The organism is Staphylococcus sp. Y174-1, from assembly GCF_049897865.1.
Lineage (GTDB): Bacteria > Bacillota > Bacilli > Staphylococcales > Staphylococcaceae > Staphylococcus > Staphylococcus saprophyticus.
The window spans coordinates 1-49839 of sequence record NZ_JAFCXB010000006.1 but is presented as its reverse complement, the minus strand read 5'-3'; the positions used below and the strand labels follow the sequence as shown (position 1 = coordinate 49839).

Annotated in this window: 50 protein-coding genes and 6 pseudogenes; 30 read left to right on the top strand and 26 right to left on the bottom strand. The window is 32.6% G+C overall.

Going from position 1 to position 49839, the window contains the following annotated elements; genetic code table 11:
- Together ACP7BT_RS12735 and ACP7BT_RS12730 are read right to left on the bottom strand one after the other, a co-directional pair.
- A partial coding sequence (locus ACP7BT_RS12735) for an IS6 family transposase (protein WP_426303785.1) occupies positions 1-325 on the bottom strand: 325 nt, incomplete at its 3' end.
- A gap of 59 nt (positions 326-384) precedes the next feature.
- Positions 385-510, bottom strand: a pseudogene (locus tag ACP7BT_RS12730) (HAD family hydrolase); the annotation flags it as partial.
- A 460-nt stretch (positions 511-970) separates the two neighbouring features.
- Here ACP7BT_RS12730 and ACP7BT_RS12725 point away from each other — a divergent pair.
- From ACP7BT_RS12725 to ACP7BT_RS12715, 3 genes are all read left to right on the top strand, one after another.
- Positions 971-1852 (top strand): SMODS domain-containing nucleotidyltransferase, encoded by an 882-nt coding sequence (locus ACP7BT_RS12725; protein WP_041080730.1) that lies wholly within the window; start codon positions 971-973, stop codon positions 1850-1852.
- A 173-nt stretch (positions 1853-2025) separates the two neighbouring features.
- Positions 2026-2628, top strand: a complete 603-nt coding sequence (locus ACP7BT_RS12720; protein ID WP_041080731.1) for an SLATT domain-containing protein — start codon at positions 2026-2028, stop codon at positions 2626-2628.
- 16 nt (positions 2629-2644) lie between these two features.
- The gene (locus ACP7BT_RS12715; protein ID WP_041080732.1) at positions 2645-3952 is read left to right on the top strand and encodes a nucleotide-binding domain-containing protein; all 1308 of its coding nucleotides are present in this window, start codon (positions 2645-2647) and stop codon (positions 3950-3952) included.
- Positions 3953-4181: 229 nt separating this feature from the next.
- On the opposite strand, the gene ACP7BT_RS12710 is transcribed toward ACP7BT_RS12715, so the two are convergent.
- Complete coding sequence (locus ACP7BT_RS12710) at positions 4182-4937, bottom strand: sulfite exporter TauE/SafE family protein (RefSeq protein ID WP_041080734.1); 756 nt, start codon at positions 4935-4937, stop codon at positions 4182-4184.
- Positions 4937-5197 carry a persulfide-sensing transcriptional repressor CstR gene (cstR, locus tag ACP7BT_RS12705; RefSeq protein WP_002510747.1) on the bottom strand — a complete coding sequence of 87 codons (261 nt, stop codon included), beginning with the start codon at positions 5195-5197 and terminating at the stop codon, positions 4937-4939. The genes ACP7BT_RS12710 and cstR overlap by 1 nt, the downstream gene beginning before the upstream one ends.
- 137 nt (positions 5198-5334) lie before the next feature.
- Here cstR and cstA point away from each other — a divergent pair, with 137 nt between their 5' ends.
- From cstA to ACP7BT_RS12690, 3 genes are all read left to right on the top strand, one after another.
- Positions 5335-6402: a persulfide response sulfurtransferase CstA gene (gene cstA / locus ACP7BT_RS12700; protein WP_041080735.1), complete on the top strand. Its 1068-nt coding sequence runs from the start codon at positions 5335-5337 to the stop codon at positions 6400-6402.
- A 30-nt stretch (positions 6403-6432) separates the two neighbouring features.
- The gene (gene cstB, locus ACP7BT_RS12695) at positions 6433-7767 is read left to right on the top strand and encodes a persulfide dioxygenase-sulfurtransferase CstB (protein WP_041080736.1); all 1335 of its coding nucleotides are present in this window, start codon (positions 6433-6435) and stop codon (positions 7765-7767) included.
- 170 nt (positions 7768-7937) lie between these two features.
- Positions 7938-8516: a recombinase family protein gene (locus tag ACP7BT_RS12690; protein WP_041080737.1), complete on the top strand. Its 579-nt coding sequence runs from the start codon at positions 7938-7940 to the stop codon at positions 8514-8516.
- A 528-nt stretch (positions 8517-9044) separates the two neighbouring features.
- Here the strand turns inward: ACP7BT_RS12690 and ACP7BT_RS12685 are convergent.
- From ACP7BT_RS12685 to cadC, 3 genes are all read right to left on the bottom strand, one after another.
- Positions 9045-9659 carry a CadD family cadmium resistance transporter gene (locus ACP7BT_RS12685; protein ID WP_002510812.1) on the bottom strand — a complete coding sequence of 205 codons (615 nt, stop codon included), beginning with the start codon at positions 9657-9659 and terminating at the stop codon, positions 9045-9047.
- A gap of 104 nt (positions 9660-9763) precedes the next feature.
- The gene (locus ACP7BT_RS12680; RefSeq protein WP_041080738.1) at positions 9764-12181 is read right to left on the bottom strand and encodes a cadmium-translocating P-type ATPase CadA; all 2418 of its coding nucleotides are present in this window, start codon (positions 12179-12181) and stop codon (positions 9764-9766) included.
- Positions 12174-12542, bottom strand: coding sequence for a Cd(II)/Pb(II)/Zn(II)-sensing metalloregulatory transcriptional repressor CadC (gene cadC, locus ACP7BT_RS12675; RefSeq protein ID WP_011304078.1), 369 nt, complete (start codon positions 12540-12542; stop codon positions 12174-12176). Before cadC ends, ACP7BT_RS12680 begins: the two co-directional genes overlap by 8 nt.
- 484 nt (positions 12543-13026) lie before the next feature.
- On the opposite strand from cadC, the gene ACP7BT_RS12670 reads away from it, so the two are divergent.
- Positions 13027-14382, top strand: a complete 1356-nt coding sequence (locus ACP7BT_RS12670; RefSeq protein ID WP_037539161.1) for a sugar porter family MFS transporter — start codon at positions 13027-13029, stop codon at positions 14380-14382.
- Positions 14383-14505: 123 nt separating this feature from the next.
- Here ACP7BT_RS12670 and ACP7BT_RS12665 read toward each other — a convergent pair whose 3' ends face one another.
- The gene (locus ACP7BT_RS12665; RefSeq protein ID WP_037539160.1) at positions 14506-14865 is read right to left on the bottom strand and encodes a DUF1304 domain-containing protein; all 360 of its coding nucleotides are present in this window, start codon (positions 14863-14865) and stop codon (positions 14506-14508) included.
- A gap of 257 nt (positions 14866-15122) precedes the next feature.
- Positions 15123-15503, bottom strand: a complete 381-nt coding sequence (locus ACP7BT_RS12660) for a winged helix-turn-helix transcriptional regulator (protein WP_002484325.1) — start codon at positions 15501-15503, stop codon at positions 15123-15125.
- A 120-nt stretch (positions 15504-15623) separates the two neighbouring features.
- On the opposite strand from ACP7BT_RS12660, the gene ACP7BT_RS12655 reads away from it, so the two are divergent.
- Entirely contained in the window at positions 15624-16805 is a 1182-nt protein-coding gene (locus ACP7BT_RS12655) for an MFS transporter (RefSeq protein ID WP_002484324.1), read from the top strand.
- 152 nt (positions 16806-16957) lie between these two features.
- Positions 16958-18154 carry an amidohydrolase gene (locus tag ACP7BT_RS12650; RefSeq protein ID WP_041080739.1) on the top strand — a complete coding sequence of 399 codons (1197 nt, stop codon included), beginning with the start codon at positions 16958-16960 and terminating at the stop codon, positions 18152-18154.
- 122 nt (positions 18155-18276) lie between these two features.
- On the opposite strand, the gene ACP7BT_RS12645 is transcribed toward ACP7BT_RS12650, so the two are convergent.
- Entirely contained in the window at positions 18277-19680 is a 1404-nt protein-coding gene (locus ACP7BT_RS12645; RefSeq protein WP_037539159.1) for an MDR family MFS transporter, read from the bottom strand.
- A gap of 508 nt (positions 19681-20188) precedes the next feature.
- Between ACP7BT_RS12645 and mbcS the strand changes: the two genes are divergently transcribed.
- Complete coding sequence (gene mbcS, locus ACP7BT_RS12640; RefSeq protein WP_426303784.1) at positions 20189-21760, top strand: acyl-CoA synthetase MbcS; 1572 nt, start codon at positions 20189-20191, stop codon at positions 21758-21760.
- A 67-nt stretch (positions 21761-21827) separates the two neighbouring features.
- Here mbcS and ACP7BT_RS12635 read toward each other — a convergent pair whose 3' ends face one another.
- Positions 21828-22439 (bottom strand): YIP1 family protein, encoded by a 612-nt coding sequence (locus ACP7BT_RS12635; protein ID WP_041080741.1) that lies wholly within the window; start codon positions 22437-22439, stop codon positions 21828-21830.
- Positions 22440-22719: 280 nt separating this feature from the next.
- On the opposite strand from ACP7BT_RS12635, the gene ACP7BT_RS12630 reads away from it, so the two are divergent.
- Both ACP7BT_RS12630 and ACP7BT_RS12625 read left to right on the top strand, forming a co-directional pair.
- On the top strand, positions 22720-23184 hold the full coding sequence (locus ACP7BT_RS12630) for a DUF805 domain-containing protein (RefSeq protein ID WP_037539158.1): 465 nt from the start codon (positions 22720-22722) through the stop codon (positions 23182-23184).
- Between the two features lie 295 nt (positions 23185-23479).
- A pseudogene (locus ACP7BT_RS12625) lies at positions 23480-24046 on the top strand (ArsB/NhaD family transporter); the annotation flags it as partial.
- Positions 24047-24237: 191 nt separating this feature from the next.
- Here the strand turns inward: ACP7BT_RS12625 and ACP7BT_RS12620 are convergent.
- A complete protein-coding gene (locus ACP7BT_RS12620) occupies positions 24238-24696 on the bottom strand; it encodes a threonine/serine exporter family protein (protein ID WP_002484317.1) in 459 nt (152 codons plus the stop codon).
- A 12-nt stretch (positions 24697-24708) separates the two neighbouring features.
- Positions 24709-25461, bottom strand: coding sequence for a threonine/serine exporter family protein (locus tag ACP7BT_RS12615; RefSeq protein ID WP_041080742.1), 753 nt, complete (start codon positions 25459-25461; stop codon positions 24709-24711).
- Positions 25462-26025: 564 nt separating this feature from the next.
- On the opposite strand from ACP7BT_RS12615, the gene ACP7BT_RS12610 reads away from it, so the two are divergent.
- From ACP7BT_RS12610 to ychF, 6 genes are all read left to right on the top strand, one after another.
- Positions 26026-27555: an NADH dehydrogenase subunit 5 gene (locus tag ACP7BT_RS12610; RefSeq protein WP_426303783.1), complete on the top strand. Its 1530-nt coding sequence runs from the start codon at positions 26026-26028 to the stop codon at positions 27553-27555.
- A 1-nt stretch (position 27556) separates the two neighbouring features.
- Positions 27557-30208 (top strand): DUF2309 domain-containing protein, encoded by a 2652-nt coding sequence (locus tag ACP7BT_RS12605; protein WP_041080744.1) that lies wholly within the window; start codon positions 27557-27559, stop codon positions 30206-30208.
- 166 nt (positions 30209-30374) lie between these two features.
- Entirely contained in the window at positions 30375-30743 is a 369-nt protein-coding gene (locus tag ACP7BT_RS12600; protein WP_002484313.1) for a DUF2294 domain-containing protein, read from the top strand.
- Positions 30744-31930: 1187 nt separating this feature from the next.
- On the top strand, positions 31931-32809 hold the full coding sequence (locus ACP7BT_RS12595) for a mechanosensitive ion channel family protein (RefSeq protein WP_041080746.1): 879 nt from the start codon (positions 31931-31933) through the stop codon (positions 32807-32809).
- A gap of 28 nt (positions 32810-32837) precedes the next feature.
- On the top strand, positions 32838-33053 hold the full coding sequence (locus ACP7BT_RS12590) for a DUF951 domain-containing protein (RefSeq protein ID WP_002484311.1): 216 nt from the start codon (positions 32838-32840) through the stop codon (positions 33051-33053).
- The gene (ychF, locus tag ACP7BT_RS12585) at positions 33053-34150 is read left to right on the top strand and encodes a redox-regulated ATPase YchF (RefSeq protein ID WP_041080747.1); all 1098 of its coding nucleotides are present in this window, start codon (positions 33053-33055) and stop codon (positions 34148-34150) included. The genes ACP7BT_RS12590 and ychF overlap by 1 nt, the downstream gene beginning before the upstream one ends.
- A 162-nt stretch (positions 34151-34312) precedes the next feature.
- Here ychF and ACP7BT_RS12580 read toward each other — a convergent pair whose 3' ends face one another.
- Positions 34313-35119: a GH25 family lysozyme gene (locus tag ACP7BT_RS12580; RefSeq protein ID WP_041080749.1), complete on the bottom strand. Its 807-nt coding sequence runs from the start codon at positions 35117-35119 to the stop codon at positions 34313-34315.
- Between the two features lie 422 nt (positions 35120-35541).
- On the opposite strand from ACP7BT_RS12580, the gene rpsF reads away from it, so the two are divergent.
- From rpsF to rpsR, 3 genes are read left to right on the top strand one after another with little or no spacing between them, the layout of a single operon-like run.
- Positions 35542-35847 (top strand): 30S ribosomal protein S6, encoded by a 306-nt coding sequence (gene rpsF / locus ACP7BT_RS12575; RefSeq protein WP_002484308.1) that lies wholly within the window; start codon positions 35542-35544, stop codon positions 35845-35847.
- 18 nt (positions 35848-35865) lie between these two features.
- Complete coding sequence (gene ssb / locus ACP7BT_RS12570; protein ID WP_002484307.1) at positions 35866-36378, top strand: single-stranded DNA-binding protein; 513 nt, start codon at positions 35866-35868, stop codon at positions 36376-36378.
- A gap of 49 nt (positions 36379-36427) precedes the next feature.
- Positions 36428-36670: a 30S ribosomal protein S18 gene (gene rpsR / locus ACP7BT_RS12565; protein ID WP_002484306.1), complete on the top strand. Its 243-nt coding sequence runs from the start codon at positions 36428-36430 to the stop codon at positions 36668-36670.
- A gap of 121 nt (positions 36671-36791) precedes the next feature.
- On the opposite strand, the gene ACP7BT_RS12560 is transcribed toward rpsR, so the two are convergent.
- The 4 genes from ACP7BT_RS12560 to ACP7BT_RS12545 all read right to left on the bottom strand — a co-directional run bounded on the left by ACP7BT_RS12560 (position 36792) and on the right by ACP7BT_RS12545 (position 37796).
- Complete coding sequence (locus ACP7BT_RS12560; RefSeq protein WP_162835602.1) at positions 36792-36932, bottom strand: hypothetical protein; 141 nt, start codon at positions 36930-36932, stop codon at positions 36792-36794.
- Positions 36933-36946: 14 nt separating this feature from the next.
- Complete coding sequence (locus ACP7BT_RS12555; RefSeq protein ID WP_011303964.1) at positions 36947-37168, bottom strand: hypothetical protein; 222 nt, start codon at positions 37166-37168, stop codon at positions 36947-36949.
- A gap of 24 nt (positions 37169-37192) precedes the next feature.
- The gene (locus ACP7BT_RS12550) at positions 37193-37399 is read right to left on the bottom strand and encodes a hypothetical protein (RefSeq protein ID WP_041080750.1); all 207 of its coding nucleotides are present in this window, start codon (positions 37397-37399) and stop codon (positions 37193-37195) included.
- Positions 37400-37580: 181 nt separating this feature from the next.
- Positions 37581-37796, bottom strand: a complete 216-nt coding sequence (locus ACP7BT_RS12545; RefSeq protein ID WP_037539155.1) for a hypothetical protein — start codon at positions 37794-37796, stop codon at positions 37581-37583.
- A gap of 423 nt (positions 37797-38219) precedes the next feature.
- On the opposite strand from ACP7BT_RS12545, the gene ACP7BT_RS12540 reads away from it, so the two are divergent.
- Both ACP7BT_RS12540 and ACP7BT_RS12535 read left to right on the top strand, forming a co-directional pair.
- Entirely contained in the window at positions 38220-38492 is a 273-nt protein-coding gene (locus ACP7BT_RS12540) for a hypothetical protein (RefSeq protein ID WP_037539154.1), read from the top strand.
- 62 nt (positions 38493-38554) lie between these two features.
- Positions 38555-38707, top strand: coding sequence for a hypothetical protein (locus ACP7BT_RS12535; RefSeq protein ID WP_002484305.1), 153 nt, complete (start codon positions 38555-38557; stop codon positions 38705-38707).
- A 341-nt stretch (positions 38708-39048) separates the two neighbouring features.
- On the opposite strand, the pseudogene ACP7BT_RS12530 reads toward ACP7BT_RS12535, so the two are convergent.
- A pseudogene (locus ACP7BT_RS12530) lies at positions 39049-39156 on the bottom strand (replication initiator protein A); the annotation flags it as partial.
- Positions 39157-39573: 417 nt separating this feature from the next.
- On the opposite strand from ACP7BT_RS12530, the gene ACP7BT_RS12525 reads away from it, so the two are divergent.
- A complete protein-coding gene (locus tag ACP7BT_RS12525; protein ID WP_174544283.1) occupies positions 39574-40329 on the top strand; it encodes a DUF536 domain-containing protein in 756 nt (251 codons plus the stop codon).
- Positions 40330-40432: 103 nt separating this feature from the next.
- On the opposite strand, the gene ACP7BT_RS12520 is transcribed toward ACP7BT_RS12525, so the two are convergent.
- Positions 40433-41365 carry an NADP-dependent oxidoreductase gene (locus ACP7BT_RS12520; RefSeq protein ID WP_041080751.1) on the bottom strand — a complete coding sequence of 311 codons (933 nt, stop codon included), beginning with the start codon at positions 41363-41365 and terminating at the stop codon, positions 40433-40435.
- Between the two features lie 16 nt (positions 41366-41381).
- Positions 41382-41774 carry a hypothetical protein gene (locus ACP7BT_RS12515; protein ID WP_052463704.1) on the bottom strand — a complete coding sequence of 131 codons (393 nt, stop codon included), beginning with the start codon at positions 41772-41774 and terminating at the stop codon, positions 41382-41384.
- 423 nt (positions 41775-42197) lie between these two features.
- On the opposite strand from ACP7BT_RS12515, the gene ACP7BT_RS12510 reads away from it, so the two are divergent.
- Both ACP7BT_RS12510 and ACP7BT_RS12505 read left to right on the top strand, forming a co-directional pair.
- Complete coding sequence (locus tag ACP7BT_RS12510) at positions 42198-42836, top strand: HD domain-containing protein (protein WP_041080753.1); 639 nt, start codon at positions 42198-42200, stop codon at positions 42834-42836.
- A gap of 592 nt (positions 42837-43428) precedes the next feature.
- Positions 43429-44336: pseudogene (locus tag ACP7BT_RS12505) on the top strand (NAD(P)H-binding protein).
- A gap of 105 nt (positions 44337-44441) precedes the next feature.
- On the opposite strand, the gene ACP7BT_RS12500 reads toward ACP7BT_RS12505, so the two are convergent.
- Positions 44442-44960 carry a type 1 glutamine amidotransferase domain-containing protein gene (locus tag ACP7BT_RS12500; RefSeq protein WP_426303782.1) on the bottom strand — a complete coding sequence of 173 codons (519 nt, stop codon included), beginning with the start codon at positions 44958-44960 and terminating at the stop codon, positions 44442-44444.
- 981 nt (positions 44961-45941) lie between these two features.
- Between ACP7BT_RS12500 and ACP7BT_RS12495 the strand changes: the two are divergent.
- The 4 genes and pseudogenes from ACP7BT_RS12495 to ACP7BT_RS12480 all read left to right on the top strand — a co-directional run bounded on the left by ACP7BT_RS12495 (position 45942) and on the right by ACP7BT_RS12480 (position 48309).
- Positions 45942-46415 (top strand): annotated as a pseudogene (locus tag ACP7BT_RS12495) (recombinase family protein).
- Positions 46405-47292: a cidABC operon transcriptional activator CidR gene (gene cidR, locus ACP7BT_RS12490; RefSeq protein ID WP_041080908.1), complete on the top strand. Its 888-nt coding sequence runs from the start codon at positions 46405-46407 to the stop codon at positions 47290-47292. Before ACP7BT_RS12495 ends, cidR begins: the two are co-directional and overlap by 11 nt.
- A 110-nt stretch (positions 47293-47402) precedes the next feature.
- Positions 47403-47927 (top strand): acyl-CoA thioesterase, encoded by a 525-nt coding sequence (locus ACP7BT_RS12485; protein WP_002483565.1) that lies wholly within the window; start codon positions 47403-47405, stop codon positions 47925-47927.
- Positions 47928-47934: 7 nt separating this feature from the next.
- Positions 47935-48309 (top strand): hypothetical protein, encoded by a 375-nt coding sequence (locus ACP7BT_RS12480; protein ID WP_002483566.1) that lies wholly within the window; start codon positions 47935-47937, stop codon positions 48307-48309.
- Between the two features lie 111 nt (positions 48310-48420).
- Here the strand turns inward: ACP7BT_RS12480 and ACP7BT_RS12475 are convergent.
- From ACP7BT_RS12475 to ACP7BT_RS12460, 4 genes and pseudogenes are all read right to left on the bottom strand, one after another.
- A pseudogene (locus ACP7BT_RS12475) lies at positions 48421-48582 on the bottom strand (butanediol dehydrogenase); the annotation flags it as partial.
- A gap of 32 nt (positions 48583-48614) precedes the next feature.
- A complete protein-coding gene (locus tag ACP7BT_RS12470; RefSeq protein ID WP_369078123.1) occupies positions 48615-48692 on the bottom strand; it encodes a DUF536 domain-containing protein in 78 nt (25 codons plus the stop codon).
- A gap of 376 nt (positions 48693-49068) precedes the next feature.
- Positions 49069-49617: a 6-phospho-3-hexuloisomerase gene (hxlB, locus tag ACP7BT_RS12465; RefSeq protein ID WP_041080925.1), complete on the bottom strand. Its 549-nt coding sequence runs from the start codon at positions 49615-49617 to the stop codon at positions 49069-49071.
- 2 nt (positions 49618-49619) lie between these two features.
- A partial coding sequence (locus ACP7BT_RS12460) for an orotidine 5'-phosphate decarboxylase / HUMPS family protein (protein ID WP_426303781.1) occupies positions 49620-49839 on the bottom strand: 220 nt, incomplete at its 5' end.

Genomic DNA, 49839 nt, shown 5'->3' with positions numbered 1-49839 from the left:
CTCGTTTCTTACGTAACCAAATATCCAATGTATGACCATCTGCATCAATGGCACGATATAAATAGCACCATTTTCCTTTTATTTTAATGTATGTCTCATCAACGCGCCATTTATAATAAACTTTTTTATGCTTTTTCTTCCAAATTTGATACAAAATAGGAGCATATTCTTGAACCCAACGGTAGATCGTTGAATGATGAACGTTAACGCCGCGTTCTCTTAGTATTTCAGATATATCACGATAACTAAGCGCGTATCTTAAGTAATAGCCAACGGCTACAGTTATTACATCTTTATTAAATTGCTTATATCTAAAATAATTCATAGAGAACGCTCCTTTTTTGTTAAAATTATACTATAAAATTAACTTTGCAACAGAACCTATTTATCTCTAGGAATATGGGATAGCATATCATTTAATCTATCGTACTGTACCTTTATAAATGAATGGACAGAAGCATCTCTATCAAGCAATGTTCCGTCTAAATCAAACAAGACTGCTTTAATCATTTTTACCCTCCTAACTATATCATTGTCTTAAAAAATAGTTTTATGCTGAGTCTCCACTTGCATTTGCCTTTCTCCGAAGTAATAGAACGTGTATCCTTTAGCATTAAGCCTTCTGTTCAACCAAGAAATTTCTCTATGCACTCTTCTTCTAAAAGACAGATCTGTGTCATGTCTCCTCTCGAATATTCAATATTAATTACGTGTTCATTTCAACACATGTAATTATTTGGTATAGTACGAGTATAACAAAAAATCTTAATTTTTAGATATTTTATGTAACTAGTTTGTTAGGTATTCATCTCTTTAATAACTCCGAAATAAAATCACATTTCATAAAATTATTGAATTATTATCTACCAATGGAAGCCTTTTGAGTTATATGGCGGATGTATAACTGTTTAGTTTAAACTAATAAAAATGAAATTAGATTTAGAAATTAATTTTAGAAGGAGATATCATTATGAGTGTAGGTGATTGGTTTAGAACATTTCATAATAATGTTTATATGGATTCTAGTACAGTAGATACAGTTGCAAGAAGATACAGGACGATTACAAGGAAAGTAAATTCTGAGTATTGGTTTAGCGAATCTGAGACGAATAATTCATTATATGTCGGGTCATATGGAAGAGCAACCGAAATATATACAAGTGATATTGACATTATTGTTAGTTTACCATGGTCTGTAAAAGAGAGATTCGATAAAAGGATTGGAAATATACAATCACAATTGTTAACAGAAATTAAGGATAAGCTATCACAAACTTACCCAAGTTCCGATCTTTCTTCAGATGGCCAAGTTATAGTTATTTCATTTTCTGATGGAGTAAGATATGAGATAGTTCCTGCATTTAAATATTCTGACGGAAGATTTTGCTATCCTGATACTCATAATGATGGTTCTTGGAAAGTGATGAATCCTAAAGAAGAAATGAATTCTTTCAATTTAAGACATCGTGTCCATAACTATACAATGAAAAAATTTTGTAGAATGATTAGATCTTGGAGAGAGGCTAATAATATTACAATTTCAGGTGAATTGATCGACTCTATTGTATATGATTTCTATTCAAATAACTCTTATACAAACAAGGACCCATTCATATATTTTGATTGGTTAACAAGAGATTTTTTTAAATATCTATCAGTTAATACACATAAAAAATGGTATACGCCCGGAACTTATAGAACTTTAGAAATTAAATATCCCCATATCACAGAAGACAAAGCAGAGGAAGCTTACAATAAATCTTTAGAAGCAATTAAAGATGAAGTTCAATATCCTAATTTGGCAAAAAAAACATGGCGAGAAATATATGGAAATAAATTCTCAAGACGATAAAGAAATCTTAAGATCTTAGATTTAAATATAAGGGAGTCTCAATTGAAATCATAATTTATAAGGAAAATAATAATAGTTCATAAGAATTTACTTCATTTAGCTAATCACCATTACCACTTGAAAATAAGATCAATTAAAATTAAAGTGAAAATTTTATACTTTGGAGGTATGAGTTGAATAAAAATAGTTTATTAAAGTCTATTGCCATAAAGGGATACGATGTAGGATTTGGCGCAAAAAAACACTTCGCTACTTTTGATTTAGTTTCTAAGCTTCCAAATTCAATTGCATTAACTACATTGACAATTGGCGTAATTCAATTGGCTTTCCCTATTCCTGACTTAGCCAATAGAATAATTTCTGTAGGTTTAATATTTATAGGGATAGTAGCTTTATTAATTCATAAATATTTAAGGGATAAAGAGGAGTATAAAGAAGCTGGAATCGAAATTAATAAGATTTATCAAGGTTTGCGTGATCTTTATTTTAAAGTTAAAGGAACCGATGAGAATTCAACTGACGAGATGAAGGAATTAGAAAAGGAATATAAATCACTAATCGAGAGTTTCTATAATACCGGTATTACTGATCAAATAATGTTTAGCGACTGGTACGCTCACTATAAATTCTTTGTTCAATTAGAGACAGACTGGATTGAAGAGCAGAGGAGGTTTACTCGCAAAGATAAAATACCTTTATCTCTAGTATCTCTAATAGCGTGCGGTTTTATACTCATATTAATTATAGTTATTATTTTAATTTTAAATTGTTCATAAAGATTTAGGAGGAAGTATGGGAATCGAGAATGCCTTTGCAGAATTTATTGATGATTTACAAGACATAGACATGGAAGATAAGGATAAGCGCATGAAAAGAATCACTAAAAAGCTTAATAAAGTCTATTACAACGGGAATGAAAGCGAAGAAGAGAACTTCATACTAGTAGGATCATTAGGTCGGCATACAGCTATTAAAGGTGTAAGTGATGTGGATATAGCTTTTGTTTTACCCAATTCAATATATAAGAAGTATAATGATCGTAAAAACAACGGCCAATCTGAATTATTACAAGATATTAAAAAAACACTTTCAGAACTCGCATCTAGAACGATTGTTCGCGGAGATGGGCAAGTTGTTGTTTTAGAGTTCTCAAATTATACGGTTGAATTATGTCCTTACTTTTATAAGGATGAAAATACTTATATTTATCCCAATTCAAATAATGGAGGTAGTTGGAAAACTACTCAACCTATCTTAGAAATAACTGAAAGTGAAAAGATGATGGATGAAACTCACAATAATTATCAAGCAGTATGTAACTTAACAAGAGCATGGAAGAACAAAGTAGGTTTTAAATTTGGAGGACTATTGATTGATACATTAGTGTGTAATTTCTTTAACTCGCATAGTGATTACAAAAATAGTGAATATTATGACTATCCCCAATTATTGAAAGACTTCTTCTATTACTTGAAAAATTTGAATAAAGATCAGAGTTACTGGTTAGCTCTAGGAAGTAATCAAAAAGTATATAATAAGGACGGTCAGTTTGTTTCTAAAGCTAAAAAAGCTTATGACAAAATTATAGACGTTGAAAATAACAGTATAGAGATGCACGAAAAGATGAAAGAATTACTAGGAAGTAAATTTCCCAACCAAATTGAAGAAAGGGTACATAAAAGTTTGTCAGAAGACTACAATTTCGATGACACTGAAGAATACATTGAGGGGCAATATCCTGTCGATATTAGATATAACATGGAAATAAAGTGTGATGTAGATCAAGACGGTTGGAGAAAGACTCCACTAAGAAAATTGAAATTTTTACATGCCAATAAAAAACTTGAGTTTAGTATCGAAGTTCCAGAAGAAGTTAAGGAGCCTTACGAAGTAAAATGGAAAGTTAAAAATATAGGCAGCTTAGCTCGTGAGAAAAATATGATTAGAGGACAAATCATTGATGGAAATAGAGATAAACACACTCATACTGAAACAACTCAGTTCAAGGGACCCCATTTTGTAGAAGCTTATATAATCCTGAACAATACAGTAGTAGCTAAAGATAGAATAAGTGTGCCTATAAATATTTCCAGAAACTAGCATAATCTCATTTATGGTATAGAACTTTAAAGTTCTAGAAGTGACACCTTTAAAAGCAGAAAGATGTGAAAATTACACACTATGACTGCCCTTTTTGGGTAGACCCTAATCATACAAAATGATTTGTTGAAATTATAGCAACTTGTCAATTTACTTGCTATATGAGAATTTTTTAACTTTATAAATAAGAAAGAGAAGTACAAATATTAGTTGTACTTCTCTTTCTTATTTATAAAACAATTTGAATAATCGCAATAATAATTAAAATACTGATGATCCACTTTTGTACAAAACTAGGGACTTTTTTACCTAATTTTAAACCTAACGGAGCGAAAATAATACTCCCTATTATTAAAAATAACGCATCTTCTAAAGGAATGTAACCTTGTATAAGTTTAATGATAAAGGCGCCAATTGAAGATATAAAAGCAATTACTATACTATTAGCAACCACCGTATTCATTGGTAATTTGAATAAAACTAATAATATAGGAATAATAATAAAGGCGCCGCCTGCTCCAACTATACCCGAAATGATGCCAACGAAAAGACCCACAATAACCAATAAAGGCTTATTAAAGGAAGATTGGTCTGAACTAGGTTTTACGTTAATAAACATTAATATTAATGCAAGTAAAGCAATGATAATATACACCATATTTACAAATGTAGCATCAAATAAATTTGCTAGCAAAGCCCCTAACATGCTCCCTGTAATCATACCTCCACTCATATAAATAACTAATGGTGGGGAGAATTCGGTTTTTTTTCGCGCTTTTAATGACCCACTTAAAGTACTGAAAAAGACTTGACTGGAAGTAAGTCCTGATGCGATGTATGCACTGTATGCAGGAACGCCAAATAGTGGTGGTAATAATAAAATGGCCGGATAAATAATGATAGCACCACCTATACCTACTAGGCCCGAAATAAAGCCCCCGAACACCCCAATAAGTAACATCATAATAACAGTTGAAATATCCATTATTTACTTTTTACCAATAAGTTAACGGCTTCATTAATCAATTCTTCAGAATTTTCACCATTATCCTCTGCTGCTTTTACACATTCTATTAAATTTTCACTAATGATAATTCCCATCAAACGTTGGATTGAACTTTTTGATGCACTGATTTGAGTAATGACATCTTTACAATCTTTTTCTTCTTCCATCATTTTAATAACGCCATTGAGTTGTCCTTGTATTCTATTAATACGATTAATCATTTTTTTATCATAATTCATAGTTATTTCCTCCACTTTTAATTGAATAAAGTCATAATAAGGGATAAAAGCAAAAATGTCAAATACCCCCTATGGTATTTGACATAATATAAATGATTAGTTAAGATACCCCTATAGGTATTTATTAGGAGGTTACTATGAATCAATATAACGAAAAGCATATCAATAATTTCAGTAAACAAGAATTAGAAAAATTAGGCGCACAAGGTCAACTGATTGACGTTAGAACACAAGAAGAATTTGAGCTTGCACACATAAATGGTGCGACATTACATCCTGTAGATAAGATTGAATCGTTCAATAAAGATAAAAACACAACCTATTTTGTACACTGTAAAAGTGGTACCAGAAGTGCTAAAGCGAGCGAATATTTAGCTGAACAAGGCTACGACATTGTTAATTTAGACGGTGGCTATAAAGCTTATGAAGCAAAAAACGACGATGATAATACATTCGAAGAAAATACTAATGTAGCAATTAAAGCAGAGCGTAAACAATTTAACTATAGTGGTCTTCAATGTCCAGGTCCAATTGTAAACATCAGTAAAGAAGTGAAAAATATTGAAGTAGGCGAGCAAATAGAGGTTACAGTCACAGATCCTGGATTCCTTAGTGACATTAAAAGCTGGGTCAAACAAACAGGACATACGTTAGTTAAACTGGATGAAGGTAATAATGGAATTAATGCCATTATTCAAAAAGAAAAACCAAAAGACTTGGAAGTGAACCATACTGCCAAAGGTACTACAATTGTGCTATTTAGTGGTGAGTTAGATAAAGCAGTGGCAGCAATGATTATTGCGAATGGTGCTAAAGCTGCAGGAAGAGATGTAACCATCTTCTTTACTTTCTGGGGACTTAACGCGTTGAAAAAAGCGCAAACAGTTAACGTTAAAAAGAAAAGTATCGCAAAAATGTTTGATTTTATGTTGCCAAAAACACCTTTGAAAATGCCACTCTCTAAAATGAATATGTTCGGTTTAGGTAATATCATGATGCGCTACGTAATGAAAAAGAAAAACGTTGATTCATTACCATCACTCATTAATCAAGCGATAGCTCAAGATATTAAATTAATCGCATGTACCATGAGCATGGATGTCATGGGCATTACAAAAGAAGAATTAAGAGATGAAGTTGAGTACGGCGGTGTAGGCACTTATATAGGTGATACTGAAAACGCGAGTCATAATTTATTTATTTAATTAAATCTATCAAAATAAGGAGTTCTTTATATGTTTTTTAAACAATTTTACGATAACAATTTATCTCAAGCATCTTATTTAGTTGGCTGTCAACGCACAGGAGAGGCAATAATAATTGACCCTGTACGTGACTTAACAAAATATATGGAAGTTGCAGATAGCGAAGGTTTTACAATTACACAAGCTGCAGAAACCCATATCCACGCTGATTTTGCTTCAGGCATTAGAGATGTGGCAGAACAATTAAATGCAAACGTATATGTATCTGGCGAAGGTGACGATGAATTAAGTTATCGTAATATGCCAGAACAAACACATTTTGTTAAACATCAAGATATTTTTCATGTAGGTAACATTAAATTAGAAGTATTGCATACACCTGGTCATACCCCAGAGAGTATTAGTTTCTTACTCACGGATGAAGGTGGCGGCTCAAGTGTTCCAATGGGTTTATTTAGTGGTGACTTTATTTTTGTTGGTGATATCGGTAGACCCGATTTACTAGAAAAATCAGTTCAAGTCGAAGGTTCTACAGAAGTTAGTGCGAAACAAATGTATCAATCTATAGAAAGTGTTAAAGATTTACCAGATTATATTCAAATTTGGCCAGGCCACGGTGCTGGAAGTCCTTGTGGTAAAGCATTAGGCGCCGTACCAATGTCTACGCTAGGTTATGAAAAAATAAATAACTGGGCATTTAGTGAAACTGATGAAATTAAATTCATTGAAACATTAACATCAAATCAACCAGCGCCACCACATCATTTTACACAAATGAAAAAAATTAACCAATTTGGTATGGAATTATATCAACCATACAATGTTTATCCTAGTTTAAGCAATGAAAGAATAGCATTTGATCTTCGTAGCAAAGAAGCCTTTCACGGTGGTCATACACAAGGAACGATCAATATTCCTTACAACAAAAACTTTATTAACCAAATCGGTTGGTATTTAGACTATGAAAATAGTATAGATTTAATTGGTGATAAATCTACCGTTGAACAAGCAGCGCATACTTTACAATTAATTGGATTTGATAATGTAGCAGGTTATCGTTTACCAAAATCAGAAATTTTAACCCAATCCATCCATAGCGTTGATATGACTGGTAAAGAAGAATATATACTTGACGTACGTAATGAAGAAGAGTGGAATAATGGGCACTTAGATCAAGCAGTCAATATTCCGCATGGTAAATTATTAAATGAAAATATTCCATTTAATAAAGAGGATAAAATATACGTACATTGTCAGTCAGGTGTTAGAAGTTCAATCGCCGTGGGTATCTTAGAAAACAAAGGATTTGAAAATGTCGTAAATATTAGAGAAGGCTATCAAGATTTTCCAGAATCATTAAAATAATTTAAGAGTGTACAGAAAATAACCATTTTCTGTACACTCTTTTTTTGTGTCTATATATATAGCTAGTATACATATTTTAGTGTTCAATAACCCAACACAAAATCTATGTTCATAAATATGGTTAGAATTAAGTTATGTTACAATGAAAATACATATAGGAGGTTGCTATTTTGAAAATAGGTTATGCAAGAGTTTCAACTGGTTTGCAAAATTTGAATTTGCAGGAAGATCGATTAAATCAATATGGTTGTGAAAAAATATTTAGCGATCACATAAGTGGAGCAAAAAGTAAACGTCCTGGTTTAGATAGAGCCATTGAATTTGCGAGGTCAGGAGATACGATTGTTGTTTGGAGACTAGATAGACTAGGACGTAACATGGCAGATTTAATCACATTAGTTAATGAACTTAATAATCGAGGCGTGAGTTTTCATAGTTTAGAAGAAAATATAACAATGGATAAATCAAGTTCTACAGGACAATTATTATTTCATTTATTCGCAGCATTTGCAGAGTTTGAACGTAATTTAATTTTAGAGCGATCTTCAGCCGGTCGAATTGCAGCACGTGCTAGAGGCCGATATGGAGGTAGACCTGAAAAATTAAATAAACAAGATTTAAACTTACTTAAGACACTTTATGATAATGGTACACCAATTAAAACAATTGCAGAGCAGTGGCAAGTTTCACGTACAACTATTTATCGTTATCTCAATAAATTAGAGGCAAAAGAGAATAAAAACAAGTAGAGCAAATAATCTAGCTTACTATAATGAATCTACTAAATAATTTTATATATCATTAACATACAAAGACTTTGATTCAATGTCACTCGATGTAAAAGAGACGTTCTGACAGCGTCTAAAATCTCATAATATTTGCCTGTTATGAGATTTTAATAATAACACAAGAAAAAAGCGTACAAATTCGTACGCTTTTTTAATATAATACCTGTTTCACTAATGAACATTTTTAGTACTCTAATCATACATACAGAAATACTGTTTTGCTAGCATCGATAATGGTTCGATTAGGGTAGACCCTAAATAGACATTATATATGTATTGATATGCTTAGCTTGTCACTTTAGGAGTTATTTTGCACCTATTTTAATCGTTATTTTGCATTACAAGTTAATAAGGTTAGAGTCAGGAGGTATATAGAAGTCCAATTTCTCAGTTCTAAAATTAAGAAATTGGACTTCTATCGTGACTCCCAAAAGGCGGTCTTATATGTCAAACGAGCGCTGATTCTTATTAGAGAAAGCGTTCCGATTGTTAAAGAAATGAGAATAAAGCGTTAAATGTACCATTTTCAAACAATATATAAATCCCTAACCCAATGAATACAATAGGTACAATCCAACGTTCATATTTCTCAATTTTTTCTGATACAAAATCTAAGGAAGCTAAGCGATAGCTGACATAACATAAAACAGCAACCGTAATCATAAAGACAATAACAGCAATAAAGATTTCAGACATATTTAAGGTCGTGAAGTACGGTATATAAATCGAAAAGTCATCCGCACTGGAAGCTAATACGATGAAAGTCATCGTCAAAAATAACTGATTAAATTTTCCAGAGGAGAATAAAGATAAAATACTACTTTCATCTTCATCCTCTTCTCCTTTAATCCACATTTTCACACCTAAGTAAAGTGGTAAAAGCCCAAGTAGTCCGATAACCCATTGCTGAGGAATTAAATTTACAACCCCCTGTGCAACTAAAAGACTTGCTCCTATAACAATTGCAGTCCCTATATATTGTCCTATCCAAATATGTTTCACCTGACCTTTTTTTACTTGCGAAAACAAAAGAATTAATATAACGAGATAATCAATTCCTGTTGCTACATATACCGCAGCTGCTGTAAGTATCGTTGCGATCATTTTTCCATCTCCAATATTTTATATTTTAGGGGTAGGACTTTTCTTCAAATTGAAAAGCCCCCCTTGAATTGCGCACAGCGTGACCTTACTATTCTGTTTTCTACCTATTTATCCTTCACTCTCATCAGTCGTAAACTATTTAATGCTACCAAAATAGTAGCTCCCATATCGGAAAGAATCGCTATCCAAAGGGTTAACCATCCCGGGATAACTAATAGTAAGGCAATTATTTTAATTCCGATAGCAAAAGTGATGTTAGCTTTAATGATATTTAAAGTTTTTCGACTGAGTCTTACTGCAAATGGAAGCTTACTTAAATCATCTCCCATTAATGCAATATCAGCTGTTTCAATTGCAGTATCCGTTCCAGCACCGCCCATTGCAATTCCAACAGTAGATGCAGCAAGTGCTGGAGCATCATTAACGCCATCGCCAATCATAGCTACATTATCATACTCCGATTGCATTTTTTTAATATAATCTAATTTATCCTGTGGCATCAATTCAGACTGAATATCAGAAACGCCTACATGTGTACCGATTGCATTTGCAGTACCTTGATTATCACCTGTCAGCATAATTGTTTGCTTGATACCTAACTGATGAAGTTTTTGAATCACATTTTTACTTGTTTCACGAACCTCATCTGCAACGGCAATTACGCCGAGAATTGTTTTTTCCGTTCCAATAATCATGGCTGTTTTTCCTTGGTTTTGTAGGATTTTCACATTGTTTTCAAACCCAAGGCTAAAATCGGAAACATTTAATTCCTTGAAAAGTTTTGGGCTTCCAATATAGTAAGTAGTTCCGTTTACAATCCCTTTTATACCTCGCCCAGTAATCGAAGTGAATTCTTCCACTTGTACATTAGAATAAGGGATATTATCTTGCTCTGCCTTTTTCATTATTGCTGAAGCAAGTGGATGTTGTGAACGATATTCTAAAGCTGTAATGGTAGAGAATAGCTCTTTTTCTTCCACTTGGTCATTTAATACTTCAAAATCTGTTACCATTGGTACACCTTTTGTCAGTGTTCCTGTTTTATCAAATGCGACTGTCTTAATGGCTCCTAATTTCTCGAGATAGACACCACCTTTAACCAACACACCTTTTTTCGCTGCATTTCCAATTGCCGAGACAATCGAGATTGGAGTAGAAATAACTAATGCACAAGGACATCCAACTACAAGAACTGCTAATCCTTGATAAACCCATGTATCCCAACTGCCACCAAAGAATAGGGGTGGAACGACTGCAACCAAGGCTGCAATAACCATAATGATCGGAGTGTAGTATTTCGCAAATTTATCAACGAATGCTTGGGCTGGAGCACGCTCCCCTTGTGCTTCTTCAACAAGATGAATAATCTTGGCAATGGTTGTATCTTCTACGTATTTGGTGATTTTTACTTCAATTAGTCCCTCTTCGTTAAGCGTACCTGCAAATACTTCGTCATCTACCGCTTTGGAGACGGGAACAGATTCTCCTGTTATAGCTGCCTGATTGACAGCCGACAAGCCATTCACAATGATTCCATCCATGGCAATTTTCTCCCCTGGTTTGACAATCATGATATCACCCACAGCGATATCGTCCACATGGATTATTATTTCCTGACCATTTCGTCTAACTAGTGCTTCTTTTGGGGCGATATCCATCAATGAACGTATGGATTGTCTTGCTCTGTCCATAGAGAAGCGTTCAAGTGCTTCACTGATTGCAAAGAGAATAACAACAATAGATGCCTCTGCCCATTCACCAATAATGGTAGCTCCAATAACGGCAACGGTCATCAGGGTTTTCATGTCGAAATAAAAGCGTATCAAATTTTGAAAACCGACTTTAAATAATGAATATCCGCCAATTACAATAGAACCTACAAATAACATGGAAGTTACGAGGTTATCTTCTCCATTTACAAAGTGAGAAAGGTAACCAAAAGCAATTAGTAGTGTGGCAAACAGCAATGTACTATGTTTTTTATAAAATGGTGTTTTCTCTTCTTTATGAGCCTTAGTGTCATCTTTAACCCTTTGTATCGTTTGATTCGCTAGTTTTTCAGGAGATACTTTTAGATTCTCAAAAGCACCTGCTTTTTCAAGTTCTTCAACCGATGCATTTCCATATACATCAATTTTAGAAGCGCCAAAGTTTACTTTTGCATCCTCAACTCCAGCTATTTGTTTTACATTTTTTTCAAACTTCCCCGCACAATTTGCGCAGGAAAATCCTTCCACACGGTAAACGTTTTTATCTTTAATTACCACAGGTTCTACCCGTCTTTTAGGTTTCTCTGGTGCCACTTTAAGATTTTCAAAAGCACCAGCCTTTTCTAGTTCTTCAACAGTTGCACTGCCGAAGACATCAATTTTTGAAGCTCCAAAATTTACTTTTGCGTCCTGAACGCCTGGAATCTTTTTAACATTTTTCTCAAACTTTCCTGCACAATTTGCACATGAAAATCCTTGGACCCGATAGACGTTCATTTCTTCTTCCATTAGTTTAACCTTTTGTTCAGACATTGACCTTCACTTCTTTCTTATGTGCTAGGGCGATCATCATTATCTGCCTGATATGTTCATCATCTAAAGAATAGAAAGCTAGTTTTCCTTCTTTTCTAAAGTTGACCACCCCTTGCTTATAAAGCGTACGTAAATGATGAGATGCATTTGCTATCGTAACACCTAAGATATTTGCTATATCACAAACACACAACTCTTCATCCTGACACAGAGCGTAAGTAATTTTTGCTCTATTTTCATCGGCAATAGCCTTTAACATTTGGCTAACACCAGAAATATCAACTGTTTGTAAATCCCCTTGTATTCGATTAACCTTTTCTTCGTCATAACAAAAAATTTCACAAGTATCTTTCTTTTTCATATTATCATCCCATCTTCATTCAAATATTTATTTGAATATATTATGACCATTTTCGACTCATCATGCAAGCAAATATTTGAATGAAAATAAAAGAAGTAAGTAGGGCATAAAATTCTAGTCTCAAAAACGAACCTTTCCAAGACAAAGATGTTATTGTGGATGCTGGTAAAATTTCAAGTAAAAGCTATACAGCAAAATAAAAATAAAGCAAAACTGCTAAGATAATATCTATTGAACCCTTAAAGTTGAACTTCAAACTTCAATTTCAAGGGTTTTTTAAATGGTATGAATAAAGTTGTAGAGTTTAAGCGTGTTAGAAAAGTTAATTTATATAACTTAGACAGTAAAATTACTTATCAAATAATAATATAACGTAGATTTAAAATATATTTATTTCAAAAAATTTTAAGAGAAATTAATTTAATATTTGAAACGCTTACATAATAGGGATATACTGTAATTAATCTTAAAGGGGATGTTAAATTTGAATGTAAATAAGAGTTTGATTTTCATATTAGGGGCACTTGGTGGTTTGTTATATGGTTATGACAATGGGGTTATTTCAGGGGCATTGCTTTTTATCAATGATGATATTCCATTGAATAGTTTTACAGAAGGCTTGGTTGTAGCATCCATGCTTGTTGGTGCTATTATTGGTTCAGGTGGGAGTGGACCGCTGTCTGATAGGATTGGTAGAAGACGTTTAGTATTAATTATAGCCATTGTTTATATTGTCGGTTCATTAATATTGGCCGTTGCACAAAATATGCCGATGCTTGTAGTCGGTAGATTGATTATAGGTTTAGCAGTCGGTGGCTCCATGGCAACTGTTCCGGTTTACTTATCCGAAATGGCACCTACGGCTTATCGTGGCTCGCTAGGGTCATTGAACCAATTAATGATTACAATAGGTATTTTAGCAGCATATTTAGTGAATTATGCTTTTGCAGATATGGAAGGATGGCGTTGGATGCTCGGATTAGCTGTCGTACCATCCGTTATTCTATTAATTGGTATTGCATTTATGCCTGAGAGTCCTAGATGGTTGCTAGAGCATAAAAGTGAAAAAGCTGCGCGAGACGTTATGAAAATTACGTTTAATGACGACAAAGAAATAAATACAGAAATTAAAGAAATGAAAGAAATTGCAGCCATTTCAGAATCAACGTGGTCTATCTTAAAATCACCTTGGTTAAGACCTACGTTAGTGATTGGTTGTGTATTTGCACTGTTCCAACAAATCATCGGCATTAATGCGATTATATTTTATGCGCCAACTATTTTTAGTAAAGCGGGTCTAGGTGAAGCGACATCTATTCTAGGTACTGTGGGTATAGGTACGATTAATGTACTTGTGACGATTGTCGCAGTATTTATTGCAGATAAAATTGATCGTAAAAAGCTACTTATCACAGGGAACATCGGTATGGTCGTGTCACTCCTTGTAATGGCTATCCTGATTTGGACGATAGGTATTGAATCTTCGGCCGTTATTATTATCGTATGTTTATCACTATTTATTGTGTTCTTTGGCTTAACATGGGGACCTATTCTTTGGGTTATGTTACCAGAAATGTTCCCAATGCGTGCACGTGGTGCTGCTACTGGTTTAGCAACACTCGTATTGAATTTTGGAACGCTGATTGTGGCGCAATTATTCCCAGTATTGAATAGTGCCCTAAGTACAGAATGGGTATTCTTAATATTTGCATTTATCGGCATCTTGGCAATGTATTTTGTAATTAAATACTTACCAGAAACACGAGGTCGTAGTTTAGAAGAGATTGAATATGACTTAAGAGAAAGAACCACGGGTGTGGATCCAGCAAAAATTAAATAAGTATCATGAAACAAGCCCAACAACACGCAATCGTTGCTGGGCTTATTTGTTGGAACATTATTTGTCTATAGATTAGATATGGCTCAAGACAACTAGCTAATAGCTACGGTATAAGAAATAAATTTAAAAAATAAACGAGATAAGTGCTAGTATAGGGAGACCGCCTTGCTTAAGCAGGATGGTTTTTTGACTTGTGATTGCACCATATAATGCTACAAGGATCATATAAATCAATATGCTAATAATAAGCTCTCTAGGGTGGTCAGAAAAAAACAAACCATATAACAATAATATTCCTAAAAGACCATTATAAACACCTTGGTTTTTCATAAGCGTTTTTAATTTGTCTTGTTGAAGCACTTGCTGTTCGATTTTGAAAAGTTGACTCGTTTTTTTCGAAGTTGTTAAAAAGGTTTGCAAAACGAGAATGTATAAAAATTCTATAGCAACGAATAAAGTTAATATGAAAGACAAGGTACTCATATGGATAACTCCTTTGTGTATTAAATTGAAAATGCACTGTCTTCATGATTATATAGAAAGCGTTAAATAAAAGAAACACAGAAAAGAATAAAGTTATACTAAATAAAAGCAATGCTCCCATTTAAAGTAAACATTTAAAAATGACAACTTGAACGGGAGTATTTTTATAGCTTTTAATAACTAAAAATTAGACGGATAATAATGTAATTTAAATAATTAATAAAAGTTTTCGATTTTTACCATAGCTTAATAAATCATTAGCTAGGACGAGGAATATCTACAAAGTCTTGTTGATTTAAAGTAACGGATTCGCCTTGCTTATACATTTTTTCTACATGAAATTCTCCCCAATAGCAAAGTGATGAAAGAATTTTACCCAGTGTTTGACCGTATTCTGAAAGTTCGTATTCAACTTTTGGAGGCACTTGATCGTAAACGATGCGATTAATAATGCCATCTTTTTCTAGTTCTCGTAATTGTTGTGTGAGCATCTTTTGAGTGATTGTTGGTATGGCACGTTTTAATGCAGACGTACGCATGCGGCCATTATTTTGTAAATGGCAGAGCATGACCGGTTTCCATTTGCCTCCAATAACATCTATGGTCGCTTCGACACCAATATTATATGTTTTACTCATTTCATTAACTCCTTTATAGACACTAAAAAGTACCTATAGTACTTTAAAGTGCGTACTTCCTATTTTTATATGTGTGGATTATAGTAACACAATCAACAAAAAATAAGGAGCGAAAAAATTATGAGAAAAAATAAATTTGCCATCTTGGCATTAGCCATGTCTGCATTTGCTATAGGCATGACTGAATTTATAAGTGTAGGTTTATTACCATTAATCAAAGATTCATTTAATACGACCATTTCACTAGCGGGATTAACGGTTTCACTTTATGCCGTTGGTGTAACGATTGGTGCGCCGTTGTTAACGCCACTAACAAATAAAATAAAACGTAAGCATTTGCTTATAGGGATCATGCTGATTTTTATTATCGCTAATACATTAGCAGCATTTTCAACGACATTCAGTATGTTACTGGCTATGCGTGTCCTTTCGGCATTAATGCATGGTGTCTTTATGTCTATCGCTACAGCCATTGCTAGTGATCTAGTGTCACCTGATAAACGTTCAAGTGCCATTGCCATGATGTTTACAGGTTTAACAGTTGCGACAATCACAGGTGTGCCACTTGGAACTTGGATAGGTCAACAATTTGGTTGGGAAGCTTCATTTATAACAATTGCGATTATTGGCTTTTTAAGTTTAGTAATTAATATCATATCTGTACCGAACGATTTAAATGAATACGAACAAGCATCTATGTTAGAACAGTTAACCGTTTTTAAAAATAAATCATTGATGATGGTATATTTAATCACTGCACTTGGTTATGGTGGCACTTTTGTTGTGTACACTTACTTAACAACACTACTGACTGATACTTTACATTATAGTGATGATGCAGTTGTTATATTGTTAGTGATTTATGGTGTGATGGTAGCCATTGGTAATACGCTTGGTGGTAAATTAACGAATAACCGTCCAATGCAAGTGTTAATCGGTATATTTTTAATTCAAGCCATTGTATTGTTAATTGTTGGTGTGACGGTATCACATCAAATTTTAGGTACAATCGCTATTTTAATTATGGGACTGTTTGCTTTTATGAATGTACCAGGTCTGCAGTTAATCGTTGTACTTTTTGCAGAACGTAAAAATAAAGCGACTACGAATTTTGCGTCTAGTTTAAATATTGCATCATTTAATATAGGTATTACTTTGGGTTCTGTCATTGGTGGTTACGTACTTAATCATTTTTCAATTACTATGACGCCTTATTTTGGTTTCGCGATGGTATTGATTGCGAGTGCAATGATGTATATGGTTTATAAAAATGAAAAATCAACAGAATTGAATATAGCGTAATGCTAAGATGCATTGATAATTCATTTTGAAAAATATTCATAAAAAATGTAAAGTTTTTAAAATTTCAATTTATATTTGAATTAATTTACTATTAAATTTAAAATTGTTGTAGAGTGATATGTTTTAAATTTAATTGAGAGAAGTGAATGTTTATGAATGTAAAAGAAAGTTTATTTGAAAAATTAGAAGCAAAAAAAGAGGAAATGGTGCAGCATCGTCGTTATTTACATCAACATCCAGAATTATCTTTTCAAGAAACGGAAACCGCTGCTTATATTCAAGATTTTTACAAAAATAAAGATGTCACAATAACACAACCCGTTGAGGGTAGTAATGCAATTATTGTTGAGATAACAGGCCAATATCTGGGTAAGACAATTGGGTTGCGTGCTGATTTTGATGCGTTACCAATTGAAGAAGAAGCGGACGTCCCATTCAAATCGTTAAACCAAGGCGTGATGCACGCATGTGGACATGACGCACATACTGCCTATTTATTAGGATTAGCGGATGCGCTGATTGACATCAAAGACCAACTTTCAGGCACAATCAAAATCATTCACCAACATGCAGAGGAAATGCCTCCAGGAGGGGCGCAACAAATCATGGCATCTGGTGCACTCAATGATGTGGATGAAATTTATGGTATTCATGTTGTGCCCGTGGCAGGACCAGAAGTGATTGGTTTCAATAAAGGCAATGCATTTGCGGGTAGTTCCACTTTCACACTAACAATCAAAGGATTGGGTGGTCATGCTGCTAGCCCTCACAAGACACATGATGCATTAGTTGCGGGGACAAACTTTGTAAATACGCTACAAACAATCGTATCAAGACGTATAGATCCATCAGAAATGGGAGTCATAACGGTAGGAGCTTTTGAAGCGCCAGGTGGTGCGAACGTCATTCAAGATAAAGTTACAATTAAAGGGACTGCACGTTATCTAAATGATGATTTAGAACAATTTATGTATGAAGAAATTGAGAAAGTTGCTCAAAGTGTCGCTATCGGATTTGATATCACATATGATTTGGATTACCAATTTGGATATCCTGTACTTTATAATCATCCAACACAAACCAATCATGTTGTTGATATATTATCTGCAAGTAAAGGTGATTATTTTGAACAGCTTGTAGAAATTCCTGCTGTATCGGGATCAGAGGACTTTGCATATTATTTAAAAGAGATTCCGGGTACCTTCTATATAGTTGGTTGTAAACCAGAACAGGTGACGTCACCATATATGAATCATCATCCGAAATTTAAAGTGAATGAGGATGCATTAATTGTAGCAGCCAAATCGCTTGGGGAAATAGCAATTAATAGACTGACAGCTACTGATTGATTTTAATAAATAAGCAGTGATTAAGAATTGTGATAAATAAAAAAGCACTTACGAAATGCATGAATGAATGCATCGTAAGTGCTTTTTTTAATTTTTTATTAACCTTTAATTGAACACATAGACTACATTGTTCTGCGTGAAGGTTTGCTATCATCGGATAATTTGGCTGATAATATCAATGCTACAAATGAAATTGCTGCTGCAACCATAAATGTAACGTTAACACCATGGATGATACCTTCAATACCATCACTAGGGTTTGATGAAACAGACATTAATGTAATAAATAATGCTGTACCAATTGCCCCAGCCATTTGTCTAAATGTATTGTTCATTGCAGTACCATGTGCGATAAGGTGATTTGGCAATTGATTGATTGCTAAAGTTGTCATCGGCATCATTACCATAGCGAGCGACACCATACGAACGGCATTCGATGTAGCAAGATAAGTAAACGACGTGTGCGCCGTTAATACTGTAAATGGTAATGTGGATAGAACTAAAATGAGTAGTCCAATACGTGCAAGCCATTTACCTCCGAACTTATCGAATAAATAACCTGTAATTGGGTTCATGATACCCATAATAATAGCGCCAGGCAATAATACGAGACCAGACTCTAAAGCAGAGAACTGTAACATATTCTGCATATATAACGGCAAGATAATGTTAGATGCGATTAATACACCAAAGACAAACATACTTAATGCTGTACCTAAAGTGTAAATATTATAACTAAAGACTCTAAACTCAAGCATAGGTTCTTTTAGTTTCAATTGACGACGAATGAAAACAACTAATGAAACAATGCCAATGATGAGTGGTGCAATGAATTGAACACTGCCCCATCCAGCTTCGCCGACTGAACTAAAGCTGTAAAGGAGTCCACCGAAACCTAATGTAGATAGAATTACAGATGTGATATCCAGTTTTGGATGTGATGTTTCGGTAACGTTCTTCAATAGGAATAATGAAGCAATAATTATAATTATTGCGATAGGGAACACAACGTAGAAGACACTTCTCCAAGTAAGGTGTTCAACTAAAACACCTGATAATGTTGGTCCAATTGCTGGCGCAAATGCGATGACGAGTCCGAAGAGACCCATAGCAGTCCCACGTTTTTCTTTAGGGAAAGTTAGGAATAAGATTGTTTGCATAAGTGGCATCATAATACCAGCACCTGCTGCTTGTAGGACACGACCAATCAGAAGCATTGAAAAATCTACGCCCACTGCACAAAGCAATGTACCTAAAGCAAAAATACTCATTGCAGTTAAGAATAACTGCCTCGATGTATAACGTTCAATTAAAAATGCTGTAATAGGAATCATTATTCCGTTTACTAACATAAATATGGATTGTAACCATTGTACGGTACTTTCAGATACTTGAAGATCTTTCATAATTGGCGGTAAAGCCGTACCAAGTAAGGTTTGGTTTAAAATAGTAATAAAGGCCCCTGATAGTAGTACGATAAATAAGGGGATTCTTTTTTCGACATGGAAAGTATCGTTTGCACTCAATTAACTCACTTCTTTCATAAAAATTACACAGTTTTATATTATAGCACTATACATAATTTAAATCTAAAAGTTAAACTGGAAAAATTAAATTTGTAGTCAAACAGAACGAGACAGCAATGAAATAGTTTTTAAAAAGGCGGTTTAAAAGATAGTTCTTTAGGTAAGTAATGATTGATATTTGTGTGAATAATGATTAGAAAATGCACAATAACATTTTACAACTATATGTTAAAAATACTACATGAGATGTGAGGCAAATGTCAAAGTTATCATTCAGAGATTTTAGTTGGCACATCAGGCATGACATTACTTTTAAAATTCAGAATATTTTCAAAATGCGTTGTAGTTGTATTATAATAGGAAAGTATTCATTACTGAGTAGCCGTAATCATATTTTTTTACATGCAAAGATAATAAAATTATGATGACAATGGACTAGAATATTTAAATGAAATATTAGGAGTTTTTAATCAATATAGATATAGAACTGAGGGAGAGTTAATAGACAATGGATAAAAAAGATTTAATCGCCCCTGAGCAATATAATATTGTCAGCGAAATTGAAAAATTTGCGACTGATGCAATGAAGAAAGCAGTGATTTTTGAAGACGCGAGTGGCGAAACAAAAGAAATCACATATAAACAATTAATTAAGCACGCTAATAAAGTCGGAAATATGTTTTTAAAACATGGACTACAAAAAGGCGACAAAGTCTTAGTGATGATGCCGCGTTGCATTGAAACATATGAAATTTATCTCGCAGCATTGAAATTAGGCCTCGTTATTATTCCTAGTTCAGAAATGTTACGTACTAAAGACTTACAATATAGAATTACGCATGGCGAAGTGAAGGCCATCGTCGTAACTTCAGATAGTATAGATGAATTTAAAGCGGTAAAAGAATACGCATCGCTTACGAAATTTATTGTCGGTGGTCAAGAAGCGGATTGGTATGCTGTTGAAGATGAAAAGACAGCAGTTTCAGATCAATTAAACACTGTTGAGACGTCTAGAGATGATATCGCGTTACTGTCATATACTTCTGGAACTACAGGTAATCCTAAAGCGGTTGTTCATTCACACGGTTGGGGCTATGCACATATGCAAATGGCGCCGAAACATTGGTTAAGTATTAAAGAAGATGATGTGGTTTGGGCAACTGCTGCACCAGGCTGGCAAAAATGGGTATGGAGTCCTTTCTTATCTATTATGGGTTCAGGTGCAACGGCTTTTGTTTATAACGGCAAGTTTAATGCAGAAAAATATTTAGAATTACTGCAAAATTATCAAATTAATGTACTTTGCTGTACACCAACAGAATATCGCTTGATGGCGAAGTTACCTAATCTGACTGATTATAATTTAGAACATTTGCATAGCGCAGTGTCAGCAGGAGAACCACTTAATAGAGAAGTCGTTGAAAAATTCCAAAATCATTTCAACCTTACAGTGAGAGATGGTTATGGACAAACAGAAAGTACATTATTAATTGGGTTCTTAAAAGATACAGAAAGTCGTCCTGGTTCTATGGGCAAAGCAATTCCTGGCAGTCATGTTACAGTAATCAATGATGAAGGTGAACTTGCCGAAGTAGGTGAAGTAGGTAATATTGCAGTGCCGTTAGACTTACCTGCACTGTTCAAAGGTTACTATAAAGATCCGGAACGTACAGCGGAACCTAGAAAAGGTGAATATTATATTACAGGTGACTTAGCTAAATTAGATGCAGATGGTTACTTCTGGTTTGAGGGACGTAAAGATGATATTATCATCAGTTCTGGTTATATGATTGGGCCATTCGAAGTGGAAGATTCTCTGACAAAACACGAATATGTGAAAGAATGCGCAGTCGTTGCGAGTCCACATGAAATCAGAGGTAATATCGTCAAAGCATTCGTGATTTTACAAGATGATGTGCCAGCAACGGATGAAACGGTTAAGACATTACAAAATTATGTGAAACAAGATGTAGCACCTTATAAATATCCACGTGCTATCGAATTTGTTGAAGACTTACCTAAGACAAACTCAGGTAAAATTAGACGTATTGAATTAAGAGAAGCAGAACAAAATAAATAATCTATGATACTAAAAAATTCCTTCACTACAATGGTAGTGAGGGGATTATTGTTTTTCTGATTAAAAATTATTGAAAGGCAGCACCTATTAATCCGAAACCAACAACTACGACAAGGTAAGCAATAGACCAAATAATGGCTGACTTCTTAGAGAAGCGACTTGTCGCAAATAACAAGATACCAAATACATAAGCACTAATAAGCGTTTGTAAGTCAAACACACGAAGTATAGGATTCCCCTTATCAAAGATATTAAGACTTGTAATCGAATAATCTGTGACTGATAGTCCTGCAATCCATTGGATAAGGACAACAATGAGTGCGATGGTACTGGTAATAATCGTATAACTTAAAGTTGCAGAAAAAATAGATTTAGCACTAGCATCTGATTTCATGATTTTAGAGATAATTAAAATGATTATAAAAGTAACACCAATCGTAAGGATAGAGCCAATCACACCACTAACAACACCGATAATTTTTGCGAATTCAAGTGATTGGTCAAGCTGTTGTCCACTTAATCCAGCATCTTCAAAATTTTGTTTGAAGTCCGTAGTTAATGCAACAATCGTAGCTGATAACGCGATGATAACGATTGCAATAATAAGTTTTAAACCCCATGTTGGTTTTTCACGTAAACTAGAAAAATGTTGCGCTAAAGGTAAATTAGATGGTTCCATATGTATAGTGCCTCCTATTTATAGCGTTTTCAAAAGCATAACATGTGTCACAATATTTTAAAATACTAGAATAAGTATTTTTGAATAATTAATATATAATAATAAAGATGAAAAAGAAAATATAGGACTATAGTAAAAGCGGCTTGTCATATGTAATTATAATAAATTAATTAATAAAAACATGAGATTAATTATGTTTTTTATTGTGTTATCATGTTATGGTTTAAGTGAAGCAAGTAGTCAGTTTATTTATTCAAATCATAATTAAGGGAGCAATGGGATGATACATTATTACAAATTATTTTGGATCAATGCACTTAATATCAAAGGTAGAGCGAGGCGTAAGGAATTTTGGTATCCTTTTTTAATGAATATCCTAATTAATATAATGCTTGAAATCATTTTTTTCTTATTACCAATTCCAGCAATAATAGAAGATACTGTTGGTTGGATTGTGTATATATTAATCCTAGTCGCTATGTTCACTGTTACAGTTAGAAGGTTTCACGATGTTGGTATGACGATGCTAATACCCATTATCATTTTTCTAATTGCGGTTATTAATGATTTTAGTGAATTTATAAATTCAGATATTCCAACACTCGATAATTCTGCATTAACAGTTATTGCTGTTATTTTTGGAGTCGTGTACATTGTGATTTTAATTATTTCATTAGCAGTTTGTTGTACAAGCGGTCAAAAAGAAACAAATAAATATGGTGTAAACCCTAAAGCAGTTGAATAGCATTTTATGATGTCGTTTGTTTCACGTAAGCATTGAAAGTGATACGAAGCATGAAACGTTAGTATCACAAAATTCAATTACTGAAAGAGGTTTTTATGATGTTCAACAACAAGAAAAAGCGTAAATGCGATAAAGAAAGTAAAGAGAGCATATTTTCTATTATAATGGATATATTTTTAAATATTGTAGTCGGGCTCATTAAACTCTTTAAAAACATCATGTCGTAATATAAAAGATACTTGGAAGTCTTCTAGATCAAAATAATTTTACGTATTAGGTAAGCAAATCCTAATGCGTAATTTTTATATTGTTTGTAATTAAATGGAATAAAATATCTTTTTGTTTATACGCCGTATTGTTGGCTCGCAAATCACATGCTGTACATACGAAGCAAGTTATTAAAGGCGCACCATGGAATATCGTGTTATTTTCTATTGGTATGTATTTAGTAGTATTTGGATTGAAGAATGTGGGTATTACAACCATTTTAGCTGATACTTTATCTAATATTTCAAACTATGGCCTGTTTAGTAGCGTTCTAGGCATGGGCTTTATAGCCGCAGTTCTATCATCAGTCATGAATAATTTACCGACCGTACTTATTGATGCTATTGCGATTGGCCAGTCCAATGTAACAGGGATAATTAAAGAAGGTATGATCTACGCCAATGTGATTGGGTCAGATTTAGGTCCTAAAATCACACCAATCGGTTCGTTGGCAACATTGCTTTGGTTGCATGTATTGACTCAAAAAGGGGTCAAAATTTCATGGGGAACGTATTTTAAAACAGGTATTATAATTACGATTCCAGTATTATTTGTAACACTTGTCGGTTTATACCTTACGCTCATATTATTTTAAACTTTATTGCGATCTGCATTGATAGCCAGGTTTAGAATAATCAGGATTTAAAAATACATATGATAGTCAGAACGAATAGTATAACTTGAATTTTTAACTAAATATAGAAAAATTACAATGCAACATTATCAATTATACCGTCATACGTTTTGCCCCTTGCTATTTCAAATAGCAAGGGGATTTTTCACGTATTATAAACGATTACGTTTTACTTTCCAGTATTTTTTAATATTCAATGTTTTTGATAATTGATCAGACAGCAGTAAGCCTAAGGCGATGGACCCTGCGATAAGGATAGTTCTAATAAACGTATTGTTAGCTTCAGTAAAGTTTAATGTTACCAATTGTTGCATCGCTTTATAGGCTAAACTACCAGGAACTAAAGGGATGATACCGGGAATCATAAAAATGACCACAGGAGATTTAAGGATTCGACTCATGATATGACTCATCACACCTAAAGTTAAACTGCCAAGCAAACTAGAATAGATACTATCAATTTGTAATAGGTCATTTAATATAAAACTAATAAGATATCCTGATGCACCTGCTAATCCAGCAGCAAAGAATAATTTTTTAGGTGCATCGTATATTACTGCAAAAAAGTAAGAGGCAGTAAAGCTAAACAAGAATGCATAGATTAAGGTCATGATATACGCCTCCTAAAATAGTAAATAAGCAATAGAAATGCCAGATCCTATAGCGAATGCGATAACGAGCGCTTCTAAAAATTTGGCTGTAAATATTAACATGTGTCTGCTAAATAAGTCTTGAATGGCTGTGGTAATTAAGACACCTGGCACAATCGGCATAATAGAAGCAATCAAGGATGGTCCTATCGTTTGATGAATGTTGAATATTTGACTACCTAGTAGGACAATGACGCCAATAACGAAAGATGCAACGAATTCTGGTATGAACATGGTCGTAGACTTACTTTGCATACATTCAACGATTAGAAAACCAAGTAACCCAGCAATAAATGTAATCACAATATTTTGAAAATTCCCGCCCTGTAAATATAAAAAACTGAGTGATATCACACCTGCAGCTAAACACTTCTTCCAAAATTTAATACTAAGCGTCGCTTGTTCAATATGATTTAGACGATCGAAGGCCTGGGTAATTGAAATTTGATTACTGGCTAACTGACGAGAAATAGAATTGACTTGAAATATTTTTAACAAGTTTGTGGTATTTTTGTTGATCCTGATAATGCGTGTATCATGATTTTCACTTAGGGAAAAATTGATGAAAATATTAATCACATAACCCTGACTATTATGGTAGCCCATACATTGTGCGATTCGTTTCATTGTATCTTCTATACGAGAAATCTCCGCGCCTGAAGATAATAATATTTTCCCTGCAAGTAAAATCACACGCATAGTGATTTTATCTTGAGCATGCTCCATGTTTACACCTCCAAATGCGTCATAGGTAAAGTTATCATTCGTAATACAAGAATAGTCGATAATAATAATCGGATAAATATATATTGATTATATTAAAAAAAGTTATTTGTTTCTATTATTTTATGTATTTTCCACTTATTATCAGTATGAATGAATATAGCTATTCTTGACAATGACGAATAATGATTATATAGTAGTAATATTAAATAAAAATAAATATAGTCGTTGAAGGACGCGCTTTAATTGATATTACGGCTTTAGCAAGATGTTAATAGAAATATTGGCAAATTGAAAAGGTGGACGAATAAGAGTTAAAAGTTCAAATCATACGACATATTGCGTGAAGTAAAACTTTTATAGTTAAAATTAAAAAATGGAATTATATATTAGGTAGCAAAACAAATCACTATAGATTTAAAAGAAGTGCGTTGTTATGAAGCCGACAATGGTAATGAATCGTTCAGGGTTTATTATATATTGTCGGCTTTTTTGTGGTGTACTACGCAACCTATCATGTAATTAAGTAGTCTGCACTATATTATATCTTACAAAGGAGAATCTGAAATGCTTACATCGTTTAATGCATCTATACTGTTAACTATCTTTTTCATCACTATTATTATTGCTGCACTGAGCGGAATTATATTTTTAAATAAACGTATTCCAGTTGCTTATGTGCGCATACATATTTGTATCGTTGCTTTACCACCGTTGCTAGCATTTATCGGACTCCTATTTGCTTCAAATCAGGTTGAAGCTGGTTTATGGTATTTAGATATTTTAGCGTGGTTAATGGCGTTTTTTGTTTTATTTATCGGATTAATTATTCAACGCTATTGTATACGATATTTAGCTGGAGATAGAAGCTATCGAAAATATTTCATGTTATTTACATTGACGACAAGTTTTGCGGCAATGGCATGGTTAACTGGTGACATCCGCATAATGGTTATAAGCTGGGGTTGTACTTTAATAGGGCTAACACTTTTAATTAGTTTGACGAGTGCTTGGAGAGTTACAAGAGCCGCAGCAATTGTGACAGGTAAGTTGTTCTTCTTAGGTTGGATAGCTTTAGCAATCGCTGTTGTTTGGATCGGCTTAGTAACAGGAGAATGGCATTACACTGCTATATCTACAGAGAGTAATTTAGCGCAGATCAATGCTTGGTCAAAATTTGGAATCAATATATTAATTATATTAGCGGTTATGGTACCAGCTGCACAGTGGCCATTCCAAAGATGGTTGATTGAATCTGTAGCAGCACCTACACCAGTATCAGCAATCATGCATGCGGGGATTGTTAATGCGGGTGGTATTATGCTGACACGTTTTTCACCATTATTTAATGGTGACATCGCAACGATGGTCTTACTTGTGTTTGCAAGTGTATCTGTTTTAATTGGTGCGGGTATTAGTTTAGTGCATGTTGATTATAAACGATTACTTGTTGGATCAACGATTGGTCAAATGGGCTTTATGTTAATTCAGTGTGCATTAGGTGCCTACATTCCTGCAATCATTCACTTAATATTGCACGGTTTGTTTAAAGCGACGTTATTCTTACGTTCTGGTTCAGCCGTGCATCATTTTAACGTTCCAAGCCGAGTTAATGAACGCATGTCTTATCTATGGATTCTAATTGGTCGAGGTCTTGCAATCGCAATCGGGTTAGGCTTTTGGTTATCAGCGCCAGAACAGGGTTATCGACTAGTAAGTGGTTTGATTTTAGCATGGTCGTTATCAGTATCATGGACACAACTTGTTGCGTTTGGAGAAGGTCGATTTGGTCGTATGATGGGCTTGTTTGTACTCATTGTGGTTGGTGCAGTCTATTATATTGTACATCACTTTTTCAGTGGCGCTTTACATACAATCACATTCCATAGCGCACAACCACCAATGTTTGCAGTAGTGATAGTTGCAGTATTATTGCTATTTGGTAGTTTGATGAGTACTTGGGTAGCACGTAATCGTTCGTCAAAAGCATTCTCGATATTATACATGTGGATTGTACGATTAGGTGATGCGAAACTTGAATCGGTAGAACGACACCCTAACTATTTGAAATCATATTTATCTAAAGGAGGGCATTAAAATGGGCGTATCAAAGATAGAATCAACGCAAGCGTCGACATATATTGATGATATACATGATAAAGTTACACGTGCGAGTAACGTAATCGTACCATTGTCACCTATTTCAGTGTTCGCTGCTAGAAGTCCGTGGGCAAGGCTAGAACATAAATCATTTGATGAAATTGCCCATTGGCTAAAAGAAACGCGCAAAGTAGATATGTATCCTGCACGAATGACCATTTTGGAAGCCAATCAAAAAGGCGAAATTGATGATGCGTATGTAGAACAATTTTTTCAACAATGGTTAAATGATACCGCATTAAAGATTCCAAGAGAAAATGCAGCACAATATGGCCGTAACGCATTGAAATTGGAGACGTTGGAAACACCTACGGATATTAAATCGCAGCTAGAAGCGTTAGCTAGTGATTTAAATGAACAGGTCAAATTTGAATCTGAAAATACTGTACCGTTAAAGAGTACATACATTTTAGATGAAAAAAATGAACGACTGATTGATACGGTGGATTACCATACGATTAAGTGGTGTAAATTATATATTGATGATGCACAATCTGGATGGACAATGCCAAATCGTGACAAGGGATTATTCTATGCTTGGCGTAGATTAGTAGCGTATGATCCTGCGTTAACCAAAGATCAACGCGCACGTTTAAAATCATTACCTAATGAGGCAGAGGATTTAATGCAACAAGCATTAAGCTATTTAAATATCTCAGAGGCAGACGCGCAAACATATTTAGAAAATCACTTACTATCTTTACCTGGTTGGGCTGGCATGATGCTATGGCAAGATGAACATAGTCACAAAGTGCATGACTTACTTTTTTCTTATCTTGCTATCCGTATTGCTATGGAATGGGCAATTGTTGAGCCATATTTGCCTGTATCACAGCCTGAAGATTTAAATGATATGAATAAAGAAGAGCTGATTGCATCATGGATCCAGTGGGGCAATTTTTCAATGCAATCTTGGAAAGCTCTATCTATCGAAGCACAACAAGCACATATTCAATTTGCGTATCGATTCAATGAACAATTTTGTAGAAAATTATGGTTAGACGCTTGGGAAGCGACTTATAATCAACAATTGAAAGCAATGATCGGACCGAAATCAAGCGTTGAGGCTGAACAACAATCACAAACATTAGTACAAATGGCATTTTGTATTGATGTGCGTTCTGAACCGTTTAGGAAGCACATTGAAGCTAATGGTCCATTTGAAACTATTGGTATAGCTGGATTTTTCGGTTTACCAATCGAAAAAGCGGAACTGGGTAAAAAGTATAGTCATCCATCATTACCTGTAATGAACCAGCCACAGCATAAAATTAAAGAATATACTCATGAGCACGAGCCTAATGCATTCCAACAACGTAAACATGCATTAGAATCAGTGACGTATACATTTAAAAAAATGAAACAAAATGTCTTGCCTAGCTTACTATTACCAGAATTAAGTGGTCCGTGGTTATCGCTACAAATGTTTACACGTAGTTTTATACCGAAAAGTGTTGGCAGTGTTATTCGAAAATTTTATACAAGTTGGTTAAAGAAACCCAATGATACTGCATTGACTTTAAATTATGAACCACAACATCAGCACAATCATCGCCACATACATTTGGAAGATGATTTGCCGGTTGGTTTTACAGATGAAGAAAAAGTGAACTACGCTCTACAAGCGCTCAAGTTGATGGACTTAACAGACGATTTCGCACCGTTAGTTGTCATGTGTGGACATGGAAGTCAGAGTGCCAATAATCCCTATGCAGCGTCATTAGATTGTGGTGCATGTGGTGGTGCGGCGAGTGGTTTTAATGCAAAAGTATTGGCGCAGTTATGTAATTTGCCAGAAGTGAGACAAGGTTTGTTGCAAGAAGGTGTAGCTATTCCTGAGACGACAATCTTCGCTGCTGCAGAACATCAAACTTCTATTGATACATTGACATGGATTTACGTACCTGAACTTACAGAAGCGGCACGTAATGCATATGAAAATATTGAAGCGGCAATGCCTAAAATTAGTTATCAAGCAAATAAAAAACGCCTCTCTCAATTGCCGAATAATAATTTAACTGATCGCAATCCGAATCATGAAGTGTATCGATTAACGAATGATTGGAGTGAAATTAGACCTGAATGGGGTCTAGCTAAAAATGCAGCGTTTATCATTGGTCAGCGTGAATTAACTAAACAGAGTGATTTAGCAGGAAGAGCATTTTTGCATAATTATAATTGGAAAAACGATGAAAATGGCACTATTTTAGAAAATATTATTGCGGGTCCAGCACTTGTAGCGCAATGGATTAACTTACAATATTACGCATCTACGGTTGCGCCGCACTATTACGGAAGTGGTAGTAAAACAACGCAATCAGTGACTGCAGGTATCGGCGTGATGCAAGGTAATGCAAGTGATTTATTGACCGGTTTACCATGGCAATCCGTGATGTCAGCAGATAATAAGATGTATCATTCACCGATTAGATTAGTTGTTGTAATCCAAGCACCACAAGCCTTTATTAGTCGGTTATTAGAAAATGATGAAACATTTAAGCAGAAAGTCATGCATGGTTGGGTTCGTTTAGCAAGTGTTGACGAAGACAATCACTGGCATGAATGGTCAAACGCGGTTAAAAAAGCTTAGTTAAAGCAAATTGAACATGATGGATCATAGCATTTGTTAACGTATGACAACCAATGTTATTTCCTAGGGAATATGACAGAACTATGGAGAAAGTGATTAAAAAATGGTACTGTTATCTTTGTTAAAATGAATTTCTAATTTTAGTTCTACAGGAGATGCATATTTTATGAAAATGACCAAAGGTCGCTATGAGTCTGAAATCAGCAAAGCAATTACCCAATGGGAAAAAGACTTCCTTGGCCGGGGCTCTCTGTCAGTTAAAACGGATATATTACGTGACATGATTATTGTGAGTTTACATGGCGTATTGACTCAAGCAGAGTACAAAGTGTGTGAAACGAATGAAGGTTTGTTAACTATAAAAAAAACACGTTCTAAACTGGTTGAATCTGGTATTGAAGCGCTTGATGAAATCGTGCTGTCTATAACAGGCGAAAAAGTGAAAAGTTTTCATACAGATTTAAGTTCTAGAACAGGTGAAAGAATTATCATTTTTAAATTGCATAACGATTTAGAAAAACAAATTATTGAATAATGGAAACAAACATGAAACCGAAAATACACATGTCATTTATTGAAATATGAGGATAAATGATGTGTGTTTTTTACATGGAATGCGCATGGCGTCGGGTAATCAGCAAAGGCATTTGTATTATCAGTAGTTTTAATTTTAAAGGGCTGCAGAGACAGTATAAGTAATATAAGATACAAAACACGCACATACCGTTGTAAGGGACAGTATGTGCGCTTGGTTCATTACTCATAAATGTTAGAAAGTGCAATACATTAAAGTAATAACTTATCATATAAATTTGGGTGTTAAAGCTTCATAATCTTTAATTAAGATTCTTTTATTAAGATATAACAATCGTGCTCAAATCGTGCTCAAAATCAATTATTAGATTGTAAACTAAATACAGTTTGAGTTTGTGTTCTTAACATGCGTAAAGGACGCTCATCATGTATGTAGTTTGGGTTTGGTGCACAACAACGACAACGAAAGGATTCATGTAAAGCAGTGCTCAAATTATTTTAAAAGCGACTTGAAAATGAGTTCAATAATGTTTTCAATCATTCAAACCCCTTCTTCATAAATTGTACGTAACAACTTGTGCGTTATTCAATTTGGTCTAGGATTAAAAAAAGAATTTGTTCTACTAAGTTAGCTAGTATACGACCCACCTCCTTTATTTGAATATTATAACAATTTAATATTTTTTTGTAGCAAAATGCCTAGATGTATAAAAATAATGTTAGAATGTTAATATTATATATTTATTAAAATCCAATTATATTTAATTTGATTATTTAAGTTCATGAGTGTGGGTCATTAAATATAATAAAATTAATATAGTCCTCAGGATATTTGAATGAATGCGTTTAAATCTTATAGGAGTTATAAATTAATTAAAAAGACTTGAATTATATAGGTTTAATATAGTAATATCACTAATTGGGTGTTAAAGAATCATAATTTTTAATTATGGTTCTTTTTCTTTTGTCTTTTTTTAAGTATAAATATTAAAAAATGTATCTAGCATTGCTAAAATACTTTGCTAAAGCCTATATTTTTAATAAACTAGAAAAGGTTAAACTTTATATATGCATAAGCAATGCGTCCACTTGTTCATTTTTGTAAACTAAAGCGCAAGTTGGATTTGTTTCATTGCTAAAATGAGTATAATACAGTGATAAAGAGACTTATATTAGGAGGGAATATGGTTGGGTCAAATTAAAAGTATCCTATATTCAATTATAGAACCTTTAACAAAGCCGGAAACGTATCAAGCTTTATTATCTAATCTGATTATGATTATTATATACGTTGTCGCGGCATGGATTATTTTGCGCTTTGTGAATAAAGCGATTGCGCAGTTCTTTAAAATTCAAAATAAAGGCAAAAGTGGGAATAAAAAGCGTTCGAAAACTTTGATATCATTAGTTCAAAATGTAGTATCTTATGTGGTATGGTTTATAGTACTGACGACCATTTTAAGTAAATTCGGTATAAGCGTAGGTGGCATTATTGCCAGCGCGGGTGTCGTTGGTCTTGCAGTAGGTTTTGGTGCTCAAACTGTTGTTAAAGATATTATTACAGGTTTCTTCATTATTTTCGAAAATCAGTTTGATGTTGGGGATTATGTTAAAATTAGTAATAGTGGTTCTCCCGTGGCAGAAGGTACAGTGAAATCGATTGGATTAAGATCAATGCGCATTAATACCATTACAGGTGAATTAACAACGCTACCGAATGGGAGTGTTGGGGAAATTACCAATTACTCGGTTATAAATGGTGAGGCAATTGTTGAAATTCCAGTATCTATTTCAGAAGACATTGATTATGTGGAAGAAGTACTGACGACATATTTTGAATCTATTAGATCTAAATATTACTTATTTATCTCGACACCAGAAGTAGTAGGTGTTAATTCGATTACAAATAACGAAATCGTATTGAGGGTGTCTGCAGAGACAATTCCAGGCGAAGGTGCGTCAGGTGCGCGTATTTTAAGAAAAGAAATCTTGAAATTATTTAAACTTAAAGAAATTAAAACACCACAGCCAACGATGGTACAGTACGATGCGAACCAGCAAAAATAATGATTAAGACGGTCGGAGGTGTTACAGAATGACATCCAATTACGGTTTAAATGATATTGTAGAAATGAAAAAACAACACGCATGTGGCACGAATCGTTTTAAAATCATTCGTGTAGGTGCTGACATCCGAATAAAATGTGAAAATTGTCAAAGAAGTATCATGATTCCAAGACAAACTTTTAATAAAAAAATAAAAAAAATACTAGTATCCCAACAAGATACTGATAATAAGGAGAATGAATAATGGCTTTAACAGCAGGTATTGTTGGATTGCCCAACGTAGGTAAATCGACACTTTTCAATGCAATTACAAAAGCAGGTGCTTTAGCAGCAAACTATCCGTTCGCTACCATAGATCCGAACGTAGGGATTGTCGAAGTACCAGATAGCAGATTAGATGTTTTAACGAAGATGGTACAACCTAAAAAGACAATTCCAACTACATTTGAATTTACGGATATTGCAGGTATTGTTAAAGGCGCTTCAAAAGGTGAAGGACTAGGTAACAAATTCTTATCTCACATTCGTGAAGTAGATGCGATTTGCCAAGTCGTTCGTGCATTTGATGATGATAATGTAACGCATGTTTCAGGTCGTGTAGATCCAATTGATGACATTGAAGTCATTAACATGGAATTGGTGTTAGCGGATTTAGAATCTGTAGACAAACGTTTACCAAAAGTGGAGAAAATGGCACGCCAAAAAGATAAAGATGCGGTTAATGAAACACGTATTTTATCAAGAATTAAAGAAGCTTTAGAAGAAGGCAATCCAGTAAGAAGTCTGGAATTCACAGAAGAAGATCAAAAATTTATCGACCAAGCACAGTTGTTAACATCTAAAAAAATGCTTTATATTGCTAACGTAGGTGAAGATGAAATCGGCGATGACGATAATGAAAAAGTAAAACTCATTCGTGAATATGCAGCAAAAGAAGATTCAGAAGTGATTGTCATTAGCGCAAAAATTGAAGAAGAGATTGCTGTCTTAGAAGATGAAGATCGCGAAATGTTCTTAGAAGACTTAGGCATTGAAGAGCCAGGTTTAGATCGTTTAATTCGTACAACTTATGACTTGCTAGGTTTAGCAACATACTTTACAGCCGGTATACAAGAAGTGCGCGCTTGGACGTTTATTAAAGGAATGACAGCACCACAATGTGCGGGTATTATTCATACAGACTTTGAGCGAGGTTTTATTCGTGCCGAAGTAACGAGCTATGACGATTACGTGGCATTCGATGGTGAAAATGGCGCTAAAGAAGCGGGAAAACAACGTCTAGAAGGTAAAGAATATATTATGAAAGATGGAGACATTGTACACTTTAGATTTAATGTATAAGATACAAAGCAACCCCTCATTACAACGAGTAATGAGGGGTTTTTGCTAATCTGTATATTTATGTGAGTGACATGCGGTGTGCTTCAATTTGAGGTGTTAAAATTAGAAGTACAGCGTTGATAAAGAAAACGCACTTTTAAAATAACATCAAGGTTAAAATTTTTACGAAGTGAACCAAGATGTTTCGACACCAGGTCCTACATAATTTGCATCAACATCTTGATTTAATTCAGGAGATGCATAGCTATCTGTATATTGCCAGAGGACGTGTTCACGTGTAGGTTGACCTGGATTATAATTTGCCAACCAGTAACCATCATATTGACCTACAGAATTAGAAGCATTTTCTACCATGAAATTTTCATAAGAATAAAATAATACTTTTTTATCGCCAGCTAATCCTTTCATTTCATTATACCAAGCGTCTGTGCTTTCTTCAGGCGTACCAGAAGTTACAGTATTTTCTTCAAAATCGTTGATATAGAAACTCGCTTTTGGAGCACGATTGTAAAGTGTCTGCGCCTCGTATCTTGCGTCGTCAGGATTTTCATACATACTATAGGAATATACACCAAAGTCTAAACCGTTTTTATCTAATAAAGCAGAATTGTGCTCTAATGCAGCATCCACTTTTTCTGAACCATATTGTGCTCTTATAATAATGAAATCGTAATTTTCTTTTAAGTCTTTGACTTCTTGTGTCGTTAACTCACCTTGCCATTCAGAAATATCCAACACACGTTCACCAGATTGCGTTGTTCCAGATTCGGCTTGCATGGATTTAGAGCCACTTTCTTGTTTTTGTTGAGACGCTTTATCTGGATGCTTTTCTAAATATTGTTGATAGCCATAACCCATTGTACCTTTTTGGTTAGAAGGATTATCGGACGCATAAGTTGTATTGATAATAACCGTTGATGCAAAAAATACACTTCCTGCAAGTAAACCTTTTTTGAATTTTGAAAACATAAGCATCCCCTTTATCTATGTAGATTATTGAAATTTATTTTGAAAAATAGTAAATATGACATCAAAAAATAATATAGATGATATGCTATTAGAATTAAATATACTTTTCAACCTTACCTTAAAAGATATTTAAATTTTATTGATATTAATTAGTATTTGAATAATGATTTAATTTGAAAAATATTATCGTAAAAGATGTCATGTTTATTTAACTTGAATGCTTTGATAGATATCGTGAATGATTAAATTTCATAATGTTTCATATGAAACAACTATGAAATTTAACGTGCTATAACGTGGTAAACCCATTGTAAAATGTAAAGGCGTGTGCTATAATTCTTGATTGTGAGTAATGAAAATTATTCCTTGCTTATCACATTTGATGATGAGCCGCATAGACCACAAGGAGGTGCAATTATACAATGAGAACATATGAAGTTATGTACATCGTTCGTCCGAATATCGAAGAAGATGCTAAAAAAGCAGTCGTTGAACGTTTCAACGGAATTTTAGCTTCTCACGGTTCAGAAGTTTTAGAAGCTAAAGACTGGGGCAAACGCCGTTTAGCTTATGAAATTAACGATTTCAGTGAAGGTTACTACAATATCGTACGTATCCAAACAGCTGATAACGAAGCTACTGACGAATTCCAACGTTTAGCTAAAATTTCTGACGATGTAATCCGTTATATCGTAATTCGTGAAGACGAAGATAAAACTAGAAAATAATAGATGGGGGTCGCTTAAATGATAAATAGAGTTGTTTTAGTCGGTCGTTTAACTAAAGATCCAGAATATAGAACAACACCCTCAGGCGTGAGTGTTGCGACTTTTACTCTAGCAGTAAATCGTACGTTTACAAATGCGCAAGGGGAACGCGAAGCGGATTTCATTAACTGTGTCGTTTTTAGAAAACAAGCAGAGAATGTTAACAACTACTTATTTAAAGGTAGTTTAGCTGGCGTTGACGGTCGCATTCAATCACGTAGCTATGAAAACCAAGAAGGTCGTCGTATATTTGTGACTGAAGTGGTTTGTGATAGTGTTCAATTCCTTGAACCTAAAAATCAAAACCAACGTCATGGTCAAGAAGGAAATAACAATAATTTCCAAAACTTTGGCGGACAACAATCAGGACAAAATACGTCATCTTATCAAAGTAATAACAACAATAACTCATCAAACAATAATCAATCTGATAACCCATTTGCAAATGCAAACGGACCAATTGATATTAGTGATGATGACTTACCATTCTAATTATATAGAACATATAAAAATGAAAATTTCTTAAAAGGAGGCAGTTACCATGGCAGGTGGACCAAGAAGAGGCGGACGTCGTCGTAAAAAAGTTTGTTATTTCACAGCAAACGGAATTACACACATCGACTATAAAGATACAGAATTATTAAAACGTTTTATCTCAGAACGTGGTAAAATTTTACCACGTCGTGTAACAGGTACTTCAGCTAAATATCAACGTATGTTGACATTAGCTATTAAACGTTCTCGTCATATGGCATTATTACCATATGTTAAAGAAGAACAATAATAGATATTGTATCTGAAAACCCCGTAGGCATATACCTACGGGGTTATTTTTGTGGTGTGAGAATTGGGAAAGGTATGAAAAATATGATGCAAAGAATTTAAATGAAAACAATTTTTAACTATTAATCTTCTTCTTTCTCTAACCCAATAATAACCATTATGACTACTGAAATTAGCATGAATGGTACAAAAATAGGAGTTACTAAAAATCCACCAATCATGATTAGATAAAACTCATCAATTTTGTAACTACCAACCTTCATGTGATTTCTTCAATCTAATTATTTTGTCTTTTGTAGTTTATATATGCATTAATTGTAAGTGTTAACATAGAAGTGAAAATGATTAAACTAAATATAGAGAGCGATATAGCGATTGTACTATCTTTAATGAATATATTATAAATCGATAGAACAATGAAGAATAAATGTAATAAAACGGTAATTGGGAATGTAGTTGTCATCAATTTAGAATTCGGCATAGTACTTTTATGTTTCATGATATCTCTCCAATCTAAGTTATATTATTTTTTCTTATAGTTATCTATAGTAACGCCATCATTTTCAATTTTCTTTCTGTTTGCTCTGATTAATAAAGCGGCATTAATTGTAATTGAAATGGCTAGTATAATTGAAACTGGTAAGCTTAAAACATTAAAATGATTTACTATTATTAGAATGATCATTAATAAAATATTAAGCGTGTGATGGGCAATCATTGCTTTATTCATTTTAAACCCTTCTTAAATTTTACCCCTTTGTCTTATCTTTACTTTTAGACAATTTACTCAATAGCTTTGCTGTTTTTCGTTCGAAAATGCTAACTATGCTCACAATGATATCTATTATTTTAATAAGTAATCCGATGAGTATATCCACATTAAAACTCCTTTTTATGTATGTCATTTTAATTTAACTAAAATAACTTATATAAATTGCAGAAATCACCATAAGAATAGCGGATACTGCATGAACTAACAAAAGAACATAGAATGATTTCTTAGTCATTGGTTCGAAATTGTTACGTTTAACTCTTCTGTTATTTTCCCATCGGAATATAAACGCCCAAAAACAAGCATAGATAGGTACAAACATGATACCTAGGACAATAGCGACTGGTAAACTCATAGCAAAGCTCCTTTTTTGTAAGCGTAGCATAAAAACTATTTATTGTGAACGAGATGAAAAGTAATACTTTTTATCTATATAGCAATATCTCAAAGAATATAATTATGTTTTTAAAATCTATTATGTAAATATGATTATATTGTGGATAATATGGTATTTATATAGTAAGGGAGCGTGCTATATGGATATCATTGGAAAAATAATAACCTTTATTATGAGCGTCATATCTAATTTAATCGGTAGCAGATCATTGATTGAGGATATTAAAAAAGCTTTTGTAGAAAATTTCAAAAAAGACAAATAGTATAAATATGACCCATTAACTCTAAGTGTTGATGGGTGTTTTTATACACAATACATGTTCAATAGAATTTATGCTAACATATAATTAAGTTGTTAACTATGTTTTTAAGGGGAGATAGTATGACTAAAGATAATGAACAGGAACGATATAAAACATTAGCATCTATTGCCAATACAGCAGGGATAGTAGCTTTAGTCTTAACATTAGGTTCATTAGTACTAGCTATCATATTTGATTGGCAGTTCTTAGATTATATCGTTAAATTTTCTGGCGTACTCATTGTACTGAGTTTGATAATAGATTCGGTACTATATATCTTAGAAAAAAATATTAAGAAAATCATATATAACATTCTTTTTATCATAGTACTGGTATACATCTTTTTTGGATAATTTTTTAATTCAATAATAGATGGGTTAATTTGAATAATAAATTCAAGCAAAGGGGATTTCATATGAGAATTATTAGGAAAATATTTGCGACGATTACATCATTTATTGTAGATGTCATTGGTGGTAGTTTTTTAAGTTATCTAGCAGACATTACATTTTTAAATAAAATTTTTTATAAAAAAGATGAAGATAAAGATGTGAAAAAAGGCAATTGATTTTATGATTATAATTTGGCTTTCGATAATAGACATGTAGTTTTGTATAGAAATTGCTTTTTCAACTTTGTATTTAAACAATAAAAATGTAAACAAGTAAACGTGAATAACTAAAATTTGCTATATGAGGTGGTACTATGCCTAAGAGCCAACAAATATTATTAGGCATATTATTAATATTTATTGTGTTCGATTTTTTCATACCTATTATCGGCGAAGGATTTAATATTGAAATATTAAAGTTTAGTTCGATATATGTGAAAATATTCGATATGATCACTTTGATTTTAAGCACTATATTTGTCTATAGACAGGTTAAGCGTAAGGGTTTTTAGATATAATTCTGCTGACATTTTCTTAAAATATGTATCTTCAAATAAATATTTAGGCAGTTGATAAAATCTTTCAGTTTTTACTTGTGATAAATTGTATTTCTCAAAATTGGGCATAATAAAAACCTCATTTCCACTTTTTTGGATTGAGGTAATAAAACAATTTTTACGTAAGTTATATGTTTTGTGCTTGCACTTAGATGATTAGATATATATAATACAAGTATCAAAAAAATATATAAACAAACGAATGCGAATCGTTTTATTACCGAGAGCCGATGCTACGCCAATAGCATCGGCTCTGTTAATATTCATAAAGTAATATTAACACTTTTAGGATCGTATATAAAGCGTTTTTAGTGTAGTTAAAATCACATTACAACTTCAAAATAGTAAAATTTACTAATTTAGTGCCTAATTAGGTACTAAAAACCTTAGGTAGGTAGATAATTAGGTATTTAGGTAGTAAAATAGGTGGTAAAATTTAGGTGCTAAATTAGGTACCTAAGGGTGGATGCTATAAAAACTATTAAAATGGTTGCAGATGAATTGAATGTAACTAAACAAACTATTGTTAATAATGCTAAAAGCTTAAATATATCTTTTGAAAAAGAAAATGGAATTAATTATATTAATGATAATGATTGTTTGAAAATTATAGAAAAAATCACTAAGAAAGAAAGTACAACGCCAAATAAAGAATCAATAAAAAAAGAAAGATTTGATGAAAATACTGCAGAGGTTGAAAAGCATATATATAATAATTCAAATAGTTTTGAGACATTAAAAACAAAAGCGAATGAATTAGAAAAGCAAATAGAAATCTTTGAAATTAGAGCTAAAAATGATGAAAAATATATTGAGAATTTAACTAAACAACTAGATCAACAAAATAGCAATGTTAATACATTAAATAAACTGTTGGAAAATCAACAAATATTAGCTTTAGAAAGTAATAAAAAGATTCAAAAACTAGAAAACCAATTAGAAGAAGAAAGACATCTTAATTATTCTTTTGATACAGCGACTAATGATAGACAAAGCGTTAATCCGCAAGAAGCAACTTTTACTGAAGAATCTCAAAATATCAACCAACAACAAAAGAAAACCCAACCAATAGAAGCAGAAGTAAATCATGAGGATATAACTGAAGAGAAAAAGGATGACAGTCCAAACGAAGACTTATTAGCGAAAGATGATAAACCATCTGAAGAAATAGGGAATGGGCCTGAGGATAGGGAAGTAGAACCACCTAAAAAGGGGTTTTGGAGTCGTTTGTTTGGTAGCTAATATAATTAATTAGGCACTAAAAGTTATAAACTTTTAGTGCCTTTTATATAGTGAGAACTTCTGAGAATCATCGGTTATGTTAATTTAAATAATAAATCATATATTATGATTTATTATTTATTACAATTTTCCCTCTAGAATGACCATTTTCACTTAATTTATGAGCCTCTCGAACAAAAGATAGTGGGAAAATAGCTTCAAAGTAAGCTTTGACAACACCATATCCATATAAATTAACAACTTCTATTAAATCTTGACGATTTAATTCTGTCCATGTGAAATATGCTGTAATTCCTTTACTTTCTGCTTTCTTTTTATTAACTTGCCCGCGTATAGATATTAGTCGGCCTCCAGGTTTCAATACATCATAACTACGTTCAAGTGTGTCTCCTGCTTGTGTATCAAGGACGATGTCATAATCATGTACATAATCTTCAAAACGTTCTGTATTGTAGTCAATGGCAACATCTGCCCCAATTGATTTTAAAAATTCATGGTTGTGTGTACTTGCAGTAGTTGCTACATAGGCACCTTTAGCTTTAGCTAATTGAATGCCAAATATACCTACTGCACCTGCGCCACCATGTATTAATACTTTATCGCCGTGTTGCATTTCACCGTATTTTATTAACGCTTGATAGACAGTCAAACCATTAATTGGAATTGTCGCACCTTCTTCAAAAGATAATGATTCAGGTTTTTTAACAACTGTGTTTTGATTAATGGCCACAAATTCTGCATAACCACCGTTTTTATCAAGTTGTTGTGTTGCAATAACTGGTGTACCTACTGTTAAATCTGTTACTTTTGAGCCGACTTTACGTATAACGCCTGATATATCCCATCCTAAAATGAGCGGTATAGGGTAATCAATTTTCCCTTCTTGTTCACCTCGTCTAACATGCCAATCGTATGGGCTAACACCTGTATTTTCAACTTCAATTAATACTTCTTCATCTGTTATCTCAGGTAGTGGTAAATTAAATTCTTGTAATACATTAGCTTCTCCATATGATTCTATTGCAAATGCTCTCATCAATATAACCTCCTAATTAGTTCACTTTGTGTGTTGGAAAATATGGAACAATGTCTTCGACAGGTATTCTAGCAAAATAAGCAACAAAAGCTAAATGATTTACTTCAATTTCTTTATACTGATACAACAATTCTCTTAAACGATTTTTCCCTAATCTAAATTCAAGTGGTATGGGTTCAGGTAATTGATTAGGGTCTTCGTTTAAATCAACGTAAAGCATTTGGGTAAAGGGTTTAAATTGTTCATTATTTTTTGTAATTAAATTTCTATAATCATTAATTAGCTGTGCTTGGTCTTGAGGCGGTTTTGGATATTGAACCCAACCATCACCATGTTGGGCTATCCAAGAAATTGAACTTTGCGCAAAACCCGTAGGAAATACGGGAATTCTTTTATCTGTTTGTGGCATCATTTGTACTTTATTACCGTCAACAAACGAAATTTCATTATTTATTGACGGTGTATCTTGTGCTAATAGGTGTTCTAAAATTTCATAAGACTGTTCAAAACGAGGACTCTTTAGAGTCTTTATAGACTCCCTAAAGGAGTCTGTTATGTATTTTATTTAAATTCACACCTGTTTATAAAATGCTTAACATGTAATATTTATATAATTTATTCGTCTTAAATTAACCTTTGAAATCATTTTTATGTAGTAACTTATGTTTATATATTAATGGTACCAGAATAAAAAAGTGTTTATCTAATGTTTAAATAAATGTATTTACTTCTTTATTTATTTGTTTTCTTTATCTAATATAAAGAAAGTTTTACTTATTTTTTAAAGGGAATATTAACACTAATTATATATTTAACAAAGGGGAGTTTTTTTATGATTAATAGCATAGATGAAATAAAAGTTCCAGATAGTAAAATTGTTCAAGATGCCCAAAAAATCGTACAAGAATACGGAAATGAATTAATATGGAATCACTCAAACAGAGTTTATTTATTTGGCGAAGTCAAAGGCATGCAAGATAAATTACAATACGATAAAGAATTACTTTATATCACTTCTTTATTCCATGATTTAGGTTTAACCCAAACATACAGTAGCGATGATTTAAGATTCGAAGTAGATGGCGCTAATGCAGTTAGACAATTTTTAAAAAATTATAATTATAACGAACGCGATTTACAACTTGCCTGGGACTCTATTGCGTTACATACAACACTAGGTGTAGCTGAACACAAAGAAAACAATGTAGCCTTATTATTTCATGGTGTAGGAACAGACGTAATGGGCGATAATTGGGATCAATATTCTGATGAAATCAGAAAAGCAATCGTTACTAAATTCCCAAGAGGCAATTTTAAACATGATGTAATTAAATCTTTTTATGACGGTTTTAAGCATAAACCCGAAACGACTTTTGGAAATATAAAATCAGATGTAATTAAATATTTCGAACCAGAATACCCACAAAATAACTTTTGCTCATGTATTTTACGTTCCAAATGGGATAGTTAAAAATAACTAATTGCTTTATTGACGTTGAGCCTTGGAACCCTTAACTAAAATTGTAAATCCGGTAGACCCAATTATTATTGCATTATAGGTCTAAAATTCATCGTTATAATTTAGTTAAATCCCGCAAGGGGGCGTTTACACGTTTGTTCCAAACGGTGCAAAAACCATAATCGACCTTCGTCGATTTTTTTTATTTTAAAGTTAAAGAAACTGCTCGTGATATTCCGAGCAGTTATAAAAATTAATTTGCCTTGAATATTGCTATTACATTTTTAAAAAGTGTTGTAGATTTACAACCATAATTTTTGGATTTACATTGACGATACTGCATCGAAAGAAAAATCCAATCTACTTTTTCTAGGTTGATTTTTATTTTTATACCTAAAGGCATACTTACACACCTAAAAAACGTCGTGCTAAAAACAAATTTACATGTGGTAATCCAATATCCTTATTATACATTTTAACAGTTGGTTTAAAGCAAACTTTAAAAATATATAATTTCCAACCTATTTAATTACATTTATTTCTTAAAACGCATATATGAGCCAGAATAGAAAATAGTTCCAGGAAAGATAAAAATTGCTTGAAAATGCTAAGTTTTGACATTATACTTTTTAATCACTTAATAAAACTATTATTTAAAAATACTATTTTAATAACAGGTGCTACAGGTGGTATGGGGAATTATGCTCTTGAATTTTTGAAAAAATTAGTTCCCCAAGATGAAGTTTTCACTTTAGTAAGAAATAAAGAAAAAGCAAGTCAATTGGAAGAAAAAGGATTTAATATAAGGTTTGGAAATTATGATGATTTTGAAGCGTTATCAAAAGCTTTTAAAGATATAGATCGTCTTTTATTTATCTCAGGGAATAAAGTTGGGCAACGTCAAAAGCAACATAAAAATGTTGTAGAAGCAGCTAAAGCAAATAGTGTTTCTTATATTGCTTATACAAGCTTTGGAAATGCTAATATTTCTAGTAGTCCGTTAGCAGAGGATCATAAATATACCGAAAAATTTATTTTAGATTCTGGTATAAATTATACATTTTTGCGTAATAACTGGTATTTAGAAAATGAATACGGGTTAATTACAGCTGCTTTAAAAAGCGGAAAATTTGTTCATTCAGGTGGAGACGGCAAAGTCGGTTGGGCATTGAAAGAAGAATATGCTCAAATAGCTGCTTATGCAGTATCAGGGGAATATGAATTTCCTAATATTATTGAAATTGGTGGAAATTTGATCACATATCGTCAATAGCAGAAGAGTTAGAAAAAATTTCAGGTAAAAGTCTTGAGATTATTGATACAGATGTTAACACGGCTTCAAAATTCTTACAGGAAAGCGCAGAATATCCTAAAGATTTAGCTGATTTTCTTGCTTCAGCACAAGAAATTATAAAAAGTGGAAGTTTAGATATTGAATCTGATGATTTAAAAAAATATATAGGAAACTCGTTACTACCGATTCAACAATCACTAAATAGATTATTAAAATAGTATAATCGCTTTAGGCTTCGATTTTGAACTGTTCTTATTAGAGTGCTAGCGATAAAGATGAAACTGTTAGTCTCTTAGATAATAAATACTGATTGATATTACAAATTATGCTTTTAATTTTTTAATAATTTCTCTATTGAAATCATCTAAATCATCTGGGACACGACTCGTTACAATATTGTTATCTATTACAACTGATTCATCAACAACGTGTGCACCAGCATTAGATAAATCTTTACGTACATTGATAACTCCAGTTATTGTGCGGCCATTTAAATCATCAGTATCAACTAGTAAAAGTGGACCATGACAAATCGCAAATGTAGGCACATCATTTTGAGTAAAATACTTAGTAAATGTACCATAGCGACCTTCTTCATCACCACGTAAATGATCGGGTGAGAATCCGCCAGGAATTAATAATGCATCATAATTTTCTGGTTTCGCATCTGCAATGCTAACATCTACAGTTACTTTCTCCCCATGTTTGCCAACAAGTTCATGTTTTGCTGTATCTCCAATAACTTCAGTCTCAAATCCAGCATTTTCTAATGCTTCCTTTCGACTAGTCAATTCTATATCTTCAAATTCATCTGCTAAAATGATTGCTACTTTTTTAGTCATAATACAACATACCTTTCAATTATATTTTAAAACCTAAGTATTATATATAATCAACAGTAAGTAATTTTGTGACTTTATACTATGATAAATGAACGTTATGCTCATAATCTCTTTACTTAAGTACCCCTTTCTTAATTAGTAATTTACTATGAAATAGTCTTTAAAACTTATTCCAGGTTATCAAATACTATTAAATGTATTAACGAATATAGATTGTATTGTTGAGATAGAGTAGAATTAAATTATTACTTATTTCAAAACGAGAATTGGTTGAGAAATATTTACAAGCAATTGGTTGAATTGGAATATTTATTATGACAATTTTATATATCATTTCAGTAATTATACAAATCAGACAAATTAAAATTTCTTTTATTCCATTCTTAGCCTTCGATTAAGTTATTATCGAACAAGGAAGAAAAGGTTTAAAATTAAAAAATCTAACTGAAACTTATTCTGACTATGTAACTACTGCTTTTTAACTACAAAATTTAGGCGGTGGAACTGTTAAAAATATAGATATAAAAGCTTATTTAAATGGAAACGAAGTTATATAAGAAAAACACACTAATGTTTTACCTAATGAGAATTATTATTTAATGCCAATTAATAAAAAACGTTTGAAGAATTTAAAGACACAATCAAAGTAATAGTTATACAACCAATATACATATTAATATAAACTATTATAATCAAATCTCTAAGAAACAAAATAAATAACCGGTATCGAGTGAATATTGGGGAAGTTCATTAATTTAGATGATAAAGATTTATATGAACTGACGTTTGAAACTATTAATAATTAAATATGGAGAATTTTTAATAACTTGGTTTTTAGGACGCTAAGAGACGTTTTTATTTGCATCGAGAATTAGATTTCATTAATAGTTTTACCCGAAAAAGTTTAAAAGAGGCGGTATTCAAATGGCAAAAATTGGTTATTCACGTGTGTCAATAAAAAATCAAAGTCTTGATGCATAAATTGATACACTTGAGAAATATGGTTGTGAATGTATTTTTAGCAAGAAAGCAAGTAATCGTAAAATGAAAAGATTGGAACTTGATAAGTTTTTTTATTTACGAGGAGGCAATATTATAGTTCTCTATAAATTAGATTGTTTTGGACGTACAACGGAAGAATTAATTGAGTTATCTTAATGATTCGCTAAAAACAGCATTTATTTACATATTATATATATGAATGTATTAACGAAAGATGCGATGGGCAAGATATTATTTACTACGATGAGCGCATTTGTTGAATTCGAAGCTAATTTACTAAGTGAAAGTATTAAAAAAGGATTAGAAGCTTCATTACCTGAGCACAAGAAAAGAGAAATCAAAATTCTATATGATTAACAAAGATTACAGGCGAAGAGATTTGCCGAACAGACAGGTGTTAGTCGTTCATCGTTATATAGAATAATAAAAAGGAGGAAATTTATTGGAACTTAAACATATGCAGTATTTTGTAGAAGTTGTAAAACAAAAAAGTATGACCAAAGCAGCAGCTAGTCTTTTTATTACACAACCTACAATTAGTAATACAATTAAATTATTAGAAGAAGAATTAGAAGTAATCTTATTTAATAGATATAAAAATCAAATATACTTAACTGACGCAGGAGAAGCTTTCTTTTCTCAATGTAAAGAAATGCTTAAAATGTATGATAATATCCCTAATGAATTAAGTAATTTATTAGAATTAAAAACTGGACGTTTAAAAATTGGAATACCTACTATTATTAATATAAGAATATTAATTAAATTAATTTCGCAATTTCATGAAATGTATCCTAATATAACTTTTCAACTTTTTGAAAATGGTAGTAAAAAAATTGAAAACGATATATATTATGGTGATTTAGACATGGGAATTACCGTGCTGCCTACAAATAATAAAAACTTTAATACATTCTCTTTTTTAGAAGAAAAATTAAAATTGGTTGTTCATAAAAATCATAAATTATCTAAGAGAAAAACGATTAATATTGACGATTTAAAAGAACAAGAATTTATTTTATTTAATTCTGACTTCTATTTAAACGATAAAATCAAAAATACGTGTAGAAATTATGGCTTTAATCCTAATATGATTTTTGAAACCACCCAATGGAGTTTCATAGAAGAAATGTTATTAAATAATCTGGGAGTATGTATATTACCCGAAGGAATACTAGAATTATTAGATAATAATTTAAAAGCCATCGATATTAATGAACCTTCTATGAAATGGGAACTTGCCATTGTTTGGAGAAAAGATATTATAGTTGATTCTTTAACAAAAAATTGGATTAAATTTCTTCAAGAAAACTTCTTAATTAACTATTAAATATAAAGGCATTTGAGAAATTTATGGCTGTATAAAAAAAAGATATTTTATACTTATATACTCTCGCTCTATAATTAGAAGGTAAAAAATTATAGAAACGGGAGTTTTTTATGGAAAATTATAAATTTCCTAGTGATAGTAAAATTGTCAGTACGGATCAAGTATTAATTAATGATTTAAACAATTATAATACCCTATTTGGAGGGGTGTTGATGAAAAAAATTGATAATAACGCAACGCTATCAGCTAGAAGACATGCAAGAGTTAAAGAATGTGTTACAGCTTCTACCGATTCAGTAGAATTTTTATATCCAATCACGCAATCTGATTCAGTTTGTATAGAATCTTATGTAGTTTATACAGGAGAAAAATCTATGGAAGTATTTTGTAAAGTCATTTCAGAAGATATGATTACTGCAGAAAGAAAAATTGCTGCTTTAGCTTTTCTTACTTTTGTAGCTTTAGATGAAAAGAAAAAACCAATTAAAATACCCAAAATCTCTCCTCAGTCCAAAGAAGAAAAATTATTATTTATGGACGGCGAAGAAAGAGCTAAAATGAGAAAAATTAAAAGATCGCGAAGTAAAAATATAATTGAGTCTCTTGATATCAATAAGCCATGGGAATTGGAGTAGTGATAAAATGTTTACTGAAATGGAAGAATTAAACCAAGCTAAGTTAGATTTGAAAAAACTAAGAAACGAGTTTCCTAGTATGTATGAAAAGTTAGAATATATAGCTAGTTTGACACGACAATTAAGTATCCACTATAAATATTTAGGATTACTCATGTTTTCAGATAACCCTAAAACTATTCAAAATGAGAGACCAACTTTAATAAGAGAATCTGTTTTAAAATTATATGAACAAGAAGTTGAAAAAGTTAAAAATGATAGAGATTTTATATTTTTTAAAGATATGATGTTAAAATTCCAAAATGTGAAGTATTCACAAATATTTCTTATTATTTTAGGTGCCGAACCTAGTTTTGTATTTAACAATACAATCATTAAATAATTGTATTGTTAAATATCCTTAGATTAACGAATTGTAAAAACTCACAAATACTTGACTAAATGAAACTATGTTTTAGTTAATAAAAGAGCCCCCTATATTAGGGAGGCTCTTTTATAACTTAACGAGAATTTTTGCTTGTGATTTATCATTTAGGAGTTGTTCAAATCCTGACTCCACAATATCATCTAGCTCTATCTCATCAGTGATAACATCTTTAACTTTTAAATTACCTTCATTAATTAAATCTATTGTTTGTTGAAATGTAGTAGGTGTATCAAAGGAATAATTAAGCAGCCTCTTTTCCTCTAATTGATTTTTGAATATTTTTTATTACTCTCTAACGTCAAAACTTGCTGATTCTTAAGCAATCTTTGATCTTTAATGCAACTATTTTCTATTCTGGCTCATATATGCGTTTTAAGAAACAAATGTAATTAAATAGGTTGGAAATTATATATTTTTAAAGTTTGCTTTAAACCAACTGTTAAAATGTATAATAAGGATGTTGGATTACCACATGTAAATTTGTTTTTAGCACGACGTTTTTTAGGTGTGTAAGTGTGCCTTTCGATGCAGTATCGTCAATGTAAATCTAAAAATTATGGCTATAAATCTGCATCACTTTTTAAAAATGTAGTAGTGATATTCAATACTAATTAATTTTTATAACTACTATGAAATATCTCAGGGCGTTTCTTTAAATTAAAAATACCCCACAAATAAATGTGGGGTATTAAAGTGAATTATCTTTTGTAGGTTTTATTCCAGATTAGCATGATTTTGCTGCATTGTTTCTTCATCAACGTTTATCTCAGTCATTAAATCTAAAACAATACTATCTAAAAACACCTGTGATGCTTGTTCAAATAAGCTACCTAGAGGTTGTGCTGAACCTTCAACATCATATTTCGTTCCTGCCGGTAATTCAATCACTGCATTTGCAAGTTCACCAATCTTTGACGTTGGATTTGTTGACAATAATACAACTTCTGAACCTACAGCTTTAGCTTTATCTGCTAATAATCTTAAATGCTCTGTCGAACCTGAGCCAGAAAGGATAACAAACAAATCTTTTTCGGTAATGGAAGGTGTAGTTGACTCACCAACTACATGTGCACCTTTCCCAAGCTGATTCAATCTCATCGCAAAACTATTTGCTACAAAACCCGAACGTCCTTTTCCAGATACAAAAACGTGCTCTGCTTTAATAATTTGCTTTAAAAACGTTTCGGCTTCACTGTCTTTCACATGTGATAATGTGTTGTCTATTTCATCTAGTATTAAACGATAATTTGTGATTTCTGTCATCATTATTTTCCTTCAATCGCAGCTCTACATTGTTTAGCAGCTTCTACAGGGTCATCAGCATTTGCAATGCCGCCACCAACAATAATTAAATCAGGATTTTCTGCAACAATATCTTTAATTGTATCTGGTTTAATACCACCTGCAACTGCTACTTTAGAATTACTAATTACAGATTTAACTTTACGTAAACTTTCTAAAGGAGATTGACCTTCAGCTTGTAAG

Coding starts and splice junctions, on each gene's coding strand:
- ACP7BT_RS12725 (WP_041080730.1), top strand. CDS start 971: ATGAGTGTAGGTGATTGGTTTAGAACATTTCATAATAATGTTTATATG.
- ACP7BT_RS12715 (WP_041080732.1), top strand. CDS start 2,645: ATGGGAATCGAGAATGCCTTTGCAGAATTTATTGATGATTTACAAGAC.
- ACP7BT_RS12710 (WP_041080734.1), bottom strand. CDS start 4,937: ATGGATATTTCAACTGTTATTATGATGTTACTTATTGGGGTGTTCGGG.
- cstR (WP_002510747.1), bottom strand. CDS start 5,197: ATGAATTATGATAAAAAAATGATTAATCGTATTAATAGAATACAAGGA.
- cstA (WP_041080735.1), top strand. CDS start 5,335: ATGAATCAATATAACGAAAAGCATATCAATAATTTCAGTAAACAAGAA.
- cstB (WP_041080736.1), top strand. CDS start 6,433: ATGTTTTTTAAACAATTTTACGATAACAATTTATCTCAAGCATCTTAT.
- ACP7BT_RS12685 (WP_002510812.1), bottom strand. CDS start 9,659: ATGATCGCAACGATACTTACAGCAGCTGCGGTATATGTAGCAACAGGA.
- ACP7BT_RS12680 (WP_041080738.1), bottom strand. CDS start 12,181: ATGTCTGAACAAAAGGTTAAACTAATGGAAGAAGAAATGAACGTCTAT.
- cadC (WP_011304078.1), bottom strand. CDS start 12,542: ATGAAAAAGAAAGATACTTGTGAAATTTTTTGTTATGACGAAGAAAAG.
- ACP7BT_RS12665 (WP_037539160.1), bottom strand. CDS start 14,865: ATGAGTACCTTGTCTTTCATATTAACTTTATTCGTTGCTATAGAATTT.
- ACP7BT_RS12660 (WP_002484325.1), bottom strand. CDS start 15,503: ATGAGTAAAACATATAATATTGGTGTCGAAGCGACCATAGATGTTATT.
- ACP7BT_RS12655 (WP_002484324.1), top strand. CDS start 15,624: ATGAGAAAAAATAAATTTGCCATCTTGGCATTAGCCATGTCTGCATTT.
- ACP7BT_RS12650 (WP_041080739.1), top strand. CDS start 16,958: ATGAATGTAAAAGAAAGTTTATTTGAAAAATTAGAAGCAAAAAAAGAG.
- mbcS (WP_426303784.1), top strand. CDS start 20,189: ATGGATAAAAAAGATTTAATCGCCCCTGAGCAATATAATATTGTCAGC.
- ACP7BT_RS12635 (WP_041080741.1), bottom strand. CDS start 22,439: ATGGAACCATCTAATTTACCTTTAGCGCAACATTTTTCTAGTTTACGT.
- ACP7BT_RS12630 (WP_037539158.1), top strand. CDS start 22,720: ATGATACATTATTACAAATTATTTTGGATCAATGCACTTAATATCAAA.
- ACP7BT_RS12620 (WP_002484317.1), bottom strand. CDS start 24,696: ATGACCTTAATCTATGCATTCTTGTTTAGCTTTACTGCCTCTTACTTT.
- ACP7BT_RS12615 (WP_041080742.1), bottom strand. CDS start 25,461: ATGGAGCATGCTCAAGATAAAATCACTATGCGTGTGATTTTACTTGCA.
- ACP7BT_RS12610 (WP_426303783.1), top strand. CDS start 26,026: ATGCTTACATCGTTTAATGCATCTATACTGTTAACTATCTTTTTCATC.
- ACP7BT_RS12605 (WP_041080744.1), top strand. CDS start 27,557: ATGGGCGTATCAAAGATAGAATCAACGCAAGCGTCGACATATATTGAT.
- ACP7BT_RS12600 (WP_002484313.1), top strand. CDS start 30,375: ATGAAAATGACCAAAGGTCGCTATGAGTCTGAAATCAGCAAAGCAATT.
- ACP7BT_RS12590 (WP_002484311.1), top strand. CDS start 32,838: ATGACATCCAATTACGGTTTAAATGATATTGTAGAAATGAAAAAACAA.
- ychF (WP_041080747.1), top strand. CDS start 33,053: ATGGCTTTAACAGCAGGTATTGTTGGATTGCCCAACGTAGGTAAATCG.
- ACP7BT_RS12580 (WP_041080749.1), bottom strand. CDS start 35,119: ATGTTTTCAAAATTCAAAAAAGGTTTACTTGCAGGAAGTGTATTTTTT.
- rpsF (WP_002484308.1), top strand. CDS start 35,542: ATGAGAACATATGAAGTTATGTACATCGTTCGTCCGAATATCGAAGAA.
- ssb (WP_002484307.1), top strand. CDS start 35,866: ATGATAAATAGAGTTGTTTTAGTCGGTCGTTTAACTAAAGATCCAGAA.
- rpsR (WP_002484306.1), top strand. CDS start 36,428: ATGGCAGGTGGACCAAGAAGAGGCGGACGTCGTCGTAAAAAAGTTTGT.
- ACP7BT_RS12560 (WP_162835602.1), bottom strand. CDS start 36,932: ATGAAGGTTGGTAGTTACAAAATTGATGAGTTTTATCTAATCATGATT.
- ACP7BT_RS12555 (WP_011303964.1), bottom strand. CDS start 37,168: ATGAAACATAAAAGTACTATGCCGAATTCTAAATTGATGACAACTACA.
- ACP7BT_RS12550 (WP_041080750.1), bottom strand. CDS start 37,399: ATGAATAAAGCAATGATTGCCCATCACACGCTTAATATTTTATTAATG.
- ACP7BT_RS12545 (WP_037539155.1), bottom strand. CDS start 37,796: ATGAGTTTACCAGTCGCTATTGTCCTAGGTATCATGTTTGTACCTATC.
- ACP7BT_RS12540 (WP_037539154.1), top strand. CDS start 38,220: ATGACTAAAGATAATGAACAGGAACGATATAAAACATTAGCATCTATT.
- ACP7BT_RS12535 (WP_002484305.1), top strand. CDS start 38,555: ATGAGAATTATTAGGAAAATATTTGCGACGATTACATCATTTATTGTA.
- ACP7BT_RS12525 (WP_174544283.1), top strand. CDS start 39,574: ATGGTTGCAGATGAATTGAATGTAACTAAACAAACTATTGTTAATAAT.
- ACP7BT_RS12520 (WP_041080751.1), bottom strand. CDS start 41,365: ATGAGAGCATTTGCAATAGAATCATATGGAGAAGCTAATGTATTACAA.
- ACP7BT_RS12515 (WP_052463704.1), bottom strand. CDS start 41,774: ATGCCACAAACAGATAAAAGAATTCCCGTATTTCCTACGGGTTTTGCG.
- ACP7BT_RS12510 (WP_041080753.1), top strand. CDS start 42,198: ATGATTAATAGCATAGATGAAATAAAAGTTCCAGATAGTAAAATTGTT.
- ACP7BT_RS12500 (WP_426303782.1), bottom strand. CDS start 44,960: ATGACTAAAAAAGTAGCAATCATTTTAGCAGATGAATTTGAAGATATA.
- ACP7BT_RS12485 (WP_002483565.1), top strand. CDS start 47,403: ATGGAAAATTATAAATTTCCTAGTGATAGTAAAATTGTCAGTACGGAT.
- ACP7BT_RS12480 (WP_002483566.1), top strand. CDS start 47,935: ATGTTTACTGAAATGGAAGAATTAAACCAAGCTAAGTTAGATTTGAAA.
- hxlB (WP_041080925.1), bottom strand. CDS start 49,617: ATGACAGAAATCACAAATTATCGTTTAATACTAGATGAAATAGACAAC.